Origin of the sequence: Bacillus sp. 17RED48 (assembly GCF_019837545.1) — a bacterium.
Taxonomy (GTDB): domain Bacteria; phylum Bacillota; class Bacilli; order Bacillales; family Bacillaceae_G; genus Bacillus_A; species Bacillus_A wiedmannii.
On the sequence record NZ_JADAXG010000015.1, the window covers coordinates 1 to 55,542 of the forward strand.

A 55,542-nucleotide genomic window follows, 5' to 3' on the forward strand; every position below is an offset into this window, starting at 1 on the left:
CACGAGTCAAATGACTCGTGTTTTTTCGTGTTTTCTTTTATAATCCATAGTAATTAAAAAATGTGTTTAAATAATTATTATTTTGATTAAATACAGGGGAATGTGGCTAGGATAGTGAATAAGCAAAAGAGTTGCAAATTTTATTAATACGTATATAATTAAAGTCAAAGATAGTCAAAGTCAATAAGGGTGGCGGATAAATGAGAAATATATCTGATATCATTGAGCAATATCTAAAGCAAGTTATTGACTTGAGTAATAATAATGTGATTGAAATCAAAAGAAATGAGATTGCGGATCGATTCGAGTGCGTACCATCTCAAATCAATTATGTAATCAATACCCGTTTTACGATAGAAAGAGGATTTGTTGTAGAAAGTAAACGTGGTGGAGGAGGTTACATTCGCATTATAAAAGTCAAACTGCATGACGATATAGACATGATCGATCAAATGCTTCATATGATTGATCATAGCGTTGCGCAAGGGAATGCAGAGAGTATGATTATACGTTTAATAGAAGAGGGCATCATAACAAATCGTGAAGCTAAACTTATGTTAAGTGTACTAGATCGTTCTGTATTATCAATGGATGTTCCTTCTCGAGATGAACTTAGGGCTCGAATATTATGCGCAATGTTAAGAACACTGAAATATAAATAAATATAGCTTTTGTAAAAGAATAATAACTAAGAGATAAGGCAGTTAAATATTGTAGAGGTTTTGAAAAAAGAACACGCACTTTTATTTAAATAAAGGAAAGTGAACAATCTAGTAATGTATGAAAAGTACTATCAGATAGATCGTTCCTATTGTAAAGGTGGGGATAGTGATGACTTGTCAAAACTGTAATATAAGACCAGCAACTTTACATTATACAAAAGTAATCAACGAACAGAAGACGGAAGTTCATCTTTGTGAGCAATGTGCAGAACAAAGTGGCTATACGTCTTTCTTTCAATCACCGCAGTCTAACTTTTCATTCCATGATTTATTTGCTGGGTTATTACACGGTGAATCAACAATGTTTGAAGAAGGACAAAATGGGCTTTCGAATACAAGTATATTAAGGTGTCCAGATTGTAAGATGACATCTGAGCAATTTACAAAGGTGGGACGCTTTGGATGTGCTTCTTGTTACGATACATTTAAGGAACATTTAAAGCCATTATTAAAACGTCTGCATGGCGGACATACAGATCATTGTGGAAAAATTCCGGAACGTATAGAAGGAAATCTTCACTTAAAGAAAGAATTAGATGAACTAAAACTCATTCTGAAACAATACGTACAGAAAGAGGAGTTTGAGAAAGCTGCTGAAGTAAGGGATAAAATTCGAGGTCTTGAAAATCAGCTTAGTGAGCATAGAGAGGGGGAATAGTTCTATGTCACTGGACAAAATTATGAATGAAGCGATTAGTCCATGGATGAAGGGGGATGGCCCTGATTCGGATATTGTTTTAAGTAGTCGAATTCGTTTGGCTCGTAATTTTAAAAAATATCAATTCTCTACTATGCAAAACGAAGAAGAAGCTAAACAGATTCATGAATTATTTAAAAAGGAATTTATAAATAAAACCGTAGAACCTTTTGGAGAGTTTGAACTATTAAAAATGAATGAATTAACGCCTCTTCAAAGGAGAGTATTAGTTGAAAAGCATTTAATTAGTCCTAACCTTGCAGGCACAGAATATGGAGCATGTCTATTATCAGAAAGCGAACATATTAGTGTTATGCTTAATGAAGAAGACCACATTAGGATACAGTGCTTATTTTCAGGGTTGCAGTTATCAGAGGCCCTTCAAAGTGCCAATCAAATAGATAATTGGATAGAGGAAGAGGTTGAGTATGCTTTTGATGAATCACTTGGATATATAACGAGCTGCCCTACTAACGTTGGTACAGGATTGAGGGCTTCCGTAATGCTTCACTTACCGGGACTCGTTTTAACGAAAAGAATTAGCCGCATTATACAAGTAATTCAAAAATTAGGGTTAGTAGTAAGAGGAATATACGGTGAAGGTAGCGAAGCGTTAGGTAATATATTTCAAGTGTCAAATCAAATGACGCTAGGAAAATCTGAAGAAGATATTATTGCAGATTTAAAGAGTGTCATTCAACAAATCATACAGCAAGAAAAAATGGCTAGAGAATTAATTGTACAAAATTCAAGTATTGAGCTTGAAGATAAAGTTTATCGCTCTTATGGCATACTAGCAAACAGTCGGTTAATTCAATCTGCAGAAGCGTCCACTTGCTTATCAGATGTACGACTTGGTATTGATTTAGGATATATAAAAGGTGTATCGAGAAATATTTTGACTGAGCTAATGGTTCTTACACAACCAGGCATTTTACAACAATATGCAGGTGGACCTTTAGGACCAGAAGAAAGAGATTATCGAAGAGCAACCTTAATCCGTGAGCGATTACGTATTGAAAAAAACTAAGCGCAAGTAGGAGGCGATTTCTATGATGTTTGGAAGATTTACAGAAAGAGCACAGAAAGTATTAGCTTTATCTCAAGAGGAAGCAATTCGTATTGGGCATAATAATATTGGAACAGAACACATTTTACTTGGGCTTGTACGCGAAGGGGAAGGAATTGCAGCAAAAGCGTTAATTGCTCTTGGATTAAGTCCAGAGAAGGTTCAAAAAGAGGTAGAAGCGTTAATTGGACGCGGAACAGAAGCTTCTCAAACTGTACATTATACACCGCGTGCTAAAAAGGTTATTGAGTTGTCTATGGATGAAGCTCGTAAATTAGGCCATTCTTACGTTGGAACAGAACATATCTTACTTGGTTTAATCCGTGAAGGTGAAGGTGTAGCAGCACGTGTTTTAAATAACTTAGGTGTTAGCCTAAATAAGGCAAGACAACAAGTATTGCAACTTCTTGGAAGTAATGAAGCAAGTTCAGGTCACCAAGGTGGTTCTTCAACGAATGCCAATACACCGACACTGGATAGCTTAGCACGTGATTTAACAGTTGTTGCACGTGAAAATCGTCTAGATCCTGTTATCGGTCGTGGTAAAGAAATTCAACGTGTAATTGAAGTTTTAAGCCGTAGAACAAAAAACAATCCTGTATTAATTGGAGAACCTGGTGTAGGTAAAACGGCAATTGCAGAAGGATTAGCACAACAAATTGTAAATAATGAAGTTCCTGAAACATTAAGAGATAAGCGTGTTATGACACTAGATATGGGTACAGTTGTAGCTGGAACGAAATATCGTGGTGAATTTGAAGATCGTTTAAAGAAAGTTATGGATGAAATCCGTCAAGCTGGAAACATTATTCTATTTATTGATGAACTTCATACATTAATTGGTGCAGGTGGAGCAGAAGGTGCAATTGATGCATCAAACATTTTAAAACCATCTTTAGCACGCGGAGAGTTACAATGTATCGGGGCGACAACCTTAGATGAATATCGTAAATATATTGAAAAAGACGCGGCTTTAGAAAGACGTTTCCAACCAATTCACGTTGATGAGCCAAGTTTAGACGAATCAACTCAAATCTTGAAAGGTTTACGTGATCGTTACGAAGCGCATCACCGTGTATCTATTACAGATGATGCAATTGATGCAGCTGTAAAGCTTTCAGACCGCTATATTACAGATCGTTTCTTACCAGATAAAGCAATTGATTTAATTGATGAAGCTGCTTCAAAGGTTCGCTTACGCTCTTATACAACACCACCAAATCTAAAAGAGCTTGAAGTAAAGCTTGAGGAAATTAGAAAAGAAAAAGATGCAGCTGTGCAAAGTCAAGAATTTGAAAAAGCTGCTTCCTTACGTGATATGGAACAACGTTTACGTGAGAAGTTAGAAGATACGAAGCGTCAATGGAAAGAGCAACAAGGAAAAGAAAACTCAGAAGTGACAGTAGAAGATATTGCAAATGTCGTTTCTACGTGGACTCGTATACCTGTTTCTAAACTTGCACAAACAGAGACTGATAAATTATTAAACTTAGAATCCATTCTTCACAACCGTGTTATTGGTCAAGATGAAGCGGTAGTAGCTGTAGCAAAAGCTGTTCGTCGTGCTAGAGCAGGATTGAAAGATCCGAAACGTCCGATTGGTTCATTTATTTTCTTGGGACCAACAGGTGTAGGTAAAACGGAACTAGCAAGAGCATTAGCAGAATCTATGTTCGGTGATGAGGATGCAATGATTCGCATCGATATGTCTGAGTACATGGAGAAGCATTCGACTTCTCGTTTAGTTGGATCTCCTCCAGGATATGTTGGATATGAAGAAGGTGGACAATTAACAGAAAAGGTTCGCCGTAAGCCATATTCAGTTGTCCTATTAGATGAAGTAGAGAAAGCTCATCCTGATGTGTTTAACATTTTACTACAAGTATTAGAAGATGGTCGCTTAACGGATTCTAAAGGGCGTACAGTTGATTTCCGTAATACAATTGTTATTATGACATCTAACGTTGGTGCAGATGCGTTAAAACGTAATAAACATCTTGGATTTAACGTACAAGATGAGAGCCGCGATTATTCAGATATGAAAGGTAAAGTAATGGATGAACTGAAAAAGGCATTTCGTCCAGAATTCTTAAACCGTATTGATGAAATTATCGTGTTCCATATGCTTGAGAAAAAACATATTCAAGAGATTGTAACACTTATGGTGAATCAGTTAGTGAAGCGCTTAAAAGAGCAAGAGATTGAATTGCATTTAACAGAAGGAGCGATTTCAGCCATTGCTGATAAAGGATTTGACCGAGAATACGGTGCTCGTCCGCTTCGTAGAGCAATTCAGAAACATGTAGAAGATAGACTATCGGAAGAACTTTTAAAAGGTGCTATTGAGAAAGGACAAAAAGTTATCTTTGATGTTGAAGGGGAATCATTTGTCATTCATAGTGCTGAAAAGGTAAAATAAGTATAGACAAACTAAGAGGGCTACGAGATAGCCCTCTTTCTTGTACGAGAAGGATAAATTGTTTATAGATGAAAGTGAAGTGAAATATAAAACGATATGGCTAAAAAGAAAACAAAATTCACATGTCAAGAGTGTGGTTATCAGTCACCAAAATATATGGGGAAATGCCCTGGTTGTGGTCAATGGAATACGCTTGTTGAAGAGATGGAACCGGTTGTATCATCAAGACGCCTTAATTATGCCAATGCAATTCAATCGGAAGTAACAAAACCAAGACGTCTAACAGAAGTAGAAACAAAATCTGAGGCACGTATTGAAACGAAATTCCAAGAGTTTAACCGTGTACTTGGCGGTGGGATTGTAGATGGATCCTTAGTACTTATTGGTGGAGACCCTGGGATTGGGAAATCAACATTGTTATTACAAATTTCATCGCAATTAGCAGATTCTTCATATGATGTACTATACATATCAGGTGAGGAGTCAGCAAAGCAGATTAAACTTCGTGCAGATCGTTTGCATGTAAAGGGTAGTAATCTATTTGTTGTAGCAGAAACGGATCTACAGCGAATTGCAGCGCACATTGAAGAGATGAATCCAGCTTTTGTTGTTATTGACTCTATTCAAACGATACATTTACCTGAAGTGACGTCAGCCCCAGGAAGTGTAGCGCAAGTACGTGAATGTACAGCGGAATTAATGAAACTTGCAAAAACGAAAGGAATTCCTATTTTTATCGTCGGACATGTAACAAAAGAGGGGGCAATTGCAGGACCTCGTATGTTAGAACATATGGTCGATGCAGTTCTTTACTTTGAAGGAGATCGTCATCATACATATCGTATCTTGCGAGCTGTGAAGAATCGTTTTGGTTCCACGAATGAAATGGGTATTTTTGAAATGAAAGAGCTTGGTCTTGCGGAAGTCTTAAACCCTTCTGAAATTTTTCTTGAGGAAAGACCCGTTGGAGTCGCAGGATCAACAGTAGTTGCCTCAATGGAAGGAACAAGACCGGTTTTAGTAGAAATACAAGCATTAATCTCCCCTACTAGTTTTGGAAACCCTCGAAGAATGGCGACGGGAATTGATCATAACCGTGTATCGCTTATTATGGCAGTGCTAGAAAAAAGAACAGGTTTATTATTGCAAAACCAAGACGCATATTTAAAAGTAGCAGGTGGTTTGAAATTAGATGAACCAGCAATTGATTTAGCTGTGGCTTTAAGTATTGCTTCAAGTTTTAGAGATAAACCCACGACACCAACTGATGCAGTAATAGGAGAAGTGGGATTAACTGGAGAAATAAGAAGAGTATCAAGAATTGAACAACGTGTACAAGAAGCAGCTAAATTAGGATTTCAACGTGCTATTATTCCTAGAAAAAATTTGGGGGGATGGACAATTCCGGATGGGATTGAGGTAGTAGGTGTATCTAATTTAGGGGAAGCGCTTCGTTTGACATTAGGAGGCTAGGCTATGGAAGAAAACAAGCAACGTGTCAAAAGTATGATTAATATTTTACAGCTCGTGGCCCCAGGAACACCACTGCGCGAAGGGATAGATAATGTGCTTCGCGCACAAACAGGGGGACTAATTGTTCTTGGATATAATGAACAAATTAAAAGTATTGTTGATGGGGGATTTCACATTAATTGTGCATTCTCTCCTGCTAGTTTATACGAATTAGCAAAAATGGATGGGGCACTTATTTTAAATGAAACTGGAAGTAAAATTTTAATTGCAAATGCACAGTTAGTTCCAGAGGCATCTATTGATTCTATTGAAACAGGTATGCGCCACCGGACGGCAGAGCGTGTAGCAAAGCAGACAGGTAGTCTCGTTGTGGCTATTTCACAAAGACGTAACGTAATTACACTATATCAAGGGAATTTACGTTATACACTAAAGGATATAGGTGTTATTTTAACAAAGGCAAACCAAGCTATTCAAACGTTAGAAAAATATAAGGCTGTATGGAATGATGGTATTACGAATTTGGGCATTCTAGAATTTGAAGAAGTCGTTACAATGTCCGAGGTGGTTCATGTGTTACATAGTGTTGAAATGGTACTGCGGATTAAAAATGAAATATTGAGCTATATTCATGAGCTAGGAACAGAAGGTAGGTTAATTCGTTTACAACTTACAGAACTACTAGCTGATTTAGAGGCAGAGGCAGCGTTATTAATTAAAGATTATTATCAAGAAAAAACACAAGACCATCATCAAATTTTGAAAAAGTTACAAGATCTTGCGAATACACAACTTCTAGAGGATAGCGATTTAGTTAAATTGCTTGGCTACCCAGGACAAATGAGTTTAGAAGAAAGTGTGACGCCGAGAGGATACCGAATCACAAGCAAAATTTCGCGCGTTCCGCCACTTATCATTGAAAATTTAATTAATCGATTTAAGACCTTGCAAGGTGTTTGTCGAGCAACTATTAATGAATTGGATGATGTGGAAGGAATTGGAGAAGTCAGGGCGAAGAAAATACGAGAAGGCCTAAAAAGAATCCAAGAGCATCTCTATATGAGTAGACACAATTAAGAATATTACATTGATTCTATAATATAACGACACTAGAACATTTTTGGTATATGATATGGTATATTGGTAAATAAAACTATTTATAAAAAAACACGTCCGCTTTTGCATTCGGCGTTTTGATTAGCGAAACAATGGTTAATAATGAGTAGGAGGTGGTTGGATGTTAAAACGAATTGTACAGCTCTTCTTTCTAGTAATTGGCGGAGCGTTAGGGATTTACTTAATCCCAAAAGTTATTAATGTATTAGACATGGGTGCTGTTCCTTTATTGGAAGGATCGTATGTTCGTGCAATTATTGGTGCAATTATTTTATTTTTAACAACATTTTGGCTTGTAGATTATATTGTTCAACTTATTAAGCATATTGAAGAGGCTCTTGTAAAGGCGCCTGTAGCGGATGTTTTATTTGGTACATTAGGATTAATCTCTGGTCTTATTGTTGCATATTTAATTTTAATACCAATTCGTGAATTTACAATTCCAGTTATTAGTACAGTGTTGCAAGTGTTCTTTACTCTTTTACTTGGATATTTAGGATTCCAAGTAGGGTTTAAAAAGAGGAATGAATTGCTAGGATTATTTACATTACCACAACGTGGGAAGAAGAAAAATAATAATAGTGAGAATGAAGAAACTGAGGTAGAAGAATCTACAACTCATTGGAAAATTCTCGATACGAGTGTAATTATCGATGGGCGTATTGCTGATATTTGCCAAACAAAGTTTTTAGAAGGAACAATTGTGATTCCACAATTCGTGTTAGAAGAACTTCAGCACATTGCCGATTCTTCTGATGCTTTAAAGCGTAATCGTGGTCGCAGAGGATTAGATATTTTAAATCGTATTCAAAAAGAGATGCCGATTCCGGTAGAAATTTATGAAGGCGATTTCGATGATATTCAAGAAGTGGATAGCAAACTTGTAAAGTTGGCGAAAATCACTGGTGGAACGGTAGTAACGAATGATTTCAACTTAAACAAAGTTTCTGAATTACAAGGGGTAACGGTGTTAAATATTAACGATTTAGCTAATGCAATTAAACCTGTTGTACTCCCAGGTGAAGAACTGAGTGTTTATGTTGTCAAAGATGGAAAAGAACAAAATCAAGGTGTTGCATATTTAGATGATGGTACGATGATTGTAGTAGAAGATGGTAGAGAATATGTAGGTTCACAACTCAATGTGCTTGTTACTAGTGTGTTACAAACATCGGCTGGGCGCATGATTTTCGCCAAACGTAAATTATTAGAAAAAGCATTATAAGTAGAGGATTATTAATATGTATACATTAATTATTCCAGCAGCTGGTCAAGGTAAGCGGATGGGTGCTGGTAAAAACAAGTTGTTCTTACTTATTAATGAAGTACCGATTATTGTGCATACGTTACGTGCTTTTGAAAAAGATAAAGCATGCAAAAGTATTATTATGGCAATTAACGAAGAAGAACGTCCGTATTTTGAAGAATTAATGCAGAAGTATCCAATTGAAAAGCCAGTACAATTTATTCAGGGCGGAGCCGAAAGACAAGATAGTGTATATAACGCTATTCAGCATACTAGTGATGTTGAGTATGTTCTTGTACATGACGGCGCGCGTCCATTTGTAACGAATAAAGTGATTCAAGATGTATTAACTGCAGCGGAAAAATATGGAGCGTCCATTTGTGCGGTACCAGTGAAAGATACAGTTAAGAAAGTAGAGCTGGGTATCGTTGTCGAAACGGTAGAAAGATCTCAGCTTAAAGCTGTACAAACACCACAAGGGTTCGCTGTTTCTCTTTTGTTAGAAGCTCATAGAAGTGCAAAACAGGGTTGTTTCCTTGGTACAGATGATGCAAGCCTCGTAGAACGTATCGGGAAGCAAGTAGGTGTAGTAGAGGGGAGTTACTATAATATTAAAGTGACGACTCCAGAGGATTTAGTAATTGCTGAAAGTTTCCTTCATGTTCAAAAGAAATGACAGTGATGATTATAGCGAAAAAAAGCTCGGCAACAGCCGGGCTTTTCTTTATAAGGATAGCGATATAATATAGAATCATAAAGCTCTGTAGTTTAGCTTGAGGAGGATGTAAAAAATGTTTCGAATTGGACAAGGTTTTGATGTGCATGAGTTTGCGGAAGGTAGACCGTTAATTATTGGTGGAATTACAATTCCTCATGAGAAAGGATTAATTGGTCATTCAGATGCAGACGTATTGTTACATACGATTGCGGATGCATGTTTAGGTGCGATTGCAGCTGGAGATATTGGAAAGCATTTCCCTGATACAGATCCTGCCTTTAAAGATGCTGATTCAGCTGTATTGCTGCAAAAGGTTTGGGAATTTGTACGTGAACGAGGTTACGAGTTAGGGAATCTAGATTGTACAATTATTGCTCAAAAGCCAAAGATGGCACCACATATTGAAAGTATGCGTAAACGTATTAGTGAACTATTAGAAACGTCTATTGACAATATCAATGTAAAGGCAACAACAACAGAAAAATTAGGATTTACAGGTAGAGAAGAAGGAATTGCTTCTCAAGCAGTTGTTTTATTACAGAAAAAATAATGGTTTTTAATTCGTAAGATGGATAATCACATTTTTTTGGTGTACAATTATAGAATGTGTTGACATTAAGAATGGAAGGTGTACCAATTATGGAAAAGCAAGTGAGAGTGCGCTATGCGCCAAGTCCAACAGGACACTTACATATCGGAAATGCGCGTACGGCATTATTTAATTATTTATTTGCTCGTCATCAAGATGGTAAGTTTATTATTCGTATTGAAGATACTGATGTGAAACGTAATGTTGCTGGTGGAGAAGAAAGCCAATTAAAATACTTGAAATGGCTCGGTATGGACTGGGATGAAGGTGTTGATGTTGGTGGTGAATTTGGACCATATCGTCAAACAGAGCGTTTAGATATTTATAAAAAATTATATGAAGATTTACTAGAGCGTGGTTTAGCTTACAAATGTTATATGACAGAAGAAGAGCTAGAAGCAGAACGTGAAGGACAAATCTCTCGTGGTGAAACACCTCGTTATGCAGGTAACCACCGTGATTTAACTGAAGTACAAGTGAAAGAATTTGAAGCTGAGGGACGTATTCCAAGTATTCGTTTCCGTGTACCAGTTGATCGCGACTACACGTTTAAAGATATCGTAAAAGATGAGGTTGCATTCCATTCAAATGATTTCGGTGATTTCGTTATCGTGAAAAAAGATGGAATACCAACTTATAACTTTGCGGTAGCAGTAGATGATCACTTAATGGAGATTACACATGTACTTCGTGGTGATGATCATATTTCAAATACGCCAAAACAAATGATGATTTACGAAGCTTTCGGTTGGGATATTCCGCAATTTGGTCATATGACTTTAATTGTAAACGAAAGCCGTAAAAAATTAAGTAAGCGTGATGAATCTATTATTCAATTTATTGAGCAATATAAAGAGCTTGGATATCTTCCAGAAGCAATCTTTAACTTTATTGCACTACTAGGTTGGTCGCCAGTAGGAGAAGAAGAAATCTTCTCTCAAGAAGAGTTTATCAAAATGTTCGATGCAGCTCGTTTATCAAAATCACCTGCATTATTTGATTCTCAAAAATTAAAATGGATGAACAACCAATATATGAAAAAGCAAGATTTAGATACGGTGGTAGAATTAAGCTTACCGCATCTAGTGAAAGCTGGACGTATAGGTGAAACTTTAAGTGAACAAGAGCAAGCTTGGATTCGTGATGTAATTGCGTTATATCATGAACAAATGAGTTTTGGAGCTGAAATTGTAGAGCTTTCTGAAATGTTCTTCAAAGATCATGTTGATCATGAAGAAGAAGGACAAGAAGTATTAAAAGGTGAACAAGTACCAGAAGTACTTCGTGCATTTGCGGGTCAAGTAGAAGCGCTAGAAGCGATGGAACCAGCAGCAATTAAGGCGGCTATTAAAGCGGTGCAAAAGGAAACAGGTCATAAAGGTAAAAACTTATTTATGCCAATCCGTGTTGCAACTACTGGTCAAACACATGGTCCAGAACTTCCTAATGCTATTGCACTTCTTGGAAAAGAAAAAGTTTTAAATCGTCTTCAAAAAGTAATTGGTTAACATTTTCTAGGTTTAGAAATATAATAAGTATACTTAAAACCTAATAAGGAAAAGCGACGAGAAGGAGAAGTAGAAAATCAGGCTTTTTACAGAGAGAACCACCTTTAGGCTGGAAGTGGTTTATAAGCGGATTTTTGAAATGCCCCTTCGAGTCTTCTGCTGAACAGCGAATTGTTTTGCGAAACGTTTTAGGGCGTAAAGTAAGCAGAAGCGGTGTACACCGTTATCAGAGATGAGTTTGAGGCTTTTTTTAGCCTAAACAGAGTGGAACCGCGCTTAAAAGGCGTCTCTGTCAATATGACAGAGGCGTCTTTTTTTATACCGTAAAAGTGGATATGAGTATAAGTTTTATCCCTGTGTATAAAGATTTAGGGGGATAAGTAGGGAGTAAAGGGAGTTAGTTCACTCGAAAAAGCAGCCCATAAAGGGGAGGGAACATCGATGTTTAAGAGGCTTCGGGAAGATATTGAAGTCGTTTTTGAACAGGATCCAGCGGCAAGAAGTTATTTCGAAGTCATTTTGACTTACTCTGGATTACATGCAGTTTGGGCCCATCGAATTGCACATGCTTTTTATAAAAAGAATTTCTTCTTTATTGCACGTTGGATCTCGCAAGTTAGTCGTTTCTTTACTGGTATTGAGATTCATCCAGGAGCAACAATTGGTCGTCGTTTTTTCATAGACCATGGAATGGGGGTTGTAATTGGAGAAACGTGCGAAATTGGTGATAATGTAACGATCTATCAAGGTGTTACATTAGGTGGTACGGGTAAAGAAAAGGGGAAGAGGCACCCTACAATTCAGGATAATGTATTAATTGCAACAGGTGCTAAAGTACTAGGTTCTATTACAGTCGGAGAGAATTCTAAAATTGGAGCAGGGTCTGTCGTATTAAAAGAAGTGCCTGCACATTCTACAGTTGTAGGTATACCTGGCCGAGTCGTTGTTCAAAATGGAGTAAAGATCGGTCAAGAATTAAATCATTCTGACCTTCCAGACCCAATTTTTGATAAGTTAAAGATTATGGAAGTAGAACTTGATAAATTGAAAAAACAACTTGAAGTAAAGGTAGAAAGGAAGGATAAAAATGACTATTCACATTTATAATACGTTAACGCGTCAAAAAGAAGAGTTTACTCCATTAGAAGAAAATAAGGTAAAGATGTATGTGTGTGGACCTACAGTTTATAACTATATTCACATTGGGAATGCAAGACCACCTATGGTATTTGATACGGTACGCCGTTATTTAGAATATAAAGGGTATGATGTGCAGTATGTATCTAACTTTACTGACGTAGATGATAAATTAATTAAAGCAGCAAATGAATTAGGTGAAGATGTGCCGACAATTGCTGACCGTTTCGTTGAAGCGTATTTTGAAGATGTAACGGCACTAGGTTGCAAACATGCAACAGTTCATCCGCGTGTAACGGAAAATATGGATATCATTATTGAATTTATTCAAGAACTTGTGAATAAAGGATATGCATATGAATCAGAAGGTGATGTGTACTTTAGAACGAAGGAATTTGAAGGATACGGTAAATTATCGCATCAACCAATCGCCGACTTACGTCACGGTGCACGCATTGAAGTAGGAGAAAAGAAACAAGACCCTCTTGATTTTGCTTTATGGAAAGCTGCAAAAGAAGGAGAAATCTTCTGGGAAAGCCCTTGGGGTAAAGGTCGTCCAGGCTGGCATATTGAATGCTCGGCAATGGCGCGTAAATACTTAGGAGATACAATCGATATTCATGCTGGTGGTCAAGACTTGGCATTTCCTCATCATGAGAATGAAATTGCGCAGTCTGAGGCATTAACAGGAAAAACATTTGCACGTTATTGGATGCACAATGGATATATTAATATTAATAATGAGAAGATGTCTAAGTCACTGGGGAACTTCATTTTAGTTCACGATATCATTAAGCAATATGATCCACAGCTAATTAGATTCTTTATGCTATCGGTACATTACCGTCACCCAATTAATTTCAGTGAAGATTTACTACAAAGTACAAATAACGGACTGGAAAGAATTAAAACGGCTTACGGTAATTTAAAACACCGTATGGAAAGTAGTACTGATTTAACAGATCATAATGAGAAATGGTTAGCGGAACTGGAAAAATTCCAGACTGCATTTGAAGAAGCAATGAATGATGACTTCAACACTGCTAATGCAATCACTGAGTTATATAATTTAGCAAATCATGCAAATCAATATTTACTGGAAGAACATACGTCTACAGTTGTAATTGAAGCATACGTAAAACAACTTGAAACATTATTTGATATTTTAGGGTTAGAATTAACGCAAGAAGAGTTGCTTGATGAAGAAATTGAGGTACTTATTCAAAAGCGCATTGAAGCTCGTAAAAATCGTGATTTTGCATTATCGGATCAAATTCGCGATGATTTAAAAGACCGTAATATTATTTTAGAAGATACCGCTCAAGGTACAAGATGGAAAAGAGGATAAGAATGATTGATGCAAAGCAATTAAACAGCTTAGCGTTAGCATATATGGGTGATGCGGTATATGAACAATATATCCGCTATCACCTACTTCAAAAAGGGAAAGTTCGTCCTAATCAATTGCATCGATTAGGGACAAGCTTTGTTTCGGCAAAAGCACAGGCGAAAGTTGTTTATCATTTATTAGAGACGGCATTTTTAACAGAGGAAGAAGAGGCGGTACTAAGAAGAGGGCGTAATGCAAATTCAGGTACTGTTCCGAAGAATACTGATGTACAAACATATCGATATAGTACAGCCTTTGAAGCGCTAATTGGCTATCATCACTTATTAAATAATCGTGAAAGATTAGACGAAATTGTATATAAGGCAATTGATGTTTTAGAAGAAAAGGAAGGGGGCACATCATCATGAGTAGTGAATATATTATCGGACGTAACCCTGTAATTGAAGCTTTACGCTCAGGAAGAGATATTAATAAAATTTGGATCGCGGAAGGTGCTGCCAAAGGACAAATACAAATTGTACTAGCACTAGCGAAAGAAAATAAGATTATTTTACAACATGCACCAAAGAAGAAGTTAGATCAATTAGTTGAGGGGAACCATCAAGGTGTAATTGCTCAAGTGGCTGCATATCAATACGCTGAGCTAGAAGATCTATTTAAAGTAGCAGAGAAGCGTAACGAAGATCCGTTCTTCTTAATTTTAGATGAAATTGAAGACCCGCATAACCTAGGTTCTATTATGCGTACTGCGGATGCAACGGGAGCTCATGGAATTATTATTCCGAAAAGAAGAGCTGTGGGACTTACTGCATCAGTTGCGAAAGCATCGACTGGAGCGATTGAATATATTCCTGTTGCACGTGTAACGAATTTATCTCGTACAATCGATGAATTAAAAGAACGTGGACTTTGGATTGCTGGTACAGATGCAAAAGGAAAAACGGATTACCGCAATTTAGATGGTAAAATGCCAATTGGATTAGTAATTGGAAGTGAAGGAAAAGGTATGAGTCGTATTATTGGTGAAAAATGTGATTTCCTAATTACTTTACCGATGGTCGGTAAAGTTACATCCTTAAATGCTTCAGTAGCCGCAAGTTTGTTAATGTATGAGGTATATCGTAAGCGTCACGAAATTGGTAAATAAAAAATGAACGATATTTTAATCGTTGACGGTTACAACATTATCGGAGCTTGGGGAGACTTGAAGAAACTACGGGATGTAGATTTGCAATCATCAAGGGATGCACTGATTGATAAGATGGCGAATTACCAAGGTTACACAGGTACAAAGGTAATGATAGTTTTTGATGCTTATACGGTCCAAGGTATTGAAAAAAAGATGAAACAATCGCGTGTGGAAGTCATATTCACGAGAAAGAATCAGACTGCAGATGAAAAGATAGAGCAACTAGCGATTGAGCTTAGAAATATAAATACGCAAATATATGTTGCGACTTCTGATTATACGGAACAATGGGTTATATTTGCGCAAGGTGCTCTTCGGAAATCTGCACGTGAATTAGAGTTGGAAGTACAAGCGATGGAGCAACAAGTAAGAAGGCGTACACAAGACACAAAAGAAAAGCAACCCGCCATGCGAAAGATATTTAGTAAAGATATTACAGAAAAATTAGAAAAATTAAGAAGAGGAGAGCGTTGAAGCATTGACGCTCTTTATCTTTTTACTGTATAATATTGCTAAATAAATAGCGGTCGGAGGGATCAAGGTGGAAGCAGGCTTCGTAAGTGTAGGCGACGTTACATTTCGTGATTTAGAGGATGAGGCAATCGTTGAGTTAGTTCGAAAAGGTAATACTGACGCTCTAGAATATTTGATTCACAAATATAAGAACTTTGTTCGCGCGAAATCAAGATCTTATTTCTTAGTGGGTGCCGATCGAGAAGATATTGTTCAAGAAGGTATGATTGGATTGTTTAAAGCGATTCGTGATTATAAAGAGGACAAGCTGTCTTCATTCAAAGCATTTGCTGAACTGTGTATCACTCGGCAAATTATTACCGCTATTAAAACAGCAACAAGGCAAAAACATATTCCGTTAAATTCGTATGTGTCTCTAGATAAACCGATTTATGATGAGGAATCTGATCGGACATTATTAGATGTTATTTCGGAAGCAAAGGTAACGGATCCTGAAGAAATGATTATAAGCCAGGAAGAATATACAGACATAGAATCTAAAATATCTGAATTATTAAGCGATTTAGAAAGAAAAGTGCTTTCTTTATATCTAGATGGTCGTTCTTATCAAGAGATTTCGGAACAGTTAAATCGACATGTGAAATCTATTGATAACGCTTTACAGAGGGTGAAGCGGAAATTGGAACGATATATGGAAATGAGAGAGAGTACCACTTTAAATTCATAACAAATGCTACAGGTGTAAAAAATCACCTGTTTTCTTTTTGTAGAGAGTACAAAAGGCATGTCATTGACATTGTCTTTTGTTGTATGATACATTTTTAGGGACATAATGTTACAAGGTTGGTGTAACTAATGAGGAAAAAAGTTGTACTCTCATGTGAAGAGTGTAAAAATCGAAACTACTCTACGATGAAAGATACGAGCTCAGTAGAGCGACTTGAAATAAAGAAGTTTTGTAAAACATGCAATCAGCATACAGTTCACAAGGAAACAAAATAAATAATTGAAATAATACACTGGAGGTTCCGTAGATGCGTTTAACGAACTTTTTCGGCGATGTAGGTCGCGAAATGAAAAAAGTAAGTTGGCCTAAAAAAGATGAATTACTCCGTTCAACAGCGACTGTTATCGCTACAGTTGTCTTCTTTGCGATTTTCTTCGCAGTGGTTGATATGGGCATTTCTTCTTTAATTCGGTTAATTCTTGGTTAATTCTTGAATAAGAAGCACTTATCCATGATATAATGTTATTTATAAGAACTGTGTAAAAGCCCGGTGAACGGGTTTTTTCATTTGCGCAAAAAAATGTACGTCAGGGAGGGAAGGACGCTCGTCCTAAATGAATGGAAAAAAGTTGGTATGTTGTCCATACTTATTCTGGATATGAAAATAAAGTAAAAGCAAACCTAGAGAAGCGTGTAGAATCAATGGGTATGCAAGATAAAATTTTCCGTGTTGTTGTCCCGGAAGAAGTAGAAGTAGAAATGAAAAACGGCAAAGAAAAATTAATGAAAAGAAAAGTGTTCCCAGGTTATGTATTAGTAGAATTAATCATGACTGATGACTCTTGGTATGTTGTACGTAACACGCCAGGTGTAACTGGGTTCGTTGGTTCTTCTGGTTCTGGATCTAAACCATCACCTCTATTAGAAGAGGAAGTTGTTACCATTATGAAGCATATGGGAATGGATAACGAAGTGGTTGATTTCGACTTTGAACTTCATGAGACAGTGCGTGTAAATGAGGGGCCATTCGCAGATTATACAGGTGCTATTGAAGAAATTGATGTGGAGAAGAAAAAGGTTAGCGTGCTTGTGGACATGTTTGGTCGCGAGACTCCAGTTGAGCTTGACTTCCATCAAATTGAAAAATTATAAAATGAAACTTGAAATGAATTGTAAAAAGTGATAATATCTTTTAAGTCAGTACGTCTTCGTTACCGGAGACGTTTTTTGAAAGATTTTATCCTTACAGATAAAATATGACGTGGGAGGGCAAATCACTGTCCAATTGACCACATCACGGACTTAAGGAGGTGTGTCTCGTGGCTAAAAAGGTAATTAAAATGGTAAAGCTTCAAATTCCTGCAGGTAAAGCTAACCCAGCTCCACCAGTTGGTCCAGCATTAGGACAAGCAGGTGTTAACATCATGGGCTTCTGTAAAGAGTTTAACGCTCGTACAGCTGATCAAGCTGGTCTTATCATCCCTGTTGAAATTACGGTATTTGAGGACCGTTCATTCACTTTCATTACTAAAACTCCTCCTGCTGCTGTTCTTCTTAAGAAAGTAGCTGGTATTGAGTCTGGTTCTGGTGAACCAAACCGTAATAAAGTGGCAACTGTTAAGCGTGATAAAGTACGCGAAATCGCTGAAACTAAAATGCCTGACCTAAACGCTGCTAGTGTAGAAGCTGCAATGCGTATGGTTGAAGGTACTGCACGCAGTATGGGCATCGTTATCGAAGACTAATTCGATTTGTTTTTAAAAAAGGTTGCGGGTCTGGAATTCCAATTCGCAACCTTTATTATCGTAAATGATTATCGTTTTTAAATAAATGGATGGCGCGCATCCTCAGGTTATACCTGAAAATAAGCGTAAACGTGGGAGGTTATTCCGCTAAAACCACATTCGAGGAGGAAATAAAAATGGCTAAAAGAGGTAAAAAGTACGTAGAAGCTGCAAAGCTTGTTGATCGTGCAACTGCTTACTCTGCAACAGAAGCAGTAGAATTAGTAAAGAAAACAAACACAGCTAAATTTGATGCGACTGTAGAAGTTGCATTCCGTTTAGGTGTTGACCCTAAGAAAGCTGACCAACAAATCCGTGGTGCAGTTGTTCTTCCACACGGTACTGGTAAAGTACAACGTGTATTAGTATTCGCTAAAGGTGAAAAGGCTAAAGAAGCTGAAGCTGCTGGAGCTGACTTCGTAGGCGATGCTGATTACATCGGTAAAATCCAACAAGGTTGGTTCGATTTCGATGTAGTAGTAGCAACTCCTGACATGATGGGTGAAGTTGGTAAACTTGGTCGCGTATTAGGACCTAAAGGTTTAATGCCAAACCCTAAAACTGGAACAGTTACTTTCGATGTAACTAAAGCTGTTAACGAAATCAAAGCTGGTAAAGTTGAATACCGCGTTGATAAAGCTGGTAACATCCACGTTCCAATCGGTAAAGTATCTTTCGAAGATGCTAAATTAGTAGAAAACTTCGGAACAATTGCTGACACTTTACAAAAAGTTAAGCCAGCTGCTGCAAAAGGTACTTACATGAAGAACGTAACAGTTGCTTCTACAATGGGACCTGGCGTACGTGTAGACGTTTCTACATTAGCGTAAATTTTGGAAGTTGACTTCATAAAGAAGTTTTTATATAATCATTTATGTTGTGAATTTAATTAGTGTACCGTAGACAGTAGGTGTCAATAGACTTAATTTCCTACCTAGGTGTTAATATACGAAACGGAAATTTTTTCTGTGACTATATGCCTCCATGTCTACAAGTTGGGCATGGAGGTTTTTAGTGCACTTTCGGTACATCTTCTATATAATCTACAGGAGGTGTAATAACATGAGCAAAGTAATCGAAACTAAACAACAAGTTGTAACTGAAATCGCGGACAAACTTCGCGAAAGTAAATCTACAATCGTTGTTGACTACCGTGGTTTAACAGTTTCTGAAGTAACAGAATTACGTAAAAACTTACGTGAAGCTGGCGTTGAGTTCAAAGTTTACAAAAACTCTTTAACTCGTCGTGCTGCAGAGTCTGCTGAAATGGCTGAGTTAAACGAATTCTTAACAGGACCAAACGCAATCGCGTTCAGTAACGAGGATGTAGTTGCTCCTGCGAAAGTATTAAACGACTTCGCTACAAAACATGAAGCTTTAGAAATTAAAGCTGGTGTAATCGAAGGTAAACTTGTAACACTTGATGAGGTTAAAGCTATCGCTACTCTTCCATCACGTGAAGGCTTACTTTCTATGCTTCTTAGCGTTCTTCAAGCTCCAATCCGTAACCTTGCACTTGCTACTAAAGCAGTTGCAGAACAAAAGGAAGAGCAAGGCGCTTAATTTTTTAAAAGATAATTACTTGTTATCTATAAAACAATACAAACCTATTTAAGGGAGGATATTTACAATGACTAAAGAACAAATCATTGAAGCAGTTAAATCTATGACTGTATTAGAACTTAACGACTTAGTAAAAGCTATCGAGGAAGAATTCGGCGTAACTGCTGCTGCTCCTGTAGCTGTAGCTGGTGGCGCTGGTGAAGCTGCTGCTGAGAAAACTGAATTTGACGTAGTACTTGCAAGTGCTGGCGCTCAAAAAATCAAAGTTATCAAAGCTGTACGTGAAATCACTGGTCTTGGCTTAAAAGAAGCTAAAGAATTAGTTGACAACACTCCAAAAGCAATCAAAGAAGGCGTTTCTAAAGAGGAAGCTGAAGAAATGAAAGCTAAACTTGAAGAAGTTGGCGCTGCTGTAGAAGTTAAGTAATTAACTTTTGATGCTTTAAAAAAGCTCGCTCTCATGCGAGCTTTTTTTTTAACTGTAAAGAAAAGAGGTGGCCATATGGCAGACCATTATTTTTCTAACGACCCTTCTAGTAAAAGTGATCGTAAGCGATGGGAATTTCCGCTTCGTGGATCTCGATTTACTTTCTTATCTGACCGTGGGGTGTTCTCGAAAAACGAAGTGGATTTTGGTTCTCGTCTTTTAATTGAAGCGTTTCAAGTGCCAGATATTAAAGGTGATATATTAGACGTAGGTTGTGGATATGGACCAATTGGTTTATCGTTGGCGAAAGAGTTTCAAGACCGTAAAGTTCACATGGTGGATGTGAATGAAAGGGCGCTTGAGCTTGCGAAAGAAAATGCCGCTAACAATAGAATTGGAAATGTACACATTTTTCAAAGTAGCGTCTATGAAAATGTAGATGGTATGTATGCTGCTATTCTATCTAATCCTCCAATTCGTGCAGGTAAAGATATCGTGCATGAGATTTTAGAAAAGGCTGTAGAGTATTTAGTTCCAGGTGGAGAGTTGTGGATTGTTATTCAAAAGAAGCAAGGTGCACCATCTGCACTGAAGAAACTAGAAGAAGTATTTTCTGAAGTCGAAGTTGTAGAAAAGAAAAAAGGATATTATATCATAAAATCAAAAAAACGTTGACGGTTATTTTTGGCTATGTTAACATTATACAATGCCAATATATGATTTTCTGCGTTGAGAAAGATGTATATTTTTGTTTCTCTTGGAAAAGATAGTAAAATCAGCAGATTATGAAACAGAATGATGGTTTTCTTATAGAAGCCATTTTTCTTTTTTGAGCAGGTAGAAAGACTCAACGTATTTATCTTTAAGAGAAAAAACTACGCTAATAGCAGTAGTTGTATTTATTTGTGATTTTGCACAAATTTTTTTGTGCATTTATAATACTCATGATTTGAGGGGTGAAGCAGTTGACAGGTCAACTAGTTCAATACGGACGCCACCGCCAACGAAGAAGTTATGCCCGTATTAGTGAAGTATTAGAGTTACCAAATCTTATCGAAATTCAAACCTCTTCTTATCAGTGGTTTCTTGATGAGGGTTTGCGAGAAATGTTCCAGGACATTTCTCCGATCGAAGACTTTACGGGAAATCTATCGCTTGAATTTATCGACTACAGCTTAGGTGAACCTAAATACTCTGTAGACGAATGCAAAGAGCGTGATGTGACGTATGCAGCACCACTTCGTGTAAAAGTGCGTCTAATCAACAAGGAAACTGGTGAAGTAAAAGAACAAGATGTGTTCATGGGAGATTTCCCACTCATGACAGAGACTGGAACATTCGTAATTAACGGTGCAGAACGTGTTATCGTTTCCCAGTTAGTTCGCTCTCCAAGCGTATACTATAGTGGCAAAGTGGATAAAAACGGAAAACGTGGTTTTACTGCTACTGTAATTCCAAACCGCGGAGCTTGGTTAGAGTATGAAACAGATGCTAAGGATGTTGTATATGTGCGTATTGACCGTACGCGTAAACTTCCTGTAACTGTTTTGTTACGCGCATTAGGGTTTGGCTCTGATCAAGAAATCACCGAGCTTTTAGGTGATAACGAATACTTAAGCAACACATTAGAAAAAGACAACACAGATAGCACAGAGAAAGCATTGCTTGAAATTTATGAGCGTCTACGCCCTGGTGAACCACCAACAGTAGAAAATGCAAAGAGCTTACTTGTGTCTCGTTTCTTTGATCCGAAGCGCTATGATTTAGCAAATGTAGGTCGCTATAAGATCAACAAAAAGCTACACATTAAAAACAGATTGTTTAATCAACGTTTAGCTGAAACATTAGTGGATCCAGAAACTGGTGAAATTTTAGCGGCAGAAGGAACAATCTTAGATCGTCGTACACTTGATCGCATTTTACCTTACTTAGAGAAAAACATTGGATTCAAAACAGCGAAACCAATGGGTGGAGTGGTAGAAGGCGATGTTGAGCTGCAATCTATTAAGATTTATGCTCCTGAGTCAGAAGGCGAACGCGTAATTAATGTAATTGGTAATGCAAATATTACTCGCGATGTAAAACACATCACACCAGGTGATATCCTTGCTTCTATCAGTTACTTCTTCAACCTACTATACAAAGTGGGGGATACAGATGATATCGACCATTTAGGAAACCGTCGTCTGCGTTCTGTTGGAGAACTATTACAAAATCAATTCCGTATCGGTCTTTCTCGTATGGAACGTGTTGTTCGTGAGAGAATGTCGATTCAAGATACAAATGCAATTACACCACAAGCGTTAATTAACATTCGCCCGGTTATTGCATCTATTAAAGAGTTCTTCGGAAGTTCTCAGTTATCTCAGTTCATGGATCAAACAAACCCATTAGCAGAGTTAACTCACAAACGAAGACTATCTGCATTAGGACCCGGTGGTTTAACGCGTGAGCGCGCAGGCTTTGAAGTGCGTGACGTTCACTACTCTCACTATGGTCGTATGTGTCCGATTGAAACACCAGAGGGACCAAACATCGGTTTGATTAACTCATTATCATCGTTCGCGAAAGTAAATGAGTTTGGTTTCATTGAAACACCATACCGTCGTGTTGATCCAGAATCTGGTCTTGTAACAGGGCAGGTTGATTACTTAACAGCAGATGAAGAAGATAATTATGTTGTAGCCCAAGCGAATATGAAATTATCTGAAGAAGGAGAATTCCTTAGCGAAGATATCGTAGCTCGTTTCCGTGGTGAAAACATTGTCACAAATAAAGAACGCATCGACTACATGGATGTATCTCCAAAACAAGTAGTGTCGGCAGCGACAGCTTGTATTCCGTTCTTAGAAAACGATGACTCTAACCGCGCACTTATGGGAGCGAACATGCAACGTCAGGCGGTTCCGTTAATGAATCCGGAATCTCCGATTGTAGGTACAGGTATGGAGTACGTATCAGCAAAAGACTCAGGTGCTGCAGTAATCTGTAAACATCCTGGTGTTGTTGAACGCGTAGAAGCACGTGAAGTTTGGGTACGTCGCTATGTAGAAGTTGACGGTCAAACAGTAAAAGGCGATTTAGATCGCTACAAAATGCAAAAATTCATTCGTTCTAACCAAGGAACTTGCTACAACCAACGTCCAATCGTAAGTGTTGGAAATGAAGTTGTAAAAGGTGAGATTCTTGCGGATGGTCCTTCTATGGAATTAGGTGAACTAGCACTTGGACGTAACGTGCTTGTTGGCTTCATGACTTGGGACGGTTATAACTACGAGGATGCGATCATTATGAGTGAGCGCCTTGTAAAAGATGATGTGTACACTTCTATTCATATTGAAGAATATGAGTCAGAAGCTCGTGATACGAAGCTTGGACCAGAAGAAATTACACGTGACATTCCAAACGTTGGGGAAGATGCATTACGCAACCTTGACGAGCGCGGTATCATTCGCGTTGGTGCGGAAGTAAAAGATGGAGATTTACTTGTTGGTAAAGTAACACCTAAAGGTGTAACAGAATTAACAGCTGAAGAACGTCTATTACATGCTATCTTTGGAGAAAAAGCACGTGAAGTACGTGATACATCACTACGTGTACCACACGGTGGTGGCGGTATTATCTTAGACGTAAAAGTATTCAACCGTGAAGATGGCGATGAATTGCCACCAGGCGTGAATCAACTTGTACGTGCATATATCGTTCAAAAACGTAAAATCTCTGAAGGTGACAAGATGGCCGGACGTCACGGTAACAAAGGTGTTATCTCTCGTATTTTACCAGAAGAAGATATGCCTTACTTACCAGACGGTACGCCAATCGATATCATGTTAAACCCATTAGGGGTACCATCTCGTATGAATATCGGTCAGGTATTAGAGCTTCATCTTGGTATGGCAGCAAGATACCTTGGTATTCACATTGCAACACCAGTATTCGATGGTGCTCGTGAGGAAGATGTTTGGGGCACGATTGAAGAAGCTGGTATGGCAAATGACGCGAAAACAATCCTGTATGACGGACGTACTGGTGAACCATTCGATAACCGCGTATCTGTTGGTGTCATGTATATGATCAAACTTGCGCACATGGTTGACGATAAACTTCATGCTCGTTCTACTGGACCATACTCACTTGTAACGCAGCAGCCTCTTGGAGGTAAAGCTCAGTTCGGTGGACAGCGTTTCGGTGAGATGGAGGTTTGGGCACTTGAAGCTTACGGTGCTGCTTATACTCTTCAAGAAATCTTAACAGTGAAGTCTGATGATGTTGTTGGACGTGTTAAGACGTATGAAGCAATTGTTAAAGGCGAAAATGTTCCAGAACCAGGCGTTCCTGAATCATTCAAAGTATTGATTAAAGAGCTGCAAAGTTTAGGTATGGACGTTAAAATGATGTCTAGCGACGATAAAGAAATCGAAATGCGTGATACAGAAGATGACGATGATCATCAATCAGCAGATAAATTGAATGTCGAAGTTGAGGCAACTAAAGAATAATTGGGATAACCTGTAGACTAAAAGGGAGGTAGGCCCCTTGATAGATGTAAATAACTTTGAATATATGAAGATTGGACTTGCTTCACCTGACAAGATTCGTTCTTGGTCATACGGTGAAGTTAAGAAACCAGAAACAATTAACTATCGTACGTTAAAGCCTGAAAAAGATGGCTTGTTCTGTGAGCGTATTTTCGGACCACAAAAGGACTGGGAATGTCATTGCGGAAAATACAAACGTGTACGTTATAAAGGTGTAGTTTGTGATCGATGTGGCGTTGAAGTAACGCGTGCAAAAGTTCGTCGTGAACGTATGGGTCATATCGAATTAGCTGCTCCTGTATCTCATATTTGGTATTTCAAAGGTATCCCGAGCCGCATGGGACTTGTCTTAGACATGTCCCCTCGCGCGCTTGAAGAAGTAATTTATTTCGCTTCTTATGTTGTAACAGAAAGTGGAGATACACCACTTGATAAGAAGCAATTACTTTCTGAAAAAGAATACCGTGCATATCGTGATCGATATGGTAGCACATTCCAAGCTGCTATGGGTGCGGAAGCGATTAAAAAGCTACTACAAGACATCGATTTAGATAAAGAAGTAGACTTCTTAAAAGAAGAATTAAAAACAGCGCAAGGACAACGCCGTACTCGTGCTATTAAACGTCTAGAAGTATTAGAAGCATTCCGTAACTCTGGAAATCACCCATCTTGGATGATCCTAGATGTTCTTCCAGTTATCCCACCAGAACTACGCCCAATGGTACAGTTGGATGGTGGACGTTTTGCTACTTCTGACTTAAACGACTTATACCGTCGTGTAATTAACCGTAATAATCGTTTAAAACGTCTATTGGACTTAGGTGCACCAAGCATCATCGTTCAAAACGAAAAACGTATGTTACAAGAAGCTGTAGACGCATTAATCGATAATGGTCGCCGTGGCCGTCCAGTTACTGGACCAGGTAACCGTCCATTAAAATCACTATCTCACATGCTTAAAGGTAAACAAGGACGTTTCCGTCAAAACTTATTAGGTAAACGTGTTGACTACTCTGGCCGTTCTGTAATCGTTGTAGGACCGAACTTAAAGATGTACCAATGTGGATTACCAAAAGAAATGGCGCTTGAATTGTTTAAGCCTTTCGTTATGAAAGAGTTAGTTGGAAAAGGTTTAGCACACAACATTAAGAGTGCTAAACGTAAAATCGAGCGTGTACAACCTGAAGTTTGGGACGTTTTAGAATCTGTGATCAAAGAGCATCCAGTACTTCTAAACCGCGCACCAACACTTCACCGTCTTGGTATCCAGGCGTTTGAACCTACATTAGTAGAAGGTCGCGCAATTCGTCTTCACCCACTTGTATGTACTGCATACAACGCGGACTTTGACGGTGACCAAATGGCAGTTCACGTACCGTTATCATCAGAGGCACAAGCAGAAGCTCGTATTCTTATGTTAGCGGCACAAAACATCTTGAATCCAAAAGACGGAAAACCAGTTGTTACTCCATCTCAGGATATGGTATTAGGTAACTACTACTTAACACTTGAGCGTGAAGGCGCAATCGGTGAAGGTATGGTCTTCAAAGATGCAAACGAAGCAATACTTGCATACCAAAATGGATATGTACATCTGCACACACGTGTTGCAGTTGCTGCAAGTTCAGTAAATAATGTAACATTTACTGAAGAGCAAAAAGGTAAGCTTCTATTAACAACAGTTGGTAAATTAATATTTAACGAAATCTTACCAGAGTCGTTCCCTTATATTAATGAACCGACAAACTCAAACCTTGAAAAAGAAACACCAGCGGAGTATTTCGTTGAAAAAGGTGCGAACATTAAAGAAATTATTGCTAGTCGCGAAGAAGTGGCGCCATTTAGCAAGAAGATCCTTGGTAACATCATTGCGGAAGTATTCAAACGTTTCCAAATTACGGAAACATCTCGCATGCTTGACCGCATGAAAAACTTAGGATTTAAGTACTCTACAAAAGCTGGTATTACAGTTGGGGTATCTGACATTCTTGTATTAGGCGAAAAAGATGAAATTCTCCATGAAGCACAAGCAAAAGTAGATAATGTAATTAAACAATTCCGTCGCGGTTTAATCACGGAAGAAGAACGTTACGATCGCGTTATCTCTATTTGGAGTAATGCAAAAGATGTTATCCAAGGAAAACTGATGAAATCCTTGAATAAACGCAACCCAATCTTCATGATGAGTGATTCCGGTGCCCGTGGTAACGCATCGAACTTTACTCAGCTTGCTGGTATGCGTGGTCTGATGGCCAATCCATCTGGTCGTATTATCGAACTTCCAATTAAATCAAGTTTCCGTGAAGGTTTAACAGTACTTGAGTACTTCATCTCTACGCATGGTGCGCGTAAAGGTCTTGCCGATACAGCACTTAAAACTGCCGATTCTGGTTACTTAACACGTCGTCTTGTAGACGTTGCACAAGATGTAATTGTCCGTGAAGATGATTGTGGAACAGATCGTGGTCTATTAATTGGTGCGATTAAAGAGGGTAATGAAGTAATTGAGTCATTATATGATCGTCTTGTTGGACGTTTTGCAAGAAAAACTGTAAAACATCCTGAAACAGGTGAAGTATTAGTTAGTGAAAACCAACTAATTACTGAAGATATTGCTCATATCGTTGAAAATTCGGGTGTTGAAACTGTAAACATTCGTTCAGCGTTCACGTGTAACACTCGCCACGGTGTATGTAAGAAGTGTTACGGTCGTAACTTAGCAACTGGTACAGACGTAGAAGTAGGAGAAGCGGTAGGTATTATCGCAGCTCAATCTATCGGTGAGCCAGGTACACAGTTAACGATGCGTACGTTCCATACAGGTGGGGTTGCCGGAGATGATATCACTCAAGGTTTACCTCGTATCCAAGAGATCTTCGAAGCTCGTAACCCGAAAGGTCAGGCAGTTATCAGTGAAATCGATGGTGTTATCGCAGCGATTAACGATGTTAAAGATCGCCAAGAAGTAGTTGTACAGGGTGAAGTTGAAGCTCGTACGTATGCTATTCCTTACGGTGCGCGTCTGAAAGTAACTCTAGGACAGCCAATTAGCCACGGTAAAGAGTTAACAGAAGGTTCTATTGATCCGAAAGAATTACTAAAAGTAACGGACATTACGGCGGTTCAAGAATACTTACTACGTGAAGTTCAAAAAGTATACCGTATGCAAGGGGTAGAAATTGGTGACAAACACGTAGAAGTAATGGTACGTCAAATGTTACGTAAAGTTCGTGTAAGTGATGCGGGTGAAACAGATGTATTACCAGGAACACTACTAGATATCCATCAGTTTACTGATGCAAATGCGAAGGTGTTACTGAAAGGTAAACAACCAGCAACGGCTAGACCTGTTCTACTTGGTATTACAAAAGCTTCACTTGAAACTGATTCATTCTTATCTGCAGCATCGTTCCAAGAAACGACACGTGTCTTAACTGATGCAGCGATTAAGGGTAAACGCGATGAGCTTCTAGGATTGAAAGAAAATGTTATTATCGGTAAACTTGTTCCTGCTGGAACAGGTATGAATCGTTATCGCAAAGTGGATCTTGTAAAAACAACACAAGGTGACATGAATGTAGAAAACGATGAAGTTTATGTGGAACAGTAAAATTTTCCGTCGTAAATTTTGTATAAAAACAGTTAATCCTAGTTGACATTGTATGAGTCAAAATGTTACTATAATCAAGGTTGCTCCTGAACGATGCTTTGGAGGATATTTATATGTCTTATCAAAAAGTGTCAAATGCTGAAAATGTAGTCGTTGGTCATAAACGCACATTGGAGGCAATCAAAAATGGTATAGTTAAAGAAGTTGTTATTGCGGAAGATGCTGATATGCGGTTAACCCATATGATTATTCGTACCGCCTTGCAACATAACATACCCATAACCAAAGTTGAATCAGTTCGTAAGCTTGGAAAAGTTTCGGGGATTCAAGTGGGAGCTTCAGCAATAGGAATAATAAGTTAAAACTGTTTTTGTGAGGAGAGAGCATTTGCTCTCCCTTGCAAAAACTTTGTTTTCAACTAATAATGAACCACCTGGATATGTGGTCATACAAACATGCGAAGGGAGGATAATCAAATGCCTACTATTAACCAATTAGTGAGAAATGGTCGTACTGATAAAGTATGGAAATCTAAATCACCTGCGTTAAACAAAGGGTTCAACTCTTTAAAGAAAAAATCAACTGATATCTCTGCACCTCAAAAACGTGGTGTATGTACTCGTGTTGGTACAATGACTCCAAAGAAACCTAACTCAGCGTTACGTAAATACGCTCGTGTACGTTTAACAAACGGTATCGAGGTTACAGCTTACATCCCAGGTATCGGTCATAACCTACAAGAGCATAGCGTAGTATTAATTCGCGGTGGTCGAGTAAAGGATTTACCAGGGGTACGTTACCACATCGTTCGTGGTGCGCTTGATACAGCTGGTGTTGACAAACGTATGCAAGGACGTTCTAAATATGGTACTAAGCGACCAAAACCTGCTAAAAAATAATAAACTTATAATGAAAGGAGGAACTCAATATGCCTCGTAAAGGACCTGTTGCGAAACGTGACGTGTTACCAGATCCAATGTACAAGTCTAAGCTAGTAACACGCCTTATCAACAAAATGATGGTTGACGGTAAAAAAGGTAAATCTCAAACAATTCTTTATAACGCTTTCGATATCGTTCGTGAACGTTCAGATAAAGACCCTATGGAAGTATTCGAGCAAGCTCTTAAGAACATCATGCCTGTTCTTGAAGTACGTGCTCGTCGTGTTGGTGGTGCTAACTACCAAGTTCCAGTTGAGGTTCGTCCAGAACGCCGTACAACTTTAGGTCTTCGCTGGTTAGTAAACTATGCTCGTCTTCGTGGTGAAAAAACTATGGAAGAGCGTCTAGCTTACGAAATCTTAGATGCAGCTAACAACGCTGGTGCATCTGTTAAGAAACGTGAAGACACTCATAAAATGGCAGAAGCTAACAAAGCATTTGCTCATTACCGTTGGTAGGATTCAACGTAAAATAAATGTAAGCATAAACCGCTTTATTTGTCGCTTATGGAAGTGTGGAGAGGGAGAATGCCTCTCCCTTTCGTTGGGCGCTCGTTTTACATAATGAGGGTACTGGACATACTGACATGTGTAACAATATAAAGTGGCTTTTTTGCTACTTAAAATAAAAAAATCCAATCCATATATGGAAGGAGCAAGACACCAAATGACAAGAGAGTTCTCTTTAGAAAACACTCGTAATATTGGTATCATGGCTCACATCGATGCTGGTAAAACAACAGCAACTGAGCGTATTCTGTATTATACAGGACGTATTCATAAAATCGGTGAAACTCATGAAGGTGCATCTCAGATGGACTGGATGGAGCAAGAGCAAGAGCGTGGTATCACAATTACTTCTGCTGCAACTACAGCTCAATGGAAAGGTCACCGTGTAAACATCATTGACACTCCAGGACACGTAGACTTCACAGTAGAAGTAGAACGTTCTTTACGCGTACTTGATGGTGCGGTAGCAGTACTTGATGCACAATCTGGTGTAGAACCACAAACAGAAACTGTTTGGCGTCAGGCTACTACTTACGGTGTACCTCGTATCGTATTCGTTAACAAAATGGATAAGATTGGTGCGGATTTCTTATACTCTGTAGGAACAATCCACGATCGTTTACAAGCAAACGCACACCCAATTCAGTTACCAATCGGTGCTGAAGATGAGTTCAATGGTATCATTGACCTTGTTGAAGAATGTGCTTACATGTACGGTAACGATTTAGGAACAGACATCGAGCGTGTTGAAATTCCTGAAGAGCACAAAGAATTAGCTGCAGAATACCGTGGAAAGCTTATTGAAGCGGTAGCTGAGCTTGATGAAGAAATGATGATGAAGTACCTAGAAGGTGAAGAAATCACTGTAGAAGAGCTTAAAGCTGGTATCCGTAAGGCTACAACTTCTGTAGAATTCTTCCCAGTAATCTGTGGTTCTGCATTCAAAAATAAAGGTGTTCAAATTCTGTTAGACGCAGTTATCGACTACCTACCATCTCCATTAGATGTACCAGCTATTAAAGGTACTCTTCCGGATACAGATGAAGAAATCGAACGTAAGTCTAGCGATGAAGAACCATTCGCAGCTTTAGCATTCAAAATCATGACTGATCCTTATGTTGGTAAGTTAACGTTCTTCCGTGTGTATTCTGGTGTGTTAAACTCTGGATCATACGTGAAAAACTCAACTAAAGGTAAGCGTGAGCGTGTAGGTCGTATCCTACAAATGCACGCTAACAGCCGTGAAGAGATTTCAACAGTTTACGCTGGTGATATCGCTGCTGCTGTAGGTTTAAAAGATACTACTACTGGTGATACTCTTTGTGATGAGAAGAGTCTTGTTATCCTTGAGTCTATGGAATTCCCAGAGCCAGTTATCTCTGTAGCTATCGAACCAAAATCTAAAGCTGACCAAGATAAAATGGGTACAGCATTATCTAAGCTTTCTGAAGAAGATCCAACATTCCGTGCTCACACTGACCAAGAAACTGGCCAAACAATCATCGCTGGTATGGGTGAACTTCACCTTGATATCATCGTTGACCGTATGCGCCGTGAATTCAAAGTGGAAGCAAACGTTGGTGCTCCTCAGGTAGCATACCGTGAGACTTTCCGCGCTGCTGCGAAAGTTGAAGGTAAGTTCGCTCGTCAATCTGGTGGTCGTGGACAATTCGGTCACGTTTGGATTGAGTTTGAACCTAATGAAGAAGGTAAAGGTTTTGAATTCCAAAACAAAATCGTCGGTGGTGTAGTTCCACGTGAATACATCCCAGCTGTTGGAGCGGGTCTTGAAGACTCACTTAAAAATGGTGTACTAGCTGGTTATCCACTAGTTGACATCAAAGCTGCGTTAGTTGACGGATCTTACCATGATGTCGATTCATCTGAGATGGCGTTCAAAATCGCTGCATCTATGGCACTTAAAGCTGCGGTTTCTAAATGTAGCCCAGTAATTCTTGAGCCAATGATGAAAGTTGAAGTTGTAATTCCTGAAGAGTACATGGGTGACATTATGGGCGACGTAACATCTCGCCGTGGACGTGTAGAAGGTATGGAAGCTCGTGGTAACGCACAAGTTGTTCGCGCTATGGTTCCACTTTCTGAAATGTTCGGTTATGCAACGGCATTACGTTCTAACACTCAAGGACGCGGAACATTCTCAATGACATTTGATCATTATGAAGAAGTACCGAAGTCTGTTTCTGAAGAAATTATTAAAAAAAATAAAGGTGAATAATTGATTTTTATCGATTGTTCAAGTATAACTACTTATGTAAGCTTAGAAAGTGGGACGTAAGTTTCACTTTCTAGTCTAAATATAAAATAACCTATATAAACTAAGGAGGAATTTAGAATGGCTAAAGCTAAATTCGAACGTTCTAAACCCCATGTTAACATCGGTACAATCGGCCACGTTGACCATGGTAAAACTACATTAACTGCTGCGATCACTACAGTTCTTGCAAAAGCTGGTGGTGCTGAAGCACGCGGATACGATCAAATCGACGCTGCTCCAGAAGAAAGAGAGCGCGGAATCACAATCTCAACTGCACACGTTGAGTACGAAACTGAAACTCGTCACTATGCACACGTTGACTGCCCAGGTCACGCTGACTATGTTAAAAACATGATCACTGGTGCTGCTCAAATGGACGGCGGTATCTTAGTAGTATCTGCTGCTGATGGCCCAATGCCTCAAACACGTGAGCACATCCTTCTTTCTCGTCAAGTAGGTGTTCCTTACATCGTTGTATTCTTAAACAAATGCGACATGGTAGACGACGAAGAATTATTAGAATTAGTAGAAATGGAAGTTCGCGACCTATTATCTGAATACGGATTCCCAGGCGACGACATTCCTGTAATCAAAGGTTCTGCTCTTAAAGCTCTTCAAGGAGAAGCTGATTGGGAAGCAAAAATCATTGAATTAATGACTGAAGTTGATGCTTACATCCCAACTCCAGAACGTGAAACTGACAAACCATTCTTAATGCCTATCGAGGATGTATTCTCTATCACAGGTCGTGGTACAGTTGCAACTGGTCGTGTAGAGCGCGGAATCGTTAAAGTTGGTGACGTAGTAGAAATCATCGGTCTTGCTGAAGAAAATGCTTCTACAACTGTAACTGGTGTAGAGATGTTCCGTAAACTTCTTGACCAAGCTCAAGCTGGAGACAACATCGGTGCTTTACTTCGTGGGGTTGCTCGTGAAGACATCCAACGTGGACAAGTTCTTGCTAAAACTGGCTCTGTAAAAGCTCACGCTAAATTCAAAGCTGAAGTTTTCGTATTATCTAAAGAAGAAGGTGGACGTCACACTCCATTCTTCGCTAACTACCGTCCTCAGTTCTACTTCCGTACAACTGACGTAACTGGTATCATCCAATTACCAGAAGGTACTGAAATGGTAATGCCTGGTGACAACATCGAAATGACTATCGAACTTATCGCTCCAATCGCTATCGAAGAGGGAACTAAATTCTCTATTCGTGAAGGTGGACGTACAGTAGGTTACGGTGTAGTTGCTACAATCGTTGCTGAGTAATCTTTAAATAGATTATTAAAAAACTCAAGGGATTCTCCCTTGAGTTTTTTATTGTTTATTAATATAGAAGGAAGAGGTGTGTTTTCTATCTTTGAATGAGTTTCTTCTATAGTATATAAAACAAGAAGTAACATCCATAAACTGTAAGTTGAATAAGAGCAGATGAAAACTTGAAATTCTTTAAAGTGCCATGTATAATAGCAAAAGTAGAGAAAAGCAGATGCAAACAAAAAGATGCTTGCATCTAGACGAATAACATTGTATAATAAACAATGTTGGTCTTTGACTGCGATGAAGTGGAAGGTTGCTGACACACCCGGCCGCTTTGCCATGGCATGGTGTGGGGAAATTTCCATGGAGAAGGTCTATTTTAGAAATAGGCGAACGAAGGAGGGAAAATAATGGCAAAAGAAAAAATTCGTATCCGTTTAAAAGCTTATGATCACCGTATTCTTGATCAATCAGCTGAGAAAATTGTAGAAACAGCTAAGCGTTCTGGGGCAACAGTTTCTGGTCCGATCCCATTACCAACTGAGAAGACTATTTACACAATTCTTCGTGCTGTTCATAAGTACAAAGATTCTCGTGAGCAATTCGAAATGCGCACACACAAACGTTTAATCGATATCGTGAGTCCTACTCCACAAACAGTAGATTCATTAATGCGTTTAGACTTACCGTCTGGTGTAGATATCGAAATCAAACTATAATTCATATAACTTAAAAATGTAGGAGGTGTAACTCATGACCAAAGGAATCTTAGGAAGAAAGATCGGTATGACTCAAGTATTTGCTGAGAACGGTGAGTTAATCCCAGTAACAGTTATCGCTGCTAATCCAAACGTTGTTCTTCAAAAGAAAACAACTGAAACTGATGGCTACAATGCAATCCAGTTAGGATTTGAAGATAAACGTGAAAAGTTAACTAACAAACCTGAACAAGGCCACACTGTTAAAGCATCTACAACTCCTAAGCGCTTCATTCGCGAAATCCGCGATGCAGACGTGGACGGATTAGAGGTTGGTCAAGAGGTAAAAGTTGAAGTTTTCGCTGCAGGTGAAATCGTTGACGTAACAGGAATTTCTAAAGGTAAAGGTTTCCAAGGTGTTATCAAACGCCACGGACAATCTCGCGGACCTATGTCTCATGGTTCTCGCTATCACCGTCGTCCAGGTTCAATGGGCCCAGTTGCTCCGAACCGTGTATTCAAAGGCAAAAAACTTGCTGGACGTATGGGTGGAGACCAAGTTACTATCCAAAACTTAGAAATCGTTCAAGTTGACACTGAGCGCAACTTATTACTAGTAAAAGGTAACGTTCCAGGTGCTAAGAAATCTCTTGTAGTTGTTCAAGGCGCTGTGAAGGTTAGCAAATAATTCACAATAGGAAGGAGGAATTCCAATGCCAAAAGTTACTGTATATAACCAAACTGGTTCACAGGTTGGTGAAATCGAATTAGCTGAAGCTATTTTCGGTATCGAACCAAATGAAGCTGTACTTTTCGAAGCTGTAATGATGCAACGTGCATCTTTACGTCAAGGTACACACAAAGTAAAAACTCGTTCTGAAGTTCGTGGTGGTGGTCGTAAACCATGGCGTCAAAAAGGAACTGGACGTGCTCGTCAAGGGTCTATCCGCTCTCCTCAATGGCGTGGTGGTGGTACGGTATTCGGACCTACACCAAGAAGCTATGCGTACAAACTTCCTAAGAAGGTTCGTCGTTTAGCAATCAAATCTGCATTAGCTACTAAAGTAGTTGAGAACAACATTGTAGTTCTTGAAGACCTAGTGTTAAATGCACCAAAAACAAAAGACATGCTAGCAGTACTTAAAGGATTAACTGTTGAGAAGAAAGCTCTTATCGTAACTGCTGATGCAAACGAATCTGTAGAGTTATCTGCTCGCAATATCCCTGGAGTAACAGTAATCACTGCTGATGGCGTAAACGTTTTAGACGTGCTTCATCATGATAAGCTAATCATGACAAAAGCGGCAGTGGAAAAAGTAGAGGAGGTGCTTGCATAATGAGAGATCCTCGTGATATCATTAAGCGCCCAGTTATCACTGAACGTTCTATGGAAATGATGGCTGAAAAAAAATACACGTTCGATGTGGACGTTAAATCTAATAAAACAGAAGTTAAAGATGCTCTTGAAGCGATCTTTGGTGTTAAAGTAGAAAAAGTGAACATCATGAACTACAAGCCGAAAGCAAAACGCGTTGGTCGTCACGCTGGTTTTACTAGCCGTCGTCGTAAAGCAATCGTTAAGCTAACTGCTGACAGCAAAGAAATCGAAATCTTCCAAGGCGTTTAATTCTTACTAAAGAAGGAGGGAAATTGAGATGGGAATTAAAAAGTATAATCCAACTACTAACGGTCGTCGTAATATGACTACGAATGATTTCGCTGAAATCACGACTGACAGACCAGAAAAGTCATTACTTGCTCCTTTAAGCAAGAAGGCTGGTCGTAATAACCAAGGTAAAATTACTGTACGTCATCAAGGTGGCGGACATAAGCGTCAATACCGTATCATCGACTTTAAGCGTAACAAAGATGGAATTCCAGGACGCGTTGCTACGATCGAATACGATCCAAACCGCTCTGCGAATATCGCATTAATTAACTACGTTGACGGTGAAAAACGTTACATTCTTGCTCCTAAATCTTTAGAAGTAGGTATGGAAGTTATGTCTGGCCCAGAAGCTGACATCAAAATCGGTAACGCATTACCATTAATCAACATTCCAGTAGGTACTGTTGTTCATAATATCGAGCTTAAGCCTGGTCGTGGCGGACAATTAGTTCGTTCTGCTGGTACATCTGCTCAAGTACTTGGTAAAGAAGGTAAATACGTACTTGTACGTTTAACTTCTGGTGAAGTACGTCTTGTATTATCTGCTTGTCGCGCTTCAATCGGTCAAGTAGGTAACGAACAACACGAACTTATCAAAATCGGTAAAGCAGGTCGCTCTCGCTGGTTAGGTAAACGCCCAACAGTTCGTGGTTCTGTAATGAACCCGGTTGATCACCCACACGGTGGTGGTGAAGGACGTTCTCCAATCGGACGTAAGTCTCCAATGTCTCCATGGGGTAAACCAACTCTTGGATTCAAGACTCGTAAGAAAAACAAAGCGTCTGACAAATTCATCGTTCGTCGTCGTAAAAAATAATGGGATTGTAGTACGGTTCATTTCTAGAACCGTACGCCAATCACGAAGGGAGGCACCAAAATGGCTCGTAGCTTAAAAAAAGGACCATTTGTCGATGATCACTTAATGAGCAAAATGGAAAAATTAGTTGCATCTGAGCAAAAACAAGTTGTTAAAACTTGGTCTCGCCGTTCAACAATCTTCCCTCAGTTCATCGGACACACAATCGCTGTATATGATGGTCGTAAACACGTACCTGTATACATCACTGAGGATATGGTTGGCCATAAGTTAGGTGAATTCGCACCAACTCGTACGTATAAAGGTCACCTTGCTGACGATAAGAAAACTAGAAGATAATGAGAGGAGGCACTTCAATGCAAGCTAAAGCAGTAGCGAGAACAGTTCGTATTGCTCCTCGTAAAGTTCGTTTAGTAGTAGACTTAATCCGAGGTAAGCAAGTGGGTGAAGCGATTGCTATCCTTAACCACACACCAAAAACTGCTTCTCCAGTTGTAGAGAAAGTTTTAAAATCTGCAATCGCAAATGCAGAGCACAATTATGAGATGGATATTAACAACCTAGTTGTTGAAAAAGTTTTCGTTGACGAAGGTCCAACGTTGAAACGTTTCCGTCCACGTGCAATGGGTCGTGCAAGCCAAATTAACAAACGCACAAGCCACATTACAGTTGTGGTATCAGAAAAGAAGGAGGGATAATCGATGGGTCAAAAGGTTAATCCAATTGGTCTTCGTGTCGGCGTTATCCGTGACTGGGAATCTCGTTGGTTCGCAGAGAAAGATTATGCTACATTATTACATGAAGACATCAAAATCCGTGAGTACATTACTGTACGCTTAAAAGATTCTGCTGTTGCTAAAGTAGAAATCGAACGTGCAGCAAATCGTGTAAATGTTACAATTCACACTGCAAAACCTGGTATGGTAATTGGTAAAGGTGGTACTGAAGTTGAAGCACTTCGTAAAGCACTTAACCAATTAACAGGCAAGCGTGTACACATCAACATTTTAGAAGTTAAGAGAGCTGATCTTAACGCTAAATTAGTAGGCGAAAACATCGCTCGTCAATTAGAAAACCGTGTATCATTCCGTCGTGCACAAAAGCAAGTTATTCAACGTGCTATGCGTGCAGGTGCTAAAGGTATTAAAACACAGGTTTCTGGTCGTCTTGGCGGAGCTGATATCGCTCGTGCAGAATCTTACAGTGAAGGAACTGTTCCACTTCATACACTTCGCGCTGATATTGACTATGCAGCAGTTGAAGCTGATACAACATACGGTAAATTAGGCGTAAAAGTATGGATCTACCGTGGAGAAGTCCTTCCTACAAAAAAGAAAGCTTCTGAGGAAGGAGGAAAATAATATGTTAATGCCAAAACGCGTAAAATATCGTAGAGAGCATCGTGGTAAAATGCGTGGTCGTGCAAAAGGTGGAACTGAAATTGCTTTCGGTGAATTCGGTTTACAAGCACAAGCTGCTTCATGGATTACAAACCGTCAAATCGAAGCTGCTCGTCGTGCAATGACTCGTTACATGAAACGTGGCGGTAAAGTATGGATTAAAATTTTCCCTTCTAAACCTTACACTGCAAAACCTCTAGAAGTACGTATGGGTTCCGGTAAAGGGGCACCAGAAGGCTGGGTAGCAGTAGTAAAACCTGGGAAAATTATGTTCGAAATCGCGGGTGTATCTGAAGAGGTAGCACGCGAAGCATTACGTCTTGCAGCTCACAAGTTACCTGTGAAATGTAAATTCGTAAAACGTGAAGAAAATGGTGGTGAATCTAATGAAAACTAATGATATTCGTGAATTAACCACTGCCGAAATCGAAACAAAAGTTAAAGCTTTAAAGGAAGAATTGTTCAATCTTCGCTTCCAACTTGCTACAGGACAATTAGAGAATCCAACTCGCATTCGTGAAGTGCGTAAAGCAATTGCTCGTATGAAAACTGTAGTTCGTGAAAGAGAGATCGGAATTAATCGATAAATTGAGGGGAGGTTTGCATAGTGAGCGAACGTAACCAACGCAAAGTTTATACTGGTCGTGTTGTGTCTGACAAAATGGACAAAACGATTACAGTTTTAGTTGAAACTTACAAAACTCATTCCTTGTACGGAAAACGTGTTAAGTATTCTAAGAAGTACAAAGCCCATGATGAGCAAAACCAAGCGAAACTTGGCGATATCGTTAAAATCATGGAAACTCGCCCGCTTTCTGCTACTAAGCGTTTCCGTTTAGTTGAAATCGTTGAAGAAGCGGTTATTATCTAAATAGACGAATCGGAATTTTTAGTCCGAAGGGAGGTTTCATAACATGATCCAACAAGAATCTCGTTTGAAAGTTGCTGACAACTCTGGTGCACGTGAACTTTTAACAATTAAAGTATTAGGCGGCTCTGGTCGTAAATATGCTAACATTGGTGACATTATCGTTGCTACGGTAAAACAAGCAACACCAGGTGGCGTTGTTAAAAAAGGTGACGTTGTTAAAGCAGTAGTGGTACGTACGAAGAGCGGAGCTCGTCGTCCGGACGGTTCTTATATCAAATTTGATGAAAACGCAGCGGTTATCATCAAAGACGATAAGAGCCCACGTGGTACTCGTATCTTCGGACCAGTAGCTCGTGAATTACGTGATAGCAACTTCATGAAGATCGTTTCTTTAGCTCCAGAAGTTCTATAATTTAAGGTATTGCCTTGCTAAGGAGGTGCAGAATTAAGATGCATGTAAAAAAAGGTGATAAAGTACAGGTAATCACTGGAAAAGACAAAGGAAAACAAGGCGTTATCCTTGTGGCTTTCCCAAAGCAAAACCGTGTTATCGTTGAGGGTGTTAACATCGTTAAAAAACACTCTAAGCCATCTCAATTAAATCCACAAGGTGGAATTATTACTAAAGAAGCACCTATTCACGTTTCTAACGTTATGGTTTTAGATCCGAAAACAGGTGAACCTACTCGTGTAGGCTTCAAAGTAGAAGATGGTAAAAAAGTTCGTATTGCAAAAAAATCTGGTGAATTATTAGATAAATAATTTTCTTAAGAAAGGAGGTCACTTCATTGAATCGCCTTAAAGAGAAGTTCCAAAAGGAAATTACTCCTGCTCTAGTGAGCAAGTTTAACTATAAATCTGTGATGGAAGTACCGAAAATCGAAAAGATCGTAATCAACACTGGTGTTGGTGACGCGGTATCTAACTCAAAAGCTTTAGACAATGCAGTAGAAGAATTAACACAAATCGCAGGTCAAAAACCTGTTGTAACTCGTGCTAAAAAATCAATCGCTGGTTTCCGTCTTCGTGAAGGTATGCCAATCGGTGCGAAAGTAACTTTACGCGGCGAGCAAATGTATGAGTTCTTCGACAAATTAGTATCAGTTTCTTTACCACGTGTACGTGATTTCCGTGGTGTTTCTAAGAAATCATTCGATGGTCGTGGGAACTACACATTAGGTGTTAAAGAGCAACTTATCTTCCCTGAGATCGATTATGATAAAGTAAGCAAAGTCCGCGGTATGGACATCGTAATCGTTACTACAGCGAAAACTGATGAAGAAGCTCGTGAACTTTTAACACAATTCGGTATGCCATTCCAAAAATAATGGAAGCCAACGCTAAGTAGAGGAGGCGAAAACGTGGCTAAAAAATCTATGATAGCGAAACAAAAGCGTACTCCTAAGTTTAAAGTACAAGAGTATACACGTTGCGAACGCTGCGGTCGTCCGCATTCTGTATACCGCAAATTTAAGCTTTGCCGTATTTGTTTCCGTGAACTTGCATATAAAGGTCAAATTCCTGGTGTTAAAAAAGCTAGTTGGTAAAACCCACAAATGGGAAGGAGGTAAAACACATGGTGATGACAGATCCAATTGCAGACATGCTTACTCGCATCCGTAATGCGAACATGGTACGTCATGAGAAATTAGAGGTTCCTGCTTCTAAAATCAAAAAAGAGATCGCTGAACTTTTAAAACGTGAAGGTTTCATTCGTGATGTAGAATACATCGAGGATAACAAACAAGGTATCCTTCGTATTTTCCTGAAATATGGTGCAAACAATGAACGTGTAATCACTGGATTAAAACGTATCAGTAAACCTGGCTTACGCGTTTACGCTAAAGCTGATGAAGTACCACGTGTACTTAACGGATTAGGTATCGCTCTTGTTTCTACATCTAAGGGAGTAATGACAGACAAAGACGCTCGTCAATTACAAACTGGTGGAGAAGTAGTAGCATACGTTTGGTAATATATATTTAAAACGAACGGAGGTGTGACCACATGTCTCGTATTGGTAAAAAGATTCTTGAAATCCCTGCAGGTGTTACTATTACAATTGCAGAAGACAATACTGTAACAGTAAAAGGCCCTAAAGGTGAATTAACTCGTAAATTCAATGCTGATATGTCTATCAAAATTGAAGAAAATACACTAACAGTTGAGCGTCCATCTGAACAGAAGGAACACCGTGCATTACACGGTACAACTCGTGCTTTAATCGGAAACATGGTTGAAGGTGTAACTGCAGGTTTCGCACGCGGACTTGAATTAGTCGGTGTTGGTTACCGTGCTCAAAAACAAGGAGATAAACTTGTTTTAAGCGTAGGTTATTCTCATCCAGTAGAAATGACTCCGGAAGCAGGTCTTGAAGTTGAAGTACCTGTACCAACTAAAATCGTAATCAAAGGTATCGACAAGCAACGTGTTGGCGAATTTGCTGCTAACATCCGTGCTGTACGTGCTCCTGAGCCTTATAAAGGTAAAGGTATTCGTTACGAAGGCGAAGTTGTTCGTCGTAAAGAAGGTAAAACTGCTAAGTAAACCCGTTAGGTGAGAGAAAGGAGTGACAAGAATGATCACTAAAGCTGATAAAAATGCGACTCGTAAGAAAAGACATGCACGTGTACGTGCTAAACTTACTGGTACTGCAGAACGTCCACGTTTAAACGTGTTCCGTTCTAACCAACATATTTACGCTCAAGTTATTGATGATGTAAATGGTGTAACGTTAGTAAGTGCATCTACTCTTGATAAAGACCTTGCTCTTAACGGTACTAGCAATACTGAAGCTGCTACGAAAGTAGGAGAATCAGTTGCTAAGCGTGCTGTAGAGAAAGGCGTTAAAGAAGTAGTATTCGATCGCGGTGGTTACTTATACCATGGCCGTGTTAAAGCTCTAGCTGAGGCTGCTCGTGAGGCTGGATTACAATTTTAATGGTCAAAGGAGGGAAAATTGATGCATCGCATTGACCCAAGTAAATTAGAACTTGAAGAACGTGTAGTTACGATAAATCGTGTCGCGAAAGTTGTTAAGGGTGGTCGTCGTTTCCGCTTTGCTGCACTAGTTGTAGTTGGCGATAAAAACGGTCATGTTGGATTCGGTACTGGTAAAGCACAAGAGGTACCAGACGCAATCCGCAAAGCTATCGAAGACGCTAAGAAAAACTTAATCGCTGTACCATTAGTTGGTACAACAATTCCACACACAATCAACGGTCATTTTGGAGCTGGTGAAGTATTCTTAAAACCTGCTGCTGAAGGTACTGGTGTTATTGCTGGTGGACCTGTTCGTGCGGTACTTGAATTAGCTGGTGTACAAGATATTCTTTCGAAATCTCTTGGTTCTAACACACCAATCAACATGATTCGCGCTACTGTGAACGGATTAAGCGAACTTAAGCGCGCTGAAGATGTTGCAAAATTACGCGGTAAATCTGTAGAAGAGCTACTAGGTTAAGGAGGGAAAACAAATGGCGAAAAAGTTAGAAATTACCCTCACTCGTAGTGTAATTGGTCGTCCACAAGATCAACGTGCGACGGTAGAAGCTTTAGGTCTTAAAAAGTTGAATTCAACTGTAGTTAAGGAAGAAACTCCTGCTATTCTTGGTATGATCAACAAAGTTTCTCACCTTATAACTGTAAAAGAAGCTTAAGGATAACTCATTAATATAAGGAGGTGCCTGGGAATGAAACTTCATGAATTAAAACCTGCAGAAGGTTCTCGTAAAGTACGTAACCGTGTCGGTCGTGGTATCGGTTCTGGTAACGGTAAAACTGCTGGTAAAGGTCATAAAGGACAAAACGCACGTTCTGGTGGCGGTGTTCGTCTTGGCTTCGAAGGTGGTCAAACTCCATTATTCCGTCGTTTACCAAAACGCGGCTTCACAAACATTAACCGTAAAGAGTTTACTATTGTAAACTTATCAACGTTAAATCGTTTTGAAGATGGTACAGAAGTAACACCTGAATTATTGCTGGAAACTGGCGTTATCAGCAAGTTAAACGACGGTGTTAAAATTCTTGCAAGCGGCGCAGTAGAGAAAAAATTAACTGTTAAAGCGCACAAGTTCTCTTCAAGTGCTAAAGAAGCAATTGAAGCAGCTGGCGGATCAGTTGAGGTGATCTAATGTTTCGTACAATCTCCAACTTTATGCGCGTTGCTGAGATAAGACGTAAAATATTATTCACTTTAGCGATGTTAATCGTATTCAGGATTGGCACGTTTATCCCAGTGCCATTTACAAATGGAGACGTACTGAAAGCACAAGATCAATTAAATGCCTTAGGTATCCTAAATACATTTGGCGGTGGCGCCTTGAAAAACTTCTCCATCTTTGCGATGGGAATCATGCCGTATATTACAGCATCCATCATCGTGCAATTATTGCAGATGGATGTTGTTCCTAAATTTTCGGAATGGTCGAAGCAAGGTGAAATGGGCCGTCGTAAACTAACGCAATTCACGCGTTATTTTACAATTGTTCTTGCGTTTATTCAGGGGTTTGGTATGTCAATCGGTTTTAACGGTATGGTAGGTGGGCAATTAATTTTGAATCCTGGTTGGAGCACTTATTTATACATTGCTACGGTACTGACTGCTGGTACTGCATTTTTAATGTGGTTAGGTGAACAGATTACAGCTAAAGGTGTAGGTAATGGTATTTCCATCCTTATCTTTGGCGGTATTGCCGCAGCGATCCCAAGTGTTATATCTCAAGTGTATCAACAACAGTTTCAAAATATCGGAGATCAATTGTTCATGAGTATCGTTAAAGTTGCATTGATCTTACTAGCTGTGCTAGCGGTTATTGTTGGTGTTATTTTCATTCAACAGGCTGTTAGAAAGATCCCAATTCAATATGCGAAGCGTGTAACAGGAGGGAATGGGAATCATGCTGGAGCACAAAACACACATTTACCGCTTAAGGTAAATAGTGCGGGTGTTATTCCAGTCATTTTTGCTGTTTCATTCTTAATTACGCCTCCAACTATTGCACAGTTCTTCCCGAATCATGATGTATCGCAGTGGATCATTGCAAACTTTAACTATTCTCACCCAGTGGGAATGATCATATATGTTGCGCTCATTGTAGCCTTCACATATTTCTATGCGTTTGTTCAGGTTAATCCAGAGCAAATGTCAGAGAATCTAAACAAACAAGGTGGATATGTTCCAGGTATTCGTCCGGGTAAGAATACGGAACAATATCTAACAAAAATCTTGTATCGTTTGACCTTTGTAGGATCAATTTTCCTAGCAGCGATTGCAATCTTACCAGTTATCTTTACGAAATTGGGAAATCTTCCTCCATCTGCACAGATTGGTGGAACGAGTATGTTAATCGTTGTCGGCGTTGCTTTAGAAACAATGAAGCAGCTAGAAAGCCAACTGGTAAAACGCCATTACAAAGGGTTTATCAAGCAATGAGTAAGTGGGAAGAATCGTCTTCCCTACATGCTCATGTACTCTGAGGGGGAACAAGGATGAACTTAATTTTAATGGGGCTTCCTGGTGCTGGTAAAGGTACACAAGCCGAACAGATTGTTGCCAAGTATAACATCCCTCACATTTCAACAGGAGATATGTTCCGTGCAGCTATGAAGGCTGAAACTGAAATGGGTCTACAAGCAAAATCTTTTATTGATAAAGGTGCACTTGTTCCAGATGAAGTTACAATCGGAATCGTTCGTGAACGTTTAAGTCAGGAAGACTGCGTAAGAGGTTTCTTACTAGACGGTTTCCCACGAACTGTTGCACAAGCATCAGCTCTTGAAGAGATTATGAAAGATCTTGGTAAAAAAATCGACTATGTTTTAAACATTAATGTGGATTCAGGGTTGTTATTAACACGCCTTACAGGCCGTCGCATTTGTAAAGAGTGCGGTGCGACTTACCACTTAGAATTCAATCCGCCAGCAAAAGCTGATGTGTGCGATAAATGTGGTGGCGAATTATATCAACGCTCTGATGACAATGAAGAAACTGTGGCAAATCGTTTAGAGGTAAATATTAAGCAAACAAAACCTTTGCTTGATTTCTACGAAGAGCTTGGTTACTTACAAAGCATTAATGGTGAGCAAGATATCAATAAAGTATTTGCTGATATCGATGTTCTCATCGGAGGCTTAGCGTAATGATCATCTGCAAAACTCCTCGCGAGATAGAAATCATGCGAGAAGCTGGCAGGATCGTTGCTTTAACTCATCAAGAGTTGAAACAGCATATTACTCCAGGAATTACAACGAAAGAGCTCGATCAAATAGCGGAAAAGACGATTCGAAAATATGGTGCTACGCCATCTTTTAAAGGATACAACGGATTTCCGGGGAGCATATGTGCTTCTGTAAATGAAGAGCTTGTACACGGAATTCCAGGGAAGCGCAAGCTCGAAGAGGGCGATATCATCAGTATCGATATTGGTGCGAAATACAATGGGTACCATGGAGATTCTGCATGGACGTATCCAGTTGGAAACATTTCTGAATCTGTTCAAAAGCTACTTGATGTCACAGAAAAATCGTTGTATCTTGGTCTAGAACAAGTAAAACCAGGCGAAAGATTATCAAATATCTCACATGCGGTTCAAACCCATGCTGAAGAGAATGGGTTCTCGATCGTTAGGGAGTATGTTGGTCACGGAATCGGGCAAGACTTACATGAGGACCCTCAAATCCCGCACTATGGTCCACCAAATAGAGGCCCTAGATTAAAGCCGGGAATGGTCATCTGTGTTGAGCCGATGGTGAATCAAGGAAGACGATATGTAAAAACACTATCTGATGACTGGACAGTGGTAACGGTAGATGGTAAATGGTGTGCACACTTTGAGCACACGATTGCTCTTACAGAAGCAGGATACGAAATCCTTACCACTTTATAAGTAGCTGGCTCTCCGGGATTTCAGAGCAGTGTAAAATGTTACTGATTTGAAGAAGGGAGAACTATTGAATGGCTAAAGATGATGTAATTGAAGTCGAAGGTACCGTTCTTGAAACGTTGCCAAATGCTATGTTCAAAGTAGAATTAGAGAATGGGCATGTCGTATTGGCTCACGTTTCTGGTAAAATCCGTATGAACTTCATTCGTATTTTACCAGGAGACAAAGTTACGGTAGAATTATCTCCGTACGATTTAAATCGTGGTCGTATTACGTACCGTTTTAAATAATATAGCACTCCGTAATCTTTAAGGAGGTTCGAGACATGAAAGTAAGACCGTCAGTTAAACCAATCTGCGAAAAATGTAAAGTTATTCGTAGACGTGGAAAAGTAATGGTTATTTGTGAAAACCCTAAACATAAACAAAAACAAGGTTAATCAGAAGGAGGTGCATTCAGAATGGCACGTATCGCAGGTGTAGATATTCCTCGAGACAAACGCGTTGTTATTTCTTTAACTTACGTATTCGGCATTGGTCGCACAACTGCTGAAAAAATTCTAACTGAAGCTGGTATTTCTTCAGAAACACGAGTTCGTGATTTAACGGAAGACGAACTAGGACGTATCCGTGATATCATCGATCGTATTAAAGTTGAGGGAGACCTTCGTCGTGAAGTATCTCTTAACATTAAACGTCTAATGGAGATCGGTTCTTACCGTGGTCTTCGTCACCGTCGTGGTTTACCAGTTCGTGGTCAAAACTCTAAAAACAATGCTCGTACACGTAAAGGTCCACGTCGTACAGTAGCAAATAAAAAGAAATAATAAGTAAAGGAGGTTGAACTAACAATGGCACGTAAAACAAACACTCGTAAAAAACGTGTGAAAAAGAATATTGAAGCTGGTATAGCTCATATTCGTTCTACTTTCAACAACACAATCGTAACACTTACAGATACTCATGGTAACGCACTTTCTTGGTCTAGTGCTGGTGCACTTGGTTTCCGTGGATCTCGTAAGTCTACTCCATTCGCTGCGCAAATGGCTGCTGAAGCTGCTGCTAAAGTTGCAATGGAGCACGGTTTAAAAACTTTAGAGGTTACTGTTAAAGGTCCTGGTGCTGGTCGTGAAGCTGCAATTCGTGCTCTTCAAGCTGCAGGTCTAGAAGTAACAGCAATTAGAGATGTTACTCCAGTTCCTCATAATGGATGTCGTCCACCAAAACGTCGTCGTGTGTAATTTTTCTGTATAGAATTTTCCCTTTTGTCTATAATGGATATGATGCATTATCGAGAAATTTCGTACAGAAACATCGCTTGTTGTGCACAATCGGGAACTGCCTAAGGGGGACTTTCGGTTAGACAGGGGGTATCCCTTTGTTTAACCGGGGTTTCGACGTTTTGAAGGAGGGTTTAGTTAATGATTGAAATCGAAAAGCCGAAAATCGAAACGGTTGAACTTAACGAAGATGCTAAATATGGTAAATTCGTAATTGAACCGCTTGAGCGTGGATATGGTACTACTTTGGGTAACTCCTTACGTCGTATTCTTTTATCCTCACTCCCTGGTGCCGCTGTTACTGCTATCCAAATCGATGGCGTATTACATGAATTTTCAACAGTTGAGGGCGTAGTAGAAGACGTTACGACGATCATCTTAAACTTGAAAAAGTTAGCTCTTAAAATCTACTCTGAAGAAGAGAAGACGTTGGAAATTGATGTGCAGGGCGAAGGTATTGTCACAGCTGCTGATATTACTCATGATAGTGATGTAGAAATCTTAAATCCAGATTTACACATTGCAACGTTAGCAAAAAATGCGCATTTCCGCATGCGTTTAACTGCAAAGCGTGGCCGTGGGTATACGCCAGCTGATGCAAATAAAAGCGAAGATCAACCAATAGGAGTAATTCCTATTGATTCTATTTATACTCCAGTATCACGTGTGACTTACCAAGTGGAAAAGACACGTGTCGGACAAGTGGCTAATTATGATAAGCTTACGCTTGATGTATGGACGGATGGAAGCATCGGGCCAAAAGAAGCTATCTCTTTAGGTGCCAAAATCTTAACTGAGCATTTAAATATCTTTGTTGGTTTAACTGATGAAGCACAAAATGCTGAGATTATGGTCGAGAAGGAAGAAGATCAAAAAGAGAAAGTTCTTGAGATGACTATCGAAGAACTAGATCTTTCTGTTCGTTCTTATAATTGCCTAAAACGTGCAGGAATTAATACTGTACAAGAGCTTGCGAACAAAACAGAAGAAGATATGATGAAAGTTCGTAACTTAGGACGTAAATCCTTAGAAGAAGTTAAACATAAACTTGAGGAATTAGGTTTAGGTTTACGTAAAGACGACTGAGGATTTAAACCCATCAACAAAGGAGGGAACTACGAATGGCATACAGAAAATTAGGCCGTACAAGTGCGCAACGTAAAGCTATGTTACGTGATTTAGCTACTGATTTAATTATCAACGAGCGCATCCAAACGACAGAAACTCGTGCAAAAGAACTTCGTTCTGTAGTGGAAAAAATGATCACTTTAGGTAAACGCGGAGATCTTCACGCTCGTCGTCAAGCAGCAGCTTTCATTCGCAATGAAGTAGCTAACGCTGAGACTGGTCAAGATGCACTTCAAAAATTATTCGCTGATGTAGCTCCACGCTATGCTGAGCGCCAAGGCGGATACACTCGTATTGCAAAAATTGGTCCACGTCGCGGAGACGCAGCACCAATGGTAATTATCGAGTTAGTATAATGATAATTAAAAGGGCAGGACAGTTCTTTTCAAGAAACTGGTCATGGCCCTTTTTTTTAAATATAAAAATAGGCTAACTTGGCGAAGGAAAGGGTGCCTTGTATTGAAAAAAGAGAAACTTCGGACAGAAAATATATCATTTCAATATCCTGGGGCAGCCACTTATGCATTAAAAGATGTTTCATTTTCCTTGTATGAGGGAGAATGGGTATCTGTTATTGGACAAAACGGTTCAGGGAAGTCTACACTTGCAAAATTATTGAATGGTTTGTTTTTGCCGGAAACAGGGACTATTACAGTAAATGATACAATGGTTTTATCTGAGGAAACGGTATGGGATGTTCGAAAACAAATTGGTATGGTATTTCAAAATCCAGATAATCAATTTGTTGGAACGACAGTGCAAGACGACGTTGTCTTTGGCTTAGAGAATATCGGAATGCCAAGAGAGAAAATGGTAGAAAGATTAGATCAGGCCCTCAAACTTGTCCGTATGGAAGATTTTCTTAATGATGAACCTCATTCGTTATCTGGTGGGCAAAAGCAGCGAGTGGCAATAGCAGGCGTTTTAGCACTTCAGCCATCTATTTTGATATTAGATGAAGCAACGTCAATGCTAGATCCTCAAGGGAGACGTGAAGTAGTAGAAACGGTTAGACAACTTGTTAATCAAAAAGGTATTACCGTGTTATCAATTACGCACGATTTAGAAGAAGCGGCACAATCAGACCGTGTCATTATTTTAAATAAGGGAGAAATATTAGAGGAAGGGACTCCAAAGCAAATCTTCAAGTCCTCTCATATGCTCCAAGAAATTGGATTAGATGTACCCTTTTCAGTGAAAATAGCAGAATTATTAAAAAGAAATGAAATTCTCTTGCAAAATACGCATCTTACAATGGAAAGCTTGGTGAACGAACTTTGGAGATTACATTCCAAAAAGTAGAACATCGTTATCAATATAAAACTCCATTTGAAAGACGCGCACTTTATGATGTAGACGTGTCGTTTCCAAGTGGGGGCTATTATGCCATTATCGGTCATACTGGTTCAGGTAAGTCGACGATGATTCAACATTTAAATGGTTTATTGCAGCCGACGAATGGCACAGTTCAAATTGGTGAACATTTCATTTCGGCAGGAAAGAAAGAAAAAAAGCTAAAGCCACTACGTAAAAAGGTAGGGGTTGTCTTTCAATTCCCAGAACATCAGTTGTTTGAAGAGACTGTGGAGAAAGATATTTGTTTCGGCCCTACTAATTTTGGGGTATCTGTAGAAGAAGCGAAGCAAAAGGCAAGAGAGGCAATTGAACTTGTAGGGTTAGAGCCGGAACTGTTAACACGTTCACCGTTTGAGTTAAGTGGTGGGCAAATGAGGCGTGTTGCGATAGCGGGTGTATTGGCGATGGAACCCGAAGTGCTTGTATTAGATGAACCTACAGCAGGACTAGATCCAAAAGGGCAGAATGAACTTATGGAGATGTTTTATAAGCTGCATAAGGAAAAAGGTCTTACAGTTATCCTAGTAACACATAATATGGAGGATGCTGCTAAGTATGCGGAGCAGATTGTAGTCATGCATAAAGGAACGGTCTTTTTGCAAGGAAGTGCAGAGGAAGTATTTTCACATGCTGATGAACTAGAGAAAATTGGCGTGGATCTTCCTATGTCTTTAAAGTATAAACGTGCAATTGAAGAGAAGTTTGGCATTTCAATCCCAAAGGCTACCTTATCTTTAGAGGATCTTACTCATGAAGTTGTGCAGGTGTTACGAAAAGGTGGTCATGAATCATGCAGCAGTTGATTATTGGAAGATATATTCCAGGGAAGTCTCTTATTCATCAACTCGACCCACGTACGAAGCTGCTGATTGTCTTTTTATATGTATTTGTTGTTTTCTTAGCAAATAATGCGATTTCATATGGATTTTTATTTTTATATGCACTCATTGCTTTATTTTTTGCAAAAGTGCCGATTCGTTATGTACTTTCGGGCTTAAAACCAATTCTATGGATTTTTCTTTTTACATTTTTCCTGCATATTTTTACAAATAAAGAAGGGGAAGTACTATTCCAGCTTGGTTGGTTTTCGATACATGAAAAAGGATTAGAGCAAGGGATATACATTTCTATACGATTCTTCGTTATTATTTTAATGACGACATTATTAACGTTAACGACGACACCTATTGAGATTACAGATGGTTTGGAGACGTTATTAAAGCCGTTGAAACGTATAAAAGTTCCTGTTCATGAAATCGCATTAATGATGTCAATTTCTCTTCGTTTTATTCCGACATTAATGGATGAAACGAGTAAAATAATGAAGGCACAAGCTTCACGTGGTATTGATTTCGCAGGAGGACCGATAAAAGATAGGATGAAAGCTATTATCTCACTACTCGTTCCTCTATTTATCAGTGCTTTTAAGCGTGCTGAGGACTTAGCGATTGCTATGGAAGCACGTGGGTATCAAAATGGCGAAGGACGTACTAAATTTAGGCAACTACGCTGGAAAACAAGCGATACAGTAACGATTATAAGCTTACTTTGTTTAGCTTGTATTTTGGCATGGGTGCGATCGTAATGGAGAATAGAGAAATGGATAGAATAAAATGTACGGTTGCATATGATGGCATGCATTTTTGTGGTTATCAAATTCAGCCGCAGCATCGTACTGTTCAACAAGAGATTGAGAAAGCTTTGCAGAAATTGCATAAAGGAGAACTTGTTCGTGTTCAGGCATCGGGCAGAACGGATTCTACCGTTCACGCCAAAGGACAAGTCATACACTTTGATACACCGTTGTCTCTTGAAGAGTGGCAATGGAGTAATGCATTAAACACAATGTTGCCAGATGATATTGTTATCAGACAGGTAGAGAAAAAAACAGAAGAATTTCATGCGCGTTACGGTGTCGAGAGAAAAGAATATCGTTATCGTGTATTATTATCAAAGACTGCGGATGTATTCCGTAGAAATTACGTATATCAATATCCATATCCGCTCGAAATAAGCTCTATAAGAAAAGCGATTCCTTATTTTATTGGAACGCATGATTTCACTTCTTTTTGTTCGGCAAAAACTGACAAAAAAGATAAAGTGCGAACGATTTATGAAATTGAGTTAATTGAGCAAGGCGATGAATTAATTTTTCGTTTTGTAGGTAATGGATTTTTATATAATATGGTCAGAATTATTGTTGGTACGTTACTGAGCGTAGGGCAAGGAAAGCTTGATCCTGATAGCATTCCAGAGATTTTAGCGAAACAAAATCGTCAGTTTGCTGGAAAGATGGCTCCAGGTCATGGACTTTACTTATGGCAGGTAAACTATAACAACTAATCCTGGTGTAACATTTGCTTGACATTAGAAACTCAAAAGTATATCATAACATATGGTATTGTTTCTAAAACCACGATTAGCCCCGGAAGGAAATCGTGTTTAAGATAAACAATAGATTTTTTCTATGGAAAAGATAACGAGGAGGGAAACACATGCGTACGACTTTTATGGCAAAAGCTAACGAAGTTGAGCGTAAATGGTATGTGGTTGATGCTGAAGGTCAAACTTTAGGTCGCCTATCTACTGAAGTAGCATCTATTTTACGCGGTAAAAACAAACCTACATTTACACCACACGTTGACACGGGTGATCATGTAATTATTATTAACGCTGAGAAAATTCATTTAACAGGTAATAAATTAAACGATAAAATTTACTACCGTCACACTAACCACCCAGGTGGACTTAAGCAAAGAACAGCTCTAGAAATGCGTACAAACTACCCTGTACAAATGTTAGAGCTTGCAATTAAAGGGATGCTTCCAAAAGGACGTTTAGGACGTCAAGTATCTAAGAAATTAAACGTGTATGCTGGAGCAGAGCATCCACACCAAGCACAAAAACCAGAAGTTTACGAACTTCGCGGATAATCAATTAAAGGAGGGCTTACTTTGGCACAGGTTCAATACTATGGCACTGGACGTCGTAAGAGTTCAGTAGCGCGCGTACGCCTAGTTCCAGGCGAAGGACGCGTTATCATTAACGGTCGTGATTTTGAAAACTATATCCCATTTGCTGCATTACGTGAAGTAGTGAAACAACCTCTAGTTGCAACAGAAACTTTAGGTAACTACGATGTACTTGTAAACGTAAATGGTGGTGGATACACTGGTCAAGCTGGTGCTATTCGTCACGGTATTTCTCGCGCTTTATTAAAAGCTGATCCAGAATACCGTCTAACACTAAAACGTGCAGGTCTATTAACTCGTGACGCACGTATGAAAGAGCGTAAAAAATACGGTCTTAAAGGCGCACGTCGTGCACCTCAGTTCTCAAAACGTTAATTTTTGCGAACTACAAACCCCAACCATTTTGGTTGGGGTTTTTTTATGTTTTATTCCTCTTTTGTAATTTTGTAGTTTGGAATATTTTAGTGCTATTCTCTCGCGTATGCTTCTTCTTTAGAAGTTTAGACTAATACGTATTAGGGAGGTTTATAAGTACTATGAATGTCATTGTCAGCTTACAAGAAAAACAAAAAGAAAAGCAGTTGAAATATGAACGGAAGATGCTGCGAGAATTATCATTAAAAACATTACGTTCAAATATTAGGGATGCCTTTCAGATGCAGGAACTTCATCGTCAGTATGAAGATTACTGTATTGAATTAGGGATAGAGTCGTATTTATTAGGAGCGAGATACAGTAAGTTTGGTTATTATGGTGAATCATTCTTTGATGTGAAATATAGAGCCTTAGAAGAAGAGCAACAATTAACGGAAACATTATTCCAATTTTTAACGAGCATGACTATGCGGGAAATTAAGTTACAAGATGAGGAATTACTTTTTGAATCTTGTCAGCAGTTTATTGGCTTATGGTGGCAAGAAGGATATGAAAAAGGTGAAAGAAGATATCGATTAAAGCTTCATTAAGACAAGCATAAACTTTCCTCTTGTCCCATATAAGTAATTAGAGGGACTAGCTGGAGGAGGAAAGGTATGAAGAGAATTCGAATTATCTCTTTTGCACTCGCTGCGGTTGTTTTGTTTTTTTTAGTCAAACAAGAATTTCAAATTACAAAATCGTGGCGAGCTTGGAATTTACCCTTATCAGGGAAAGTGATTGTATTAGATGCTGGGCATGGTGGGCCAGACGGAGGGGCTGTTGGTGGAAAAGATATTATAGAAAAAGATATTACGCTTGAGATTACAAAGAAGGTACAAGATTATTTACAAGAACAAGGTGCACTAGTTATTTTAACACGTGAGGGAGATTATGATTTAGCTCAGAAAGATACAAAATCATATAGTAGACGTAAAGCAGAGGATTTAAAAAAGCGTGTAGAGATTATTAATAAACCTGATGTAGACTTTTTTGCGAGCATTCATTTAAATGCTTTAACTAGCAGTGGATCGAAAGGCGCACAAACGTTCTACTACCGTTCTTCGGTTGAAAATGAACGTGCTGCGAAATTTATACAAGCTGAATTGAGAACGAGTTTAGAGAATACGAATCGTTCTGCTAAAACAATTTCTCATGTGTATTTATTAAAGTATGCGAAAACACCAGGTGCTCTAATTGAAGCTGGCTTTTTATCGAATGTAAACGAAAGGTATATGTTAAATTCGGAGAAATATCAGCAAAAGGTAGCGGCTGCAGTATATCGTGGTATATTACGTTATTTCACGGAAAAAGGAAATCCTCCAGAATAAGGAGGATTTTTTGAGTTTCTCTCGTTAACGAAGTTTTCCGAAAATATGTTATACTGGAAATGTAAACGCATTTATTTCAAAAATAAAGAGAGATAAATTTAATTAACATTACGTTATTTTTCATACAGGGGGCTGGGCTAACTATGGTAACGAAAGAGCAAGTAGTGGAAGCGTTAGAAGGGATTGTAGATCCGTTTTTACATAAAACGTTAAAAGAAACAGGGGCAATTAAAGAGGTAACAGTCAAGCCTGAGAAGGAACATGTAAGTGTTAAAATTGCAATTGTAAAAACCGGTACAGCGGAACAAATGCAATTGCAATCTGGAATTGTAAAGTTAGTAAAAGAACTAGGGGCAGCAACAGTAGGGCTTCGCTTTGCGGAATTTACAGAAGAGGAATTAGCTCAGTTTGCACCGGAACAGGAAGAAGAGCAAACTGAATCTTTATTGTCGCCAAATTCAAAAACGACATTTTTAGCAGTAGCGAGTGGAAAAGGTGGAGTCGGAAAATCAACAGTTTCTGTTAACCTTGCTATTGCTCTAGCTCGTCTAGGTAAAAAGGTCGGTATCATTGATGCCGATATTTATGGTTTTAGCGTACCGGATATGATGGGGATAGAAAAACGTCCTGTTGTAAGAGGGGATAAAATTATTCCAGTGGAGCGTCTAGGTGTAAAGGTAATCTCAATGGGATTCTTTGTAGAGGATAACGCACCGGTTATTTGGAGAGGACCTATGCTTGGGAAAATGTTAAATCACTTCTTCACAGAAGTAGAATGGGGCGATTTAGACTATTTAGTTTTAGATTTACCACCGGGCACAGGTGATGTTGCGCTAGACTTGCATTCGATGTTGCCGGCTTGTAAAGAGATTATTGTAACAACGCCACATCCAACAGCGGCATTTGTAGCAGCGCGTGCTGGAGCTATGGCTTTACGTACAGAACATAGCATTCTTGGCGTTGTTGAAAATATGGCGTATTTTGAAAGTAAAACAACTGGTGAAAAAGAATATGTGTTTGGAAGAGGTGGAGGAGATAAATTGGCTGCAGAACTTCAAACAGAAGTACTTGGCCGAATCCCGCTTCAACAACCTGATTGGAATAAAGAAGACTTTGCGCCGTCAGTATACGAAGATACACATACGACAGGCCTTATTTATCGCACGATAGCTGAGACAGTGATTGATAAAATAGCTGTTGCGCAAAAATAAAATAATAACGAGTGGACAATACATATATTGTCCACTCATTATTATAATCATTATTTTTACTGCTGTTCCTTTTTACCGTCTTGGGAACCACCTTCACCGCCAGCTTCCTTTTTATCAGATCCACTTTTTTCGGCTTTTTCTACACCTTTACTAATAATGTCAATCATCTT

General features: G+C 39.1%; 72 protein-coding genes and 2 other annotated features (1 of these 74 only partly in view). Of the genes, 70 read left to right on the top strand and 2 right to left on the bottom strand.

From position 1 onward, the window contains the following. The first annotated feature begins 200 nt into the window (after positions 1–200). From ctsR to tuf, 31 genes are all read left to right on the top strand, one after another. Positions 201–662 (top strand): transcriptional regulator CtsR, encoded by a 462-nt coding sequence (gene ctsR, locus ILT06_RS30000; RefSeq protein WP_001244556.1) that lies wholly within the window; start codon positions 201–203, stop codon positions 660–662. 169 nt (positions 663–831) lie between these two features. Next, entirely contained in the window at positions 832–1,380 is a 549-nt protein-coding gene (mcsA, locus tag ILT06_RS30005; protein ID WP_000128406.1) for a protein-arginine kinase activator protein McsA, read from the top strand. Positions 1,381–1,384: 4 nt separating this feature from the next. Then, positions 1,385–2,449 carry a protein-arginine kinase McsB gene (mcsB, locus tag ILT06_RS30010; protein WP_064475093.1) on the top strand — a complete coding sequence of 355 codons (1,065 nt, stop codon included), beginning with the start codon at positions 1,385–1,387 and terminating at the stop codon, positions 2,447–2,449. 22 nt (positions 2,450–2,471) lie between these two features. Next, positions 2,472–4,907: an ATP-dependent protease ATP-binding subunit ClpC gene (clpC, locus tag ILT06_RS30015; RefSeq protein ID WP_000971181.1), complete on the top strand. Its 2,436-nt coding sequence runs from the start codon at positions 2,472–2,474 to the stop codon at positions 4,905–4,907. Positions 4,908–5,003: 96 nt separating this feature from the next. Next, a complete protein-coding gene (radA, locus tag ILT06_RS30020; protein ID WP_001085204.1) occupies positions 5,004–6,380 on the top strand; it encodes a DNA repair protein RadA in 1,377 nt (458 codons plus the stop codon). Between the two features lie 3 nt (positions 6,381–6,383). Further along, the gene (disA, locus tag ILT06_RS30025) at positions 6,384–7,457 is read left to right on the top strand and encodes a DNA integrity scanning diadenylate cyclase DisA (protein ID WP_000392165.1); all 1,074 of its coding nucleotides are present in this window, start codon (positions 6,384–6,386) and stop codon (positions 7,455–7,457) included. A gap of 160 nt (positions 7,458–7,617) precedes the next feature. Further along, entirely contained in the window at positions 7,618–8,721 is a 1,104-nt protein-coding gene (locus ILT06_RS30030; protein ID WP_000919687.1) for a PIN/TRAM domain-containing protein, read from the top strand. A gap of 16 nt (positions 8,722–8,737) precedes the next feature. Continuing rightward, positions 8,738–9,418: a 2-C-methyl-D-erythritol 4-phosphate cytidylyltransferase gene (ispD, locus tag ILT06_RS30035; RefSeq protein ID WP_064475094.1), complete on the top strand. Its 681-nt coding sequence runs from the start codon at positions 8,738–8,740 to the stop codon at positions 9,416–9,418. A 115-nt stretch (positions 9,419–9,533) separates the two neighbouring features. Further along, complete coding sequence (gene ispF, locus ILT06_RS30040) at positions 9,534–10,010, top strand: 2-C-methyl-D-erythritol 2,4-cyclodiphosphate synthase (RefSeq protein WP_154131639.1); 477 nt, start codon at positions 9,534–9,536, stop codon at positions 10,008–10,010. Between the two features lie 89 nt (positions 10,011–10,099). Next, positions 10,100–11,557, top strand: coding sequence for a glutamate--tRNA ligase (gene gltX / locus ILT06_RS30045; RefSeq protein ID WP_064475095.1), 1,458 nt, complete (start codon positions 10,100–10,102; stop codon positions 11,555–11,557). A gap of 47 nt (positions 11,558–11,604) precedes the next feature. Next, positions 11,605–11,851: a binding site (T-box leader), on the top strand. A 147-nt stretch (positions 11,852–11,998) separates the two neighbouring features. Continuing rightward, complete coding sequence (gene cysE, locus ILT06_RS30050; protein WP_088046767.1) at positions 11,999–12,664, top strand: serine O-acetyltransferase; 666 nt, start codon at positions 11,999–12,001, stop codon at positions 12,662–12,664. After that, positions 12,645–14,042, top strand: coding sequence for a cysteine--tRNA ligase (gene cysS / locus ILT06_RS30055; protein WP_088046768.1), 1,398 nt, complete (start codon positions 12,645–12,647; stop codon positions 14,040–14,042). Before cysE ends, cysS begins: the two co-directional genes overlap by 20 nt. A 2-nt stretch (positions 14,043–14,044) precedes the next feature. Beyond that, on the top strand, positions 14,045–14,452 hold the full coding sequence (locus tag ILT06_RS30060) for a Mini-ribonuclease 3 (RefSeq protein ID WP_087979119.1): 408 nt from the start codon (positions 14,045–14,047) through the stop codon (positions 14,450–14,452). After that, positions 14,449–15,192 carry a 23S rRNA (guanosine(2251)-2'-O)-methyltransferase RlmB gene (gene rlmB, locus ILT06_RS30065; protein WP_000093757.1) on the top strand — a complete coding sequence of 248 codons (744 nt, stop codon included), beginning with the start codon at positions 14,449–14,451 and terminating at the stop codon, positions 15,190–15,192. Before ILT06_RS30060 ends, rlmB begins: the two co-directional genes overlap by 4 nt. A gap of 3 nt (positions 15,193–15,195) precedes the next feature. Continuing rightward, on the top strand, positions 15,196–15,708 hold the full coding sequence (locus ILT06_RS30070) for an NYN domain-containing protein (protein WP_098111436.1): 513 nt from the start codon (positions 15,196–15,198) through the stop codon (positions 15,706–15,708). Positions 15,709–15,775: 67 nt separating this feature from the next. Further along, positions 15,776–16,435, top strand: coding sequence for an RNA polymerase factor sigma-70 (locus tag ILT06_RS30075; protein ID WP_000387198.1), 660 nt, complete (start codon positions 15,776–15,778; stop codon positions 16,433–16,435). 128 nt (positions 16,436–16,563) lie between these two features. Then, positions 16,564–16,710 carry a 50S ribosomal protein L33 gene (gene rpmG / locus ILT06_RS30080; RefSeq protein WP_002070160.1) on the top strand — a complete coding sequence of 49 codons (147 nt, stop codon included), beginning with the start codon at positions 16,564–16,566 and terminating at the stop codon, positions 16,708–16,710. A gap of 32 nt (positions 16,711–16,742) precedes the next feature. After that, entirely contained in the window at positions 16,743–16,922 is a 180-nt protein-coding gene (gene secE / locus ILT06_RS30085; protein ID WP_001241321.1) for a preprotein translocase subunit SecE, read from the top strand. A 131-nt stretch (positions 16,923–17,053) separates the two neighbouring features. After that, positions 17,054–17,587, top strand: a complete 534-nt coding sequence (gene nusG / locus ILT06_RS30090) for a transcription termination/antitermination protein NusG (RefSeq protein WP_000415794.1) — start codon at positions 17,054–17,056, stop codon at positions 17,585–17,587. 167 nt (positions 17,588–17,754) lie between these two features. Beyond that, positions 17,755–18,180, top strand: coding sequence for a 50S ribosomal protein L11 (gene rplK, locus ILT06_RS30095; RefSeq protein WP_001085872.1), 426 nt, complete (start codon positions 17,755–17,757; stop codon positions 18,178–18,180). A 176-nt stretch (positions 18,181–18,356) separates the two neighbouring features. Continuing rightward, on the top strand, positions 18,357–19,049 hold the full coding sequence (rplA, locus tag ILT06_RS30100) for a 50S ribosomal protein L1 (RefSeq protein ID WP_002096939.1): 693 nt from the start codon (positions 18,357–18,359) through the stop codon (positions 19,047–19,049). A gap of 49 nt (positions 19,050–19,098) precedes the next feature. Beyond that, positions 19,099–19,242 (top strand) — a sequence feature (ribosomal protein L10 leader region). Positions 19,243–19,281: 39 nt separating this feature from the next. Then, positions 19,282–19,782, top strand: a complete 501-nt coding sequence (gene rplJ, locus ILT06_RS30105; RefSeq protein WP_000048721.1) for a 50S ribosomal protein L10 — start codon at positions 19,282–19,284, stop codon at positions 19,780–19,782. Positions 19,783–19,849: 67 nt separating this feature from the next. After that, positions 19,850–20,209 (top strand): 50S ribosomal protein L7/L12, encoded by a 360-nt coding sequence (rplL, locus tag ILT06_RS30110; RefSeq protein ID WP_000159737.1) that lies wholly within the window; start codon positions 19,850–19,852, stop codon positions 20,207–20,209. A gap of 75 nt (positions 20,210–20,284) precedes the next feature. After that, entirely contained in the window at positions 20,285–20,884 is a 600-nt protein-coding gene (locus tag ILT06_RS30115) for a class I SAM-dependent methyltransferase (RefSeq protein WP_064475099.1), read from the top strand. A gap of 290 nt (positions 20,885–21,174) precedes the next feature. Further along, entirely contained in the window at positions 21,175–24,708 is a 3,534-nt protein-coding gene (gene rpoB, locus ILT06_RS30120; protein ID WP_064475100.1) for a DNA-directed RNA polymerase subunit beta, read from the top strand. 37 nt (positions 24,709–24,745) lie between these two features. Further along, entirely contained in the window at positions 24,746–28,357 is a 3,612-nt protein-coding gene (rpoC, locus tag ILT06_RS30125) for a DNA-directed RNA polymerase subunit beta' (RefSeq protein WP_000567948.1), read from the top strand. A 113-nt stretch (positions 28,358–28,470) separates the two neighbouring features. After that, complete coding sequence (locus ILT06_RS30130; protein ID WP_000121828.1) at positions 28,471–28,719, top strand: 50S ribosomal protein L7ae-like protein; 249 nt, start codon at positions 28,471–28,473, stop codon at positions 28,717–28,719. Between the two features lie 114 nt (positions 28,720–28,833). After that, positions 28,834–29,256, top strand: coding sequence for a 30S ribosomal protein S12 (gene rpsL, locus ILT06_RS30135; RefSeq protein ID WP_001142341.1), 423 nt, complete (start codon positions 28,834–28,836; stop codon positions 29,254–29,256). Positions 29,257–29,285: 29 nt separating this feature from the next. After that, positions 29,286–29,756 carry a 30S ribosomal protein S7 gene (gene rpsG, locus ILT06_RS30140; protein ID WP_001137489.1) on the top strand — a complete coding sequence of 157 codons (471 nt, stop codon included), beginning with the start codon at positions 29,286–29,288 and terminating at the stop codon, positions 29,754–29,756. A 208-nt stretch (positions 29,757–29,964) separates the two neighbouring features. Beyond that, positions 29,965–32,043: an elongation factor G gene (gene fusA, locus ILT06_RS30145; RefSeq protein WP_000196381.1), complete on the top strand. Its 2,079-nt coding sequence runs from the start codon at positions 29,965–29,967 to the stop codon at positions 32,041–32,043. Between the two features lie 117 nt (positions 32,044–32,160). Next, positions 32,161–33,351 carry an elongation factor Tu gene (tuf, locus tag ILT06_RS30150; protein WP_001029616.1) on the top strand — a complete coding sequence of 397 codons (1,191 nt, stop codon included), beginning with the start codon at positions 32,161–32,163 and terminating at the stop codon, positions 33,349–33,351. Here the strand turns inward: tuf and ILT06_RS30155 are convergent. After that, on the bottom strand, positions 33,318–33,683 hold the full coding sequence (locus ILT06_RS30155; protein WP_222655845.1) for a hypothetical protein: 366 nt from the start codon (positions 33,681–33,683) through the stop codon (positions 33,318–33,320). The genes tuf and ILT06_RS30155 overlap by 34 nt on opposite strands. Before the next feature lie 69 nt (positions 33,684–33,752). Between ILT06_RS30155 and rpsJ the strand changes: the two genes are divergently transcribed. The 39 genes from rpsJ (at position 33,753) to ILT06_RS30350 (ending at position 55,372) form a co-directional block, all read left to right on the top strand. Beyond that, positions 33,753–34,061: a 30S ribosomal protein S10 gene (gene rpsJ, locus ILT06_RS30160; RefSeq protein WP_001040595.1), complete on the top strand. Its 309-nt coding sequence runs from the start codon at positions 33,753–33,755 to the stop codon at positions 34,059–34,061. Between the two features lie 34 nt (positions 34,062–34,095). Further along, complete coding sequence (gene rplC / locus ILT06_RS30165; RefSeq protein WP_222655846.1) at positions 34,096–34,728, top strand: 50S ribosomal protein L3; 633 nt, start codon at positions 34,096–34,098, stop codon at positions 34,726–34,728. 25 nt (positions 34,729–34,753) lie between these two features. Further along, positions 34,754–35,377: a 50S ribosomal protein L4 gene (gene rplD, locus ILT06_RS30170; RefSeq protein WP_001127258.1), complete on the top strand. Its 624-nt coding sequence runs from the start codon at positions 34,754–34,756 to the stop codon at positions 35,375–35,377. Continuing rightward, on the top strand, positions 35,377–35,667 hold the full coding sequence (rplW, locus tag ILT06_RS30175) for a 50S ribosomal protein L23 (protein ID WP_001205558.1): 291 nt from the start codon (positions 35,377–35,379) through the stop codon (positions 35,665–35,667). Before rplD ends, rplW begins: the two co-directional genes overlap by 1 nt. Positions 35,668–35,695: 28 nt before the next feature. Next, positions 35,696–36,526 (top strand): 50S ribosomal protein L2, encoded by an 831-nt coding sequence (gene rplB / locus ILT06_RS30180; RefSeq protein ID WP_000511583.1) that lies wholly within the window; start codon positions 35,696–35,698, stop codon positions 36,524–36,526. A 60-nt stretch (positions 36,527–36,586) separates the two neighbouring features. Further along, entirely contained in the window at positions 36,587–36,865 is a 279-nt protein-coding gene (gene rpsS, locus ILT06_RS30185) for a 30S ribosomal protein S19 (RefSeq protein ID WP_000124454.1), read from the top strand. Positions 36,866–36,882: 17 nt separating this feature from the next. Beyond that, positions 36,883–37,224: a 50S ribosomal protein L22 gene (gene rplV / locus ILT06_RS30190; RefSeq protein WP_001148024.1), complete on the top strand. Its 342-nt coding sequence runs from the start codon at positions 36,883–36,885 to the stop codon at positions 37,222–37,224. A 3-nt stretch (positions 37,225–37,227) separates the two neighbouring features. Then, positions 37,228–37,887, top strand: coding sequence for a 30S ribosomal protein S3 (rpsC, locus tag ILT06_RS30195; RefSeq protein WP_000529958.1), 660 nt, complete (start codon positions 37,228–37,230; stop codon positions 37,885–37,887). A gap of 1 nt (position 37,888) precedes the next feature. Beyond that, positions 37,889–38,323 carry a 50S ribosomal protein L16 gene (rplP, locus tag ILT06_RS30200; RefSeq protein ID WP_000928969.1) on the top strand — a complete coding sequence of 145 codons (435 nt, stop codon included), beginning with the start codon at positions 37,889–37,891 and terminating at the stop codon, positions 38,321–38,323. Further along, positions 38,313–38,513 carry a 50S ribosomal protein L29 gene (rpmC, locus tag ILT06_RS30205; RefSeq protein ID WP_000855718.1) on the top strand — a complete coding sequence of 67 codons (201 nt, stop codon included), beginning with the start codon at positions 38,313–38,315 and terminating at the stop codon, positions 38,511–38,513. Before rplP ends, rpmC begins: the two co-directional genes overlap by 11 nt. Before the next feature lie 20 nt (positions 38,514–38,533). Further along, the gene (gene rpsQ, locus ILT06_RS30210) at positions 38,534–38,797 is read left to right on the top strand and encodes a 30S ribosomal protein S17 (protein ID WP_000004106.1); all 264 of its coding nucleotides are present in this window, start codon (positions 38,534–38,536) and stop codon (positions 38,795–38,797) included. Between the two features lie 43 nt (positions 38,798–38,840). After that, a complete protein-coding gene (gene rplN / locus ILT06_RS30215; RefSeq protein ID WP_000615912.1) occupies positions 38,841–39,209 on the top strand; it encodes a 50S ribosomal protein L14 in 369 nt (122 codons plus the stop codon). Between the two features lie 38 nt (positions 39,210–39,247). Further along, positions 39,248–39,559 (top strand): 50S ribosomal protein L24, encoded by a 312-nt coding sequence (gene rplX / locus ILT06_RS30220; protein WP_000558201.1) that lies wholly within the window; start codon positions 39,248–39,250, stop codon positions 39,557–39,559. Positions 39,560–39,585: 26 nt separating this feature from the next. Beyond that, complete coding sequence (rplE, locus tag ILT06_RS30225) at positions 39,586–40,125, top strand: 50S ribosomal protein L5 (protein WP_001080829.1); 540 nt, start codon at positions 39,586–39,588, stop codon at positions 40,123–40,125. Between the two features lie 33 nt (positions 40,126–40,158). Next, a complete protein-coding gene (rpsN, locus tag ILT06_RS30230; protein WP_001085700.1) occupies positions 40,159–40,344 on the top strand; it encodes a 30S ribosomal protein S14 in 186 nt (61 codons plus the stop codon). A 29-nt stretch (positions 40,345–40,373) separates the two neighbouring features. Continuing rightward, a complete protein-coding gene (gene rpsH / locus ILT06_RS30235; RefSeq protein ID WP_000245511.1) occupies positions 40,374–40,772 on the top strand; it encodes a 30S ribosomal protein S8 in 399 nt (132 codons plus the stop codon). 32 nt (positions 40,773–40,804) lie between these two features. Next, complete coding sequence (rplF, locus tag ILT06_RS30240; RefSeq protein ID WP_064475101.1) at positions 40,805–41,344, top strand: 50S ribosomal protein L6; 540 nt, start codon at positions 40,805–40,807, stop codon at positions 41,342–41,344. Between the two features lie 31 nt (positions 41,345–41,375). Beyond that, positions 41,376–41,738, top strand: a complete 363-nt coding sequence (gene rplR / locus ILT06_RS30245; RefSeq protein WP_000628818.1) for a 50S ribosomal protein L18 — start codon at positions 41,376–41,378, stop codon at positions 41,736–41,738. 21 nt (positions 41,739–41,759) lie between these two features. After that, positions 41,760–42,260, top strand: a complete 501-nt coding sequence (gene rpsE / locus ILT06_RS30250) for a 30S ribosomal protein S5 (RefSeq protein WP_000554646.1) — start codon at positions 41,760–41,762, stop codon at positions 42,258–42,260. Between the two features lie 13 nt (positions 42,261–42,273). Beyond that, complete coding sequence (rpmD, locus tag ILT06_RS30255; protein ID WP_001085231.1) at positions 42,274–42,456, top strand: 50S ribosomal protein L30; 183 nt, start codon at positions 42,274–42,276, stop codon at positions 42,454–42,456. Between the two features lie 33 nt (positions 42,457–42,489). Beyond that, complete coding sequence (gene rplO, locus ILT06_RS30260; protein WP_000766083.1) at positions 42,490–42,930, top strand: 50S ribosomal protein L15; 441 nt, start codon at positions 42,490–42,492, stop codon at positions 42,928–42,930. Further along, the gene (gene secY, locus ILT06_RS30265) at positions 42,930–44,231 is read left to right on the top strand and encodes a preprotein translocase subunit SecY (RefSeq protein WP_000490119.1); all 1,302 of its coding nucleotides are present in this window, start codon (positions 42,930–42,932) and stop codon (positions 44,229–44,231) included. The genes rplO and secY overlap by 1 nt, the downstream gene beginning before the upstream one ends. Before the next feature lie 56 nt (positions 44,232–44,287). Further along, positions 44,288–44,938: an adenylate kinase gene (locus ILT06_RS30270; protein ID WP_064475102.1), complete on the top strand. Its 651-nt coding sequence runs from the start codon at positions 44,288–44,290 to the stop codon at positions 44,936–44,938. Beyond that, positions 44,938–45,684 (top strand): type I methionyl aminopeptidase, encoded by a 747-nt coding sequence (map, locus tag ILT06_RS30275; RefSeq protein WP_000582542.1) that lies wholly within the window; start codon positions 44,938–44,940, stop codon positions 45,682–45,684. The genes ILT06_RS30270 and map overlap by 1 nt, the downstream gene beginning before the upstream one ends. Positions 45,685–45,752: 68 nt before the next feature. Then, positions 45,753–45,971 carry a translation initiation factor IF-1 gene (gene infA / locus ILT06_RS30280; RefSeq protein WP_001029884.1) on the top strand — a complete coding sequence of 73 codons (219 nt, stop codon included), beginning with the start codon at positions 45,753–45,755 and terminating at the stop codon, positions 45,969–45,971. A gap of 35 nt (positions 45,972–46,006) precedes the next feature. After that, on the top strand, positions 46,007–46,120 hold the full coding sequence (rpmJ, locus tag ILT06_RS30285) for a 50S ribosomal protein L36 (RefSeq protein ID WP_000868344.1): 114 nt from the start codon (positions 46,007–46,009) through the stop codon (positions 46,118–46,120). Positions 46,121–46,141: 21 nt separating this feature from the next. Beyond that, positions 46,142–46,507 (top strand): 30S ribosomal protein S13, encoded by a 366-nt coding sequence (rpsM, locus tag ILT06_RS30290; protein WP_000090790.1) that lies wholly within the window; start codon positions 46,142–46,144, stop codon positions 46,505–46,507. 24 nt (positions 46,508–46,531) lie between these two features. After that, on the top strand, positions 46,532–46,921 hold the full coding sequence (rpsK, locus tag ILT06_RS30295; protein WP_000101797.1) for a 30S ribosomal protein S11: 390 nt from the start codon (positions 46,532–46,534) through the stop codon (positions 46,919–46,921). A gap of 180 nt (positions 46,922–47,101) precedes the next feature. Continuing rightward, on the top strand, positions 47,102–48,046 hold the full coding sequence (locus tag ILT06_RS30300; protein ID WP_000569644.1) for a DNA-directed RNA polymerase subunit alpha: 945 nt from the start codon (positions 47,102–47,104) through the stop codon (positions 48,044–48,046). A gap of 35 nt (positions 48,047–48,081) precedes the next feature. Then, a complete protein-coding gene (gene rplQ, locus ILT06_RS30305) occupies positions 48,082–48,444 on the top strand; it encodes a 50S ribosomal protein L17 (protein WP_000331490.1) in 363 nt (120 codons plus the stop codon). A 103-nt stretch (positions 48,445–48,547) separates the two neighbouring features. After that, entirely contained in the window at positions 48,548–49,390 is an 843-nt protein-coding gene (locus ILT06_RS30310; protein ID WP_064475103.1) for an energy-coupling factor ABC transporter ATP-binding protein, read from the top strand. Further along, a complete protein-coding gene (locus tag ILT06_RS30315) occupies positions 49,366–50,247 on the top strand; it encodes an energy-coupling factor ABC transporter ATP-binding protein (RefSeq protein WP_000406519.1) in 882 nt (293 codons plus the stop codon). The genes ILT06_RS30310 and ILT06_RS30315 overlap by 25 nt, the downstream gene beginning before the upstream one ends. Next, the gene (locus ILT06_RS30320; protein ID WP_064475104.1) at positions 50,235–51,029 is read left to right on the top strand and encodes an energy-coupling factor transporter transmembrane component T family protein; all 795 of its coding nucleotides are present in this window, start codon (positions 50,235–50,237) and stop codon (positions 51,027–51,029) included. The genes ILT06_RS30315 and ILT06_RS30320 overlap by 13 nt, the downstream gene beginning before the upstream one ends. Before the next feature lie 14 nt (positions 51,030–51,043). Continuing rightward, on the top strand, positions 51,044–51,787 hold the full coding sequence (gene truA, locus ILT06_RS30325; RefSeq protein ID WP_002096935.1) for a tRNA pseudouridine(38-40) synthase TruA: 744 nt from the start codon (positions 51,044–51,046) through the stop codon (positions 51,785–51,787). Between the two features lie 152 nt (positions 51,788–51,939). After that, a complete protein-coding gene (gene rplM / locus ILT06_RS30330; protein WP_001260795.1) occupies positions 51,940–52,377 on the top strand; it encodes a 50S ribosomal protein L13 in 438 nt (145 codons plus the stop codon). Positions 52,378–52,398: 21 nt separating this feature from the next. Beyond that, positions 52,399–52,791, top strand: coding sequence for a 30S ribosomal protein S9 (gene rpsI, locus ILT06_RS30335; RefSeq protein WP_000079986.1), 393 nt, complete (start codon positions 52,399–52,401; stop codon positions 52,789–52,791). A 161-nt stretch (positions 52,792–52,952) separates the two neighbouring features. Continuing rightward, the gene (locus ILT06_RS30340) at positions 52,953–53,381 is read left to right on the top strand and encodes a YbaK family protein (protein WP_001101006.1); all 429 of its coding nucleotides are present in this window, start codon (positions 52,953–52,955) and stop codon (positions 53,379–53,381) included. A 66-nt stretch (positions 53,382–53,447) separates the two neighbouring features. Beyond that, positions 53,448–54,161 (top strand): N-acetylmuramoyl-L-alanine amidase CwlD, encoded by a 714-nt coding sequence (gene cwlD, locus ILT06_RS30345; protein ID WP_000822446.1) that lies wholly within the window; start codon positions 53,448–53,450, stop codon positions 54,159–54,161. Positions 54,162–54,304: 143 nt separating this feature from the next. Next, entirely contained in the window at positions 54,305–55,372 is a 1,068-nt protein-coding gene (locus ILT06_RS30350) for an Mrp/NBP35 family ATP-binding protein (protein WP_064475105.1), read from the top strand. Between the two features lie 56 nt (positions 55,373–55,428). Here the strand turns inward: ILT06_RS30350 and gerD are convergent, their stop codons facing one another. Beyond that, positions 55,429–55,542: the 3' end of a spore germination protein GerD gene (gerD, locus tag ILT06_RS30355; RefSeq protein ID WP_064475106.1), read on the bottom strand. The gene runs 504 nt beyond the window's last position; the window shows 114 of its 618 coding nt (coding positions 505–618); its start codon lies beyond the right edge, outside the window; it ends in the stop codon at positions 55,429–55,431.

What these genes read in the sequence shown, in the direction of transcription:
- ctsR (WP_001244556.1), top strand. Translation starts at nt 201, where the DNA reads ATGAGAAATATATCTGATATCATTGAGCAATATCTAAAGCAAGTTATT.
- mcsA (WP_000128406.1), top strand. Translation starts at nt 832, where the DNA reads ATGACTTGTCAAAACTGTAATATAAGACCAGCAACTTTACATTATACA.
- mcsB (WP_064475093.1), top strand. Translation starts at nt 1,385, where the DNA reads ATGTCACTGGACAAAATTATGAATGAAGCGATTAGTCCATGGATGAAG.
- clpC (WP_000971181.1), top strand. Translation starts at nt 2,472, where the DNA reads ATGATGTTTGGAAGATTTACAGAAAGAGCACAGAAAGTATTAGCTTTA.
- radA (WP_001085204.1), top strand. Translation starts at nt 5,004, where the DNA reads ATGGCTAAAAAGAAAACAAAATTCACATGTCAAGAGTGTGGTTATCAG.
- disA (WP_000392165.1), top strand. Translation starts at nt 6,384, where the DNA reads ATGGAAGAAAACAAGCAACGTGTCAAAAGTATGATTAATATTTTACAG.
- ILT06_RS30030 (WP_000919687.1), top strand. Translation starts at nt 7,618, where the DNA reads ATGTTAAAACGAATTGTACAGCTCTTCTTTCTAGTAATTGGCGGAGCG.
- ispD (WP_064475094.1), top strand. Translation starts at nt 8,738, where the DNA reads ATGTATACATTAATTATTCCAGCAGCTGGTCAAGGTAAGCGGATGGGT.
- ispF (WP_154131639.1), top strand. Translation starts at nt 9,534, where the DNA reads ATGTTTCGAATTGGACAAGGTTTTGATGTGCATGAGTTTGCGGAAGGT.
- gltX (WP_064475095.1), top strand. Translation starts at nt 10,100, where the DNA reads ATGGAAAAGCAAGTGAGAGTGCGCTATGCGCCAAGTCCAACAGGACAC.
- cysE (WP_088046767.1), top strand. Translation starts at nt 11,999, where the DNA reads ATGTTTAAGAGGCTTCGGGAAGATATTGAAGTCGTTTTTGAACAGGAT.
- cysS (WP_088046768.1), top strand. Translation starts at nt 12,645, where the DNA reads ATGACTATTCACATTTATAATACGTTAACGCGTCAAAAAGAAGAGTTT.
- ILT06_RS30060 (WP_087979119.1), top strand. Translation starts at nt 14,045, where the DNA reads ATGATTGATGCAAAGCAATTAAACAGCTTAGCGTTAGCATATATGGGT.
- rlmB (WP_000093757.1), top strand. Translation starts at nt 14,449, where the DNA reads ATGAGTAGTGAATATATTATCGGACGTAACCCTGTAATTGAAGCTTTA.
- ILT06_RS30070 (WP_098111436.1), top strand. Translation starts at nt 15,196, where the DNA reads ATGAACGATATTTTAATCGTTGACGGTTACAACATTATCGGAGCTTGG.
- rpmG (WP_002070160.1), top strand. Translation starts at nt 16,564, where the DNA reads ATGAGGAAAAAAGTTGTACTCTCATGTGAAGAGTGTAAAAATCGAAAC.
- secE (WP_001241321.1), top strand. Translation starts at nt 16,743, where the DNA reads ATGCGTTTAACGAACTTTTTCGGCGATGTAGGTCGCGAAATGAAAAAA.
- nusG (WP_000415794.1), top strand. Translation starts at nt 17,054, where the DNA reads ATGGAAAAAAGTTGGTATGTTGTCCATACTTATTCTGGATATGAAAAT.
- rplA (WP_002096939.1), top strand. Translation starts at nt 18,357, where the DNA reads ATGGCTAAAAGAGGTAAAAAGTACGTAGAAGCTGCAAAGCTTGTTGAT.
- rplJ (WP_000048721.1), top strand. Translation starts at nt 19,282, where the DNA reads ATGAGCAAAGTAATCGAAACTAAACAACAAGTTGTAACTGAAATCGCG.
- rplL (WP_000159737.1), top strand. Translation starts at nt 19,850, where the DNA reads ATGACTAAAGAACAAATCATTGAAGCAGTTAAATCTATGACTGTATTA.
- ILT06_RS30115 (WP_064475099.1), top strand. Translation starts at nt 20,285, where the DNA reads ATGGCAGACCATTATTTTTCTAACGACCCTTCTAGTAAAAGTGATCGT.
- ILT06_RS30130 (WP_000121828.1), top strand. Translation starts at nt 28,471, where the DNA reads ATGTCTTATCAAAAAGTGTCAAATGCTGAAAATGTAGTCGTTGGTCAT.
- rpsL (WP_001142341.1), top strand. Translation starts at nt 28,834, where the DNA reads ATGCCTACTATTAACCAATTAGTGAGAAATGGTCGTACTGATAAAGTA.
- rpsG (WP_001137489.1), top strand. Translation starts at nt 29,286, where the DNA reads ATGCCTCGTAAAGGACCTGTTGCGAAACGTGACGTGTTACCAGATCCA.
- fusA (WP_000196381.1), top strand. Translation starts at nt 29,965, where the DNA reads ATGACAAGAGAGTTCTCTTTAGAAAACACTCGTAATATTGGTATCATG.
- tuf (WP_001029616.1), top strand. Translation starts at nt 32,161, where the DNA reads ATGGCTAAAGCTAAATTCGAACGTTCTAAACCCCATGTTAACATCGGT.
- ILT06_RS30155 (WP_222655845.1), bottom strand. Translation starts at nt 33,683, where the DNA reads ATGGCAAAGCGGCCGGGTGTGTCAGCAACCTTCCACTTCATCGCAGTC.
- rpsJ (WP_001040595.1), top strand. Translation starts at nt 33,753, where the DNA reads ATGGCAAAAGAAAAAATTCGTATCCGTTTAAAAGCTTATGATCACCGT.
- rplC (WP_222655846.1), top strand. Translation starts at nt 34,096, where the DNA reads ATGACCAAAGGAATCTTAGGAAGAAAGATCGGTATGACTCAAGTATTT.
- rplD (WP_001127258.1), top strand. Translation starts at nt 34,754, where the DNA reads ATGCCAAAAGTTACTGTATATAACCAAACTGGTTCACAGGTTGGTGAA.
- rplW (WP_001205558.1), top strand. Translation starts at nt 35,377, where the DNA reads ATGAGAGATCCTCGTGATATCATTAAGCGCCCAGTTATCACTGAACGT.
- rplB (WP_000511583.1), top strand. Translation starts at nt 35,696, where the DNA reads ATGGGAATTAAAAAGTATAATCCAACTACTAACGGTCGTCGTAATATG.
- rpsS (WP_000124454.1), top strand. Translation starts at nt 36,587, where the DNA reads ATGGCTCGTAGCTTAAAAAAAGGACCATTTGTCGATGATCACTTAATG.
- rplV (WP_001148024.1), top strand. Translation starts at nt 36,883, where the DNA reads ATGCAAGCTAAAGCAGTAGCGAGAACAGTTCGTATTGCTCCTCGTAAA.
- rpsC (WP_000529958.1), top strand. Translation starts at nt 37,228, where the DNA reads ATGGGTCAAAAGGTTAATCCAATTGGTCTTCGTGTCGGCGTTATCCGT.
- rplP (WP_000928969.1), top strand. Translation starts at nt 37,889, where the DNA reads ATGTTAATGCCAAAACGCGTAAAATATCGTAGAGAGCATCGTGGTAAA.
- rpmC (WP_000855718.1), top strand. Translation starts at nt 38,313, where the DNA reads ATGAAAACTAATGATATTCGTGAATTAACCACTGCCGAAATCGAAACA.
- rplN (WP_000615912.1), top strand. Translation starts at nt 38,841, where the DNA reads ATGATCCAACAAGAATCTCGTTTGAAAGTTGCTGACAACTCTGGTGCA.
- rplX (WP_000558201.1), top strand. Translation starts at nt 39,248, where the DNA reads ATGCATGTAAAAAAAGGTGATAAAGTACAGGTAATCACTGGAAAAGAC.
- rpsH (WP_000245511.1), top strand. Translation starts at nt 40,374, where the DNA reads ATGGTGATGACAGATCCAATTGCAGACATGCTTACTCGCATCCGTAAT.
- rplF (WP_064475101.1), top strand. Translation starts at nt 40,805, where the DNA reads ATGTCTCGTATTGGTAAAAAGATTCTTGAAATCCCTGCAGGTGTTACT.
- rplR (WP_000628818.1), top strand. Translation starts at nt 41,376, where the DNA reads ATGATCACTAAAGCTGATAAAAATGCGACTCGTAAGAAAAGACATGCA.
- rpsE (WP_000554646.1), top strand. Translation starts at nt 41,760, where the DNA reads ATGCATCGCATTGACCCAAGTAAATTAGAACTTGAAGAACGTGTAGTT.
- rpmD (WP_001085231.1), top strand. Translation starts at nt 42,274, where the DNA reads ATGGCGAAAAAGTTAGAAATTACCCTCACTCGTAGTGTAATTGGTCGT.
- rplO (WP_000766083.1), top strand. Translation starts at nt 42,490, where the DNA reads ATGAAACTTCATGAATTAAAACCTGCAGAAGGTTCTCGTAAAGTACGT.
- secY (WP_000490119.1), top strand. Translation starts at nt 42,930, where the DNA reads ATGTTTCGTACAATCTCCAACTTTATGCGCGTTGCTGAGATAAGACGT.
- ILT06_RS30270 (WP_064475102.1), top strand. Translation starts at nt 44,288, where the DNA reads ATGAACTTAATTTTAATGGGGCTTCCTGGTGCTGGTAAAGGTACACAA.
- map (WP_000582542.1), top strand. Translation starts at nt 44,938, where the DNA reads ATGATCATCTGCAAAACTCCTCGCGAGATAGAAATCATGCGAGAAGCT.
- infA (WP_001029884.1), top strand. Translation starts at nt 45,753, where the DNA reads ATGGCTAAAGATGATGTAATTGAAGTCGAAGGTACCGTTCTTGAAACG.
- rpmJ (WP_000868344.1), top strand. Translation starts at nt 46,007, where the DNA reads ATGAAAGTAAGACCGTCAGTTAAACCAATCTGCGAAAAATGTAAAGTT.
- rpsM (WP_000090790.1), top strand. Translation starts at nt 46,142, where the DNA reads ATGGCACGTATCGCAGGTGTAGATATTCCTCGAGACAAACGCGTTGTT.
- rpsK (WP_000101797.1), top strand. Translation starts at nt 46,532, where the DNA reads ATGGCACGTAAAACAAACACTCGTAAAAAACGTGTGAAAAAGAATATT.
- ILT06_RS30300 (WP_000569644.1), top strand. Translation starts at nt 47,102, where the DNA reads ATGATTGAAATCGAAAAGCCGAAAATCGAAACGGTTGAACTTAACGAA.
- rplQ (WP_000331490.1), top strand. Translation starts at nt 48,082, where the DNA reads ATGGCATACAGAAAATTAGGCCGTACAAGTGCGCAACGTAAAGCTATG.
- ILT06_RS30320 (WP_064475104.1), top strand. Translation starts at nt 50,235, where the DNA reads ATGCAGCAGTTGATTATTGGAAGATATATTCCAGGGAAGTCTCTTATT.
- truA (WP_002096935.1), top strand. Translation starts at nt 51,044, where the DNA reads ATGGATAGAATAAAATGTACGGTTGCATATGATGGCATGCATTTTTGT.
- rplM (WP_001260795.1), top strand. Translation starts at nt 51,940, where the DNA reads ATGCGTACGACTTTTATGGCAAAAGCTAACGAAGTTGAGCGTAAATGG.
- ILT06_RS30340 (WP_001101006.1), top strand. Translation starts at nt 52,953, where the DNA reads ATGAATGTCATTGTCAGCTTACAAGAAAAACAAAAAGAAAAGCAGTTG.
- cwlD (WP_000822446.1), top strand. Translation starts at nt 53,448, where the DNA reads ATGAAGAGAATTCGAATTATCTCTTTTGCACTCGCTGCGGTTGTTTTG.
- ILT06_RS30350 (WP_064475105.1), top strand. Translation starts at nt 54,305, where the DNA reads ATGGTAACGAAAGAGCAAGTAGTGGAAGCGTTAGAAGGGATTGTAGAT.